This is a genomic window from Jatrophihabitans lederbergiae (assembly GCF_031845305.1).
In the GTDB taxonomy this organism is placed as follows: Bacteria; Actinomycetota; Actinomycetes; order Mycobacteriales; family Jatrophihabitantaceae; genus Jatrophihabitans_A; species Jatrophihabitans_A lederbergiae.
Map to the genome: position 1 here is coordinate 1 of NZ_JAVREH010000001.1, position 56,726 is coordinate 56,726.

Annotated in this window: 51 protein-coding genes, 1 tRNA gene and 2 pseudogenes (1 of these 54 running past the window's edge); 36 read left to right on the forward strand and 18 right to left on the reverse strand. The window is 68.8% G+C overall.

Translation table 11 applies throughout. The features are described 5' to 3' along the window. Positions 1-720: 720 nt before the first annotated feature. Positions 721-1,152, reverse strand: a complete 432-nt coding sequence (locus tag RM423_RS00005) for a cytidine deaminase family protein (protein ID WP_396327540.1) — start codon at positions 1,150-1,152, stop codon at positions 721-723. A gap of 229 nt (positions 1,153-1,381) precedes the next feature. On the opposite strand from RM423_RS00005, the gene RM423_RS25335 reads away from it, so the two are divergent. Beyond that, positions 1,382-1,792, forward strand: coding sequence for a tyrosine-type recombinase/integrase (locus tag RM423_RS25335; RefSeq protein ID WP_396327541.1), 411 nt, complete (start codon positions 1,382-1,384; stop codon positions 1,790-1,792). A gap of 37 nt (positions 1,793-1,829) precedes the next feature. On the opposite strand, the gene RM423_RS00010 is transcribed toward RM423_RS25335, so the two are convergent. The 3 genes from RM423_RS00010 to RM423_RS00020 all read right to left on the reverse strand — a co-directional run bounded on the left by RM423_RS00010 (position 1,830) and on the right by RM423_RS00020 (position 3,437). Next, positions 1,830-1,901 (reverse strand) — tRNA-Arg (locus tag RM423_RS00010). Between the two features lie 116 nt (positions 1,902-2,017). Then, on the reverse strand, positions 2,018-2,644 hold the full coding sequence (locus tag RM423_RS00015) for a DUF305 domain-containing protein (RefSeq protein ID WP_311420931.1): 627 nt from the start codon (positions 2,642-2,644) through the stop codon (positions 2,018-2,020). An 85-nt stretch (positions 2,645-2,729) separates the two neighbouring features. Continuing rightward, entirely contained in the window at positions 2,730-3,437 is a 708-nt protein-coding gene (locus RM423_RS00020; protein ID WP_311420932.1) for a DUF3105 domain-containing protein, read from the reverse strand. Between the two features lie 193 nt (positions 3,438-3,630). Between RM423_RS00020 and argS the strand changes: the two genes are divergently transcribed. From argS to prmC, 13 genes are all read left to right on the forward strand, one after another. Next, positions 3,631-5,283, forward strand: a complete 1,653-nt coding sequence (gene argS / locus RM423_RS00025; protein ID WP_311420933.1) for an arginine--tRNA ligase — start codon at positions 3,631-3,633, stop codon at positions 5,281-5,283. A gap of 99 nt (positions 5,284-5,382) precedes the next feature. Next, positions 5,383-6,837 (forward strand): diaminopimelate decarboxylase, encoded by a 1,455-nt coding sequence (gene lysA / locus RM423_RS00030; protein ID WP_311420934.1) that lies wholly within the window; start codon positions 5,383-5,385, stop codon positions 6,835-6,837. Next, the gene (locus RM423_RS00035; RefSeq protein WP_311420935.1) at positions 6,834-8,144 is read left to right on the forward strand and encodes a homoserine dehydrogenase; all 1,311 of its coding nucleotides are present in this window, start codon (positions 6,834-6,836) and stop codon (positions 8,142-8,144) included. The genes lysA and RM423_RS00035 overlap by 4 nt, the downstream gene beginning before the upstream one ends. 112 nt (positions 8,145-8,256) lie before the next feature. Next, a complete protein-coding gene (gene thrC, locus RM423_RS00040; RefSeq protein WP_311420936.1) occupies positions 8,257-9,345 on the forward strand; it encodes a threonine synthase in 1,089 nt (362 codons plus the stop codon). After that, a complete protein-coding gene (gene thrB, locus RM423_RS00045) occupies positions 9,345-10,388 on the forward strand; it encodes a homoserine kinase (RefSeq protein ID WP_311420937.1) in 1,044 nt (347 codons plus the stop codon). The genes thrC and thrB overlap by 1 nt, the downstream gene beginning before the upstream one ends. Before the next feature lie 308 nt (positions 10,389-10,696). Next, positions 10,697-12,913: a transcription termination factor Rho gene (rho, locus tag RM423_RS00050; protein ID WP_311420938.1), complete on the forward strand. Its 2,217-nt coding sequence runs from the start codon at positions 10,697-10,699 to the stop codon at positions 12,911-12,913. A gap of 173 nt (positions 12,914-13,086) precedes the next feature. Beyond that, positions 13,087-13,563, forward strand: coding sequence for a PH domain-containing protein (locus RM423_RS00055; RefSeq protein WP_311420939.1), 477 nt, complete (start codon positions 13,087-13,089; stop codon positions 13,561-13,563). Positions 13,564-13,718: 155 nt separating this feature from the next. Next, positions 13,719-15,008 carry an ABC transporter substrate-binding protein gene (locus RM423_RS00060; protein WP_311420940.1) on the forward strand — a complete coding sequence of 430 codons (1,290 nt, stop codon included), beginning with the start codon at positions 13,719-13,721 and terminating at the stop codon, positions 15,006-15,008. A gap of 121 nt (positions 15,009-15,129) precedes the next feature. Next, positions 15,130-16,158, forward strand: a complete 1,029-nt coding sequence (locus RM423_RS00065; RefSeq protein ID WP_311420941.1) for a carbohydrate ABC transporter permease — start codon at positions 15,130-15,132, stop codon at positions 16,156-16,158. Position 16,159: 1 nt separating this feature from the next. Further along, positions 16,160-17,059 carry a carbohydrate ABC transporter permease gene (locus RM423_RS00070; RefSeq protein ID WP_311420942.1) on the forward strand — a complete coding sequence of 300 codons (900 nt, stop codon included), beginning with the start codon at positions 16,160-16,162 and terminating at the stop codon, positions 17,057-17,059. A gap of 207 nt (positions 17,060-17,266) precedes the next feature. Next, entirely contained in the window at positions 17,267-17,494 is a 228-nt protein-coding gene (rpmE, locus tag RM423_RS00075) for a 50S ribosomal protein L31 (RefSeq protein WP_311420943.1), read from the forward strand. 114 nt (positions 17,495-17,608) lie between these two features. Beyond that, a complete protein-coding gene (gene prfA / locus RM423_RS00080; RefSeq protein WP_311420944.1) occupies positions 17,609-18,691 on the forward strand; it encodes a peptide chain release factor 1 in 1,083 nt (360 codons plus the stop codon). Further along, positions 18,688-19,563 (forward strand): peptide chain release factor N(5)-glutamine methyltransferase, encoded by an 876-nt coding sequence (gene prmC, locus RM423_RS00085; protein ID WP_311421212.1) that lies wholly within the window; start codon positions 18,688-18,690, stop codon positions 19,561-19,563. The genes prfA and prmC overlap by 4 nt, the downstream gene beginning before the upstream one ends. A 102-nt stretch (positions 19,564-19,665) precedes the next feature. Here prmC and RM423_RS00090 read toward each other — a convergent pair whose 3' ends face one another. Further along, a complete protein-coding gene (locus tag RM423_RS00090) occupies positions 19,666-20,931 on the reverse strand; it encodes an SGNH/GDSL hydrolase family protein (protein WP_311420945.1) in 1,266 nt (421 codons plus the stop codon). 168 nt (positions 20,932-21,099) lie between these two features. Here RM423_RS00090 and RM423_RS00095 point away from each other — a divergent pair, with 168 nt between their 5' ends. The 13 genes and pseudogenes from RM423_RS00095 to RM423_RS00155 all read left to right on the forward strand — a co-directional run bounded on the left by RM423_RS00095 (position 21,100) and on the right by RM423_RS00155 (position 32,662). Then, complete coding sequence (locus RM423_RS00095; RefSeq protein WP_311420946.1) at positions 21,100-21,738, forward strand: L-threonylcarbamoyladenylate synthase; 639 nt, start codon at positions 21,100-21,102, stop codon at positions 21,736-21,738. Positions 21,739-21,838: 100 nt separating this feature from the next. After that, entirely contained in the window at positions 21,839-23,104 is a 1,266-nt protein-coding gene (locus tag RM423_RS00100; RefSeq protein WP_311420947.1) for a serine hydroxymethyltransferase, read from the forward strand. 13 nt (positions 23,105-23,117) lie between these two features. After that, positions 23,118-24,242 (forward strand): glycosyltransferase family 4 protein, encoded by a 1,125-nt coding sequence (locus RM423_RS00105; protein WP_311420948.1) that lies wholly within the window; start codon positions 23,118-23,120, stop codon positions 24,240-24,242. 10 nt (positions 24,243-24,252) lie between these two features. Continuing rightward, the gene (locus RM423_RS00110; protein WP_311420949.1) at positions 24,253-24,627 is read left to right on the forward strand and encodes a hypothetical protein; all 375 of its coding nucleotides are present in this window, start codon (positions 24,253-24,255) and stop codon (positions 24,625-24,627) included. A 337-nt stretch (positions 24,628-24,964) separates the two neighbouring features. Beyond that, positions 24,965-25,783: a F0F1 ATP synthase subunit A gene (gene atpB, locus RM423_RS00115; protein ID WP_311420950.1), complete on the forward strand. Its 819-nt coding sequence runs from the start codon at positions 24,965-24,967 to the stop codon at positions 25,781-25,783. A 95-nt stretch (positions 25,784-25,878) separates the two neighbouring features. Further along, a complete protein-coding gene (gene atpE / locus RM423_RS00120; protein ID WP_311420951.1) occupies positions 25,879-26,082 on the forward strand; it encodes an ATP synthase F0 subunit C in 204 nt (67 codons plus the stop codon). A 35-nt stretch (positions 26,083-26,117) separates the two neighbouring features. Beyond that, a complete protein-coding gene (locus RM423_RS00125) occupies positions 26,118-26,678 on the forward strand; it encodes a F0F1 ATP synthase subunit B (RefSeq protein WP_311420952.1) in 561 nt (186 codons plus the stop codon). After that, on the forward strand, positions 26,675-27,505 hold the full coding sequence (locus RM423_RS00130; RefSeq protein ID WP_311420953.1) for a F0F1 ATP synthase subunit delta: 831 nt from the start codon (positions 26,675-26,677) through the stop codon (positions 27,503-27,505). The genes RM423_RS00125 and RM423_RS00130 overlap by 4 nt, the downstream gene beginning before the upstream one ends. A 68-nt stretch (positions 27,506-27,573) precedes the next feature. After that, positions 27,574-29,244: pseudogene (atpA, locus tag RM423_RS00135) on the forward strand (F0F1 ATP synthase subunit alpha); the annotation flags it as partial. A gap of 114 nt (positions 29,245-29,358) precedes the next feature. Continuing rightward, positions 29,359-30,297, forward strand: a complete 939-nt coding sequence (locus tag RM423_RS00140; protein ID WP_311420955.1) for a F0F1 ATP synthase subunit gamma — start codon at positions 29,359-29,361, stop codon at positions 30,295-30,297. Beyond that, positions 30,297-31,754 (forward strand): F0F1 ATP synthase subunit beta, encoded by a 1,458-nt coding sequence (atpD, locus tag RM423_RS00145; protein WP_311420956.1) that lies wholly within the window; start codon positions 30,297-30,299, stop codon positions 31,752-31,754. Before RM423_RS00140 ends, atpD begins: the two co-directional genes overlap by 1 nt. Before the next feature lie 45 nt (positions 31,755-31,799). Next, the gene (locus tag RM423_RS00150) at positions 31,800-32,186 is read left to right on the forward strand and encodes a F0F1 ATP synthase subunit epsilon (protein WP_311420957.1); all 387 of its coding nucleotides are present in this window, start codon (positions 31,800-31,802) and stop codon (positions 32,184-32,186) included. Between the two features lie 56 nt (positions 32,187-32,242). Continuing rightward, entirely contained in the window at positions 32,243-32,662 is a 420-nt protein-coding gene (locus RM423_RS00155) for a DUF2550 family protein (protein WP_311420958.1), read from the forward strand. An 82-nt stretch (positions 32,663-32,744) separates the two neighbouring features. Here RM423_RS00155 and RM423_RS00160 read toward each other — a convergent pair whose 3' ends face one another. Together RM423_RS00160 and RM423_RS00165 are read right to left on the reverse strand one after the other, a co-directional pair. Next, on the reverse strand, positions 32,745-33,332 hold the full coding sequence (locus RM423_RS00160; RefSeq protein WP_311420959.1) for a cob(I)yrinic acid a,c-diamide adenosyltransferase: 588 nt from the start codon (positions 33,330-33,332) through the stop codon (positions 32,745-32,747). A 91-nt stretch (positions 33,333-33,423) separates the two neighbouring features. Continuing rightward, positions 33,424-33,729 carry a hypothetical protein gene (locus RM423_RS00165; RefSeq protein ID WP_311420960.1) on the reverse strand — a complete coding sequence of 102 codons (306 nt, stop codon included), beginning with the start codon at positions 33,727-33,729 and terminating at the stop codon, positions 33,424-33,426. Positions 33,730-33,900: 171 nt separating this feature from the next. Here RM423_RS00165 and RM423_RS00170 point away from each other — a divergent pair, with 171 nt between their 5' ends. The 5 genes from RM423_RS00170 (at position 33,901) to RM423_RS25340 (ending at position 38,717) form a co-directional block, all read left to right on the forward strand. Continuing rightward, positions 33,901-34,749, forward strand: coding sequence for a 3-hydroxyacyl-CoA dehydrogenase family protein (locus RM423_RS00170; protein ID WP_311420961.1), 849 nt, complete (start codon positions 33,901-33,903; stop codon positions 34,747-34,749). Between the two features lie 144 nt (positions 34,750-34,893). Further along, positions 34,894-35,598 (forward strand): endonuclease NucS, encoded by a 705-nt coding sequence (gene nucS, locus RM423_RS00175; protein ID WP_311420962.1) that lies wholly within the window; start codon positions 34,894-34,896, stop codon positions 35,596-35,598. A 50-nt stretch (positions 35,599-35,648) separates the two neighbouring features. Beyond that, positions 35,649-37,142, forward strand: coding sequence for an aldehyde dehydrogenase family protein (locus RM423_RS00180; RefSeq protein WP_311420963.1), 1,494 nt, complete (start codon positions 35,649-35,651; stop codon positions 37,140-37,142). Between the two features lie 181 nt (positions 37,143-37,323). Beyond that, entirely contained in the window at positions 37,324-38,259 is a 936-nt protein-coding gene (locus RM423_RS00185; protein ID WP_311420964.1) for a hydroxymethylglutaryl-CoA lyase, read from the forward strand. A gap of 116 nt (positions 38,260-38,375) precedes the next feature. Then, a complete protein-coding gene (locus RM423_RS25340; protein WP_396327530.1) occupies positions 38,376-38,717 on the forward strand; it encodes a hypothetical protein in 342 nt (113 codons plus the stop codon). Here RM423_RS25340 and RM423_RS00190 read toward each other — a convergent pair. Both RM423_RS00190 and mce read right to left on the reverse strand, forming a co-directional pair. Next, a complete protein-coding gene (locus RM423_RS00190) occupies positions 38,714-39,706 on the reverse strand; it encodes a coiled-coil domain-containing protein (RefSeq protein WP_311420965.1) in 993 nt (330 codons plus the stop codon). The genes RM423_RS25340 and RM423_RS00190 overlap by 4 nt on opposite strands. 87 nt (positions 39,707-39,793) lie before the next feature. Next, positions 39,794-40,207 carry a methylmalonyl-CoA epimerase gene (gene mce, locus RM423_RS00195; protein ID WP_311420966.1) on the reverse strand — a complete coding sequence of 138 codons (414 nt, stop codon included), beginning with the start codon at positions 40,205-40,207 and terminating at the stop codon, positions 39,794-39,796. Positions 40,208-40,434: 227 nt separating this feature from the next. Here mce and RM423_RS00200 point away from each other — a divergent pair, with 227 nt between their 5' ends. Next, positions 40,435-41,625 (forward strand): acetyl-CoA C-acetyltransferase, encoded by a 1,191-nt coding sequence (locus RM423_RS00200; protein WP_311420967.1) that lies wholly within the window; start codon positions 40,435-40,437, stop codon positions 41,623-41,625. A 7-nt stretch (positions 41,626-41,632) separates the two neighbouring features. Here RM423_RS00200 and RM423_RS00205 read toward each other — a convergent pair whose 3' ends face one another. After that, positions 41,633-42,838 (reverse strand): acyl-CoA dehydrogenase family protein, encoded by a 1,206-nt coding sequence (locus RM423_RS00205; protein WP_311420968.1) that lies wholly within the window; start codon positions 42,836-42,838, stop codon positions 41,633-41,635. A 72-nt stretch (positions 42,839-42,910) separates the two neighbouring features. On the opposite strand from RM423_RS00205, the gene RM423_RS00210 reads away from it, so the two are divergent. The 3 genes and pseudogenes from RM423_RS00210 (at position 42,911) to RM423_RS00220 (ending at position 45,602) form a co-directional block, all read left to right on the forward strand. Beyond that, positions 42,911-43,426 (forward strand): MarR family winged helix-turn-helix transcriptional regulator, encoded by a 516-nt coding sequence (locus RM423_RS00210; RefSeq protein WP_311420969.1) that lies wholly within the window; start codon positions 42,911-42,913, stop codon positions 43,424-43,426. A 124-nt stretch (positions 43,427-43,550) separates the two neighbouring features. Continuing rightward, positions 43,551-44,422: pseudogene (locus tag RM423_RS00215) on the forward strand (aldo/keto reductase). Positions 44,423-44,618: 196 nt separating this feature from the next. Beyond that, entirely contained in the window at positions 44,619-45,602 is a 984-nt protein-coding gene (locus tag RM423_RS00220) for a tetratricopeptide repeat protein (RefSeq protein ID WP_396327531.1), read from the forward strand. A gap of 124 nt (positions 45,603-45,726) precedes the next feature. Here RM423_RS00220 and RM423_RS00225 read toward each other — a convergent pair whose 3' ends face one another. The 8 genes from RM423_RS00225 to treS form a co-directional block, all read right to left on the reverse strand. Beyond that, complete coding sequence (locus RM423_RS00225) at positions 45,727-46,722, reverse strand: pirin family protein (protein WP_311420972.1); 996 nt, start codon at positions 46,720-46,722, stop codon at positions 45,727-45,729. Positions 46,723-46,825: 103 nt separating this feature from the next. After that, entirely contained in the window at positions 46,826-48,106 is a 1,281-nt protein-coding gene (locus RM423_RS00230) for an FtsX-like permease family protein (RefSeq protein ID WP_311420973.1), read from the reverse strand. After that, complete coding sequence (locus RM423_RS00235; protein WP_311420974.1) at positions 48,021-49,586, reverse strand: ABC transporter permease; 1,566 nt, start codon at positions 49,584-49,586, stop codon at positions 48,021-48,023. Before RM423_RS00235 ends, RM423_RS00230 begins: the two co-directional genes overlap by 86 nt. A gap of 13 nt (positions 49,587-49,599) precedes the next feature. Then, positions 49,600-50,364, reverse strand: coding sequence for an ABC transporter ATP-binding protein (locus RM423_RS00240; protein ID WP_311420975.1), 765 nt, complete (start codon positions 50,362-50,364; stop codon positions 49,600-49,602). Beyond that, a complete protein-coding gene (locus RM423_RS00245) occupies positions 50,361-51,038 on the reverse strand; it encodes a PadR family transcriptional regulator (RefSeq protein WP_311420976.1) in 678 nt (225 codons plus the stop codon). Before RM423_RS00245 ends, RM423_RS00240 begins: the two co-directional genes overlap by 4 nt. A gap of 91 nt (positions 51,039-51,129) precedes the next feature. Continuing rightward, positions 51,130-53,628, reverse strand: coding sequence for a 1,4-alpha-glucan branching protein GlgB (glgB, locus tag RM423_RS00250; protein ID WP_311420977.1), 2,499 nt, complete (start codon positions 53,626-53,628; stop codon positions 51,130-51,132). Continuing rightward, positions 53,625-55,052: a maltokinase N-terminal cap-like domain-containing protein gene (locus tag RM423_RS00255; protein WP_311420978.1), complete on the reverse strand. Its 1,428-nt coding sequence runs from the start codon at positions 55,050-55,052 to the stop codon at positions 53,625-53,627. Before RM423_RS00255 ends, glgB begins: the two co-directional genes overlap by 4 nt. After that, positions 55,049-56,726, reverse strand: partial view of a maltose alpha-D-glucosyltransferase gene (gene treS, locus RM423_RS00260; RefSeq protein ID WP_311420979.1) — the 3' portion only. It continues 113 nt past the right edge of the window; only the last 1,678 of its 1,791 coding nucleotides appear in the window; its start codon lies off the right edge, out of view — the gene reads right to left on this strand; it ends in the stop codon at positions 55,049-55,051. Before treS ends, RM423_RS00255 begins: the two co-directional genes overlap by 4 nt.

Genomic DNA, 56,726 nt, shown 5'->3' on the forward strand with positions numbered 1-56,726 from the left:
GCCCAACCCCGCGTCATCAAAAGAAAGATGCCCAAATGGCACGTCAAACGCGCCCACCACGCCACCTGGCCCCGACCCCAACACCCACCCATCTACCAGATCACAACCCACTAACTGAACGGTATTAACCCTAGTCCAGCTCGGAGGCTGGACACGGGCGCTGCTGTAGATCAGTTCCCGGGGGTAACGTCCCGCGCATGTGGGCGGTTATTGGGTCGAGGCTGCAACAGCTGAGAGGGTTCTTCGCATGTGGGTGGCATTGATGGGCCGATACAGCGTCCGCAAGTACGGAGGACTCACCCGTCGAAGGTGAGCCTCCTGGCGGCTCGGGGGATAGCACCGAGTTCGTGTCGCTTAGTCCGGAAGGGATGTAGCTCCGCGTGACGTTCCGGCGGCTGAATAGCGTGATCGCCGCGGCCACGACGTACAAGCAGCGCCTCGCCGCCGTGCGCGACCCGGGGCGATGGGGTGTCCCGTCTCGACCAGCGCGTGGATGTCCCGACGTTCTGCGGAGTTCAAGGTGTACCCCGGTTCTCCACTCCGCCGGTCATAGCGGGTTGCGATCTCGCCACGCGGCGAATCTGGCCTTGCTCCTGTCCGGGTCCGGATCGCCTTACCCAGCGCGTACTCAGCGCGCCGCACCATCTCTTGCGCGTCCTGCTGTATCTCCTTCGACAGGCCGAGTTGCTTCGTCGCCTCGGCCGCGGGGAGCAGTTCCGCTCAGGAATGCTCGGCGCGGGTCTCGAACCCGAAAGGAAGCAGATCGGTGACTCGCACGCTGATATCGCCGCCCGGTGTGGGCACGATAACGCGGATCTGCGGGTGGTAGTCGGCGAGCACCTGCCTGTCCCGACCGCACGGGGCCTTGACCCCTCGGCTGTGACTGCCCACAGCAACGATGTGGGTGATTTCTCGGGCGCCGCTGGCGCGGGCGGCGCCCAACGCGACAAGTTCAGCACACGGCCCGCCGGTGAAGTGGTAGAGGTTTACTCCAACGAACACTCGGCCGTCCGAAGCTCGAACAGCAGCGCCCATGGTGTGAACCCCATCTTCACCGGGTCCGGCGTCGGTGTTCGCGTCGATTGCCCGGCGAGCCTGGTCCACCAACTCCACGTCCTCAGCGCTGAGCGGACGGGACGACGGATGCATCATGTTCACGTCCAAACTCTAACCTGCGGGCGCTCATCGATCAGGTCGCTGGACCGCCTGATCGAGCCGAACGCGCCCATCGTGGGCTGGCCACCCTGCCGCTGCACACCAGGCCGCTCCGGCCACCGCACGGTCACATACACGGTCTGCGGCGCGATGGGGGGTCTCAGCCGCCGCACTCGTTGACGGGGTGCAGACCTGGGGCGCGCCGAAGTCCTACGAACGACGTGAGGTGCCCGTCCCGAGGTTCCTGGCTGATCTACTCGCGGCGCACGTCGTCGGGAAGTCGGATGATCTCGTGTTCAGCGGTAACCGGACCGGCGAAGCGCTTCGGGTGTTGGTGTTCCGGCGTGCCGCGTTCAACGCGGCGGCGACGGCGATCGGGTTCGAGGGTCTGCGACCACCCGATTTGCGGCACACCGCGGCGTCCTTGGCGATCGCGTCGGGCGCCTCGATCAAGGTTGTGCAGGCCATGCTCGGGCACGCTTCGGCGACGGTAACCCTGGACCGTATGGGCATCTGTACGGCGACCAGCTCGACGACCTGGCGGAGGGGTTGCACACGGCAGCCGAGACGTCCCGCAAAGTTGCCGCGGACTCCCTGCGGACTCAAGGCAATTAATCAGTCTGCCAACCTCGGCTGAACGGCTATAGGCAATGAATATGGGCCTTGTAGCTGGGTGCCCCCGGCAGGATTCGAACCTGCGCTTCTACCTCCGGAGGGTAGCGCTCTATCCCCTGAGCTACGGGGGCCCTGCGGCCCGTCCAACCGCCCGCCGAGGCGGCCGATTGGACGTCCAGAATCGTAGCAGCCGGACGCCCGACCACTGACCGGCCCACCGACCGCTCACCGGCCCACCACGAGTCGGCTACATCGGAGGGGGCAGCGGGCTGGCGCCACGCTCGCGCAGCAGTTGCTCCATCAGCACGATCTCGGCTCCCTGAGAGTCCGCCATCTTCTTCGCCGCGTTGCGGACGTAGGCGGTGCTGGCATGGGTCGCGGCCCACTGCGCCATCGGGGCGCCCCCCTGGTGGTGATGCAACATCAGCTGCAGGAAGAAGATGTCCAGCGTCTTACCCCTGAGGGTGTCGAGCTTGGCCAGCTGTGCCTGCGTCGCCATGCCGGGCATCAGGCCGTCGCGGCCCATCATGTCGCTGCCCATCATGTCGTGTCCGGACCCCGCCATCCACGACATCGGCGCGTTCGGGCTTTCCGGCGGCAGGCCCCAGGTGTCCAGCCAGCCCTGCATCTGCCCGGCCTGGTTGAACTGGCTGGTCTCGATGTCGAAGGCCAGTGTCCTGATCACGCCGTCGCTGGTGTGGTCGCGGGTGTAACCGGCCATCAGCACCGCCTGCCGGTGATGAGCTGCCATGTCCCACGCGAACCCGGCGTCCACCGAGTTGGCCCCCGGCAACCTGGCCGCGGAATGCCGGTGGCCCAGGACGTAGCCGGCACCACCGGCCACCACCAGCGCGGCAACCGCGATGATGGCCATCAGCACGGTACGCAGCGCACCCCCTTGAACGGGAGGCGCTTCTTCTGTGGGAGCTTCCGGCCCGGTCAGCAGCGACATGGCGAACTCAGGACTCCGTCGGATGCCCGGGCGTGCTGGGCGTGGTCTTGAACGCAGGGTTGGAGCAGCTTGCACCCAGCTCGGGGGTGTTCTTCTGGTTCAGCCGCAGCGCCTTGATGAACCGCTTGACGCGCGAGTCGGTGGCCTTGTCCACGAACAGCTGATAGCCCCATGCCTGCAGTGAGACGTTGGTCTTCAGCCCCGCGTACGGGGTAAGAATGGTGTAGTCCTGGCCCGACGCCAGTTTGGTCAGCACGTCGAGCTGGTCACTCGGCAGACCGGGCTTGTAGGTGATCCAGACGGCACCGTGTTCCAAGTCGTGCACCGCGTTCTCGTTCGCTATCTGGTTCGGATAAACGGTGCCGCTGCAGTCCGCCCAGATGGGGGAGTGCGGGCCGCCGATGGGCGGCGATTCGGCGTAGCTGAGCACGGTGGTCTTGTGCTCGCCGCTCGGGAACGACTTGTGCGTGATGCCCGGGATCTTGGCCGGGTTGGCGTAGTCGGCCTTGCTCCGGTTCTGGTGCACCGCATACCCGACAACTCCGACGGCGAGCGCCACAATGACGATCGCTGCGATGATGAGCCCCCACGGCGTCTGCCGCTGGTTGACGATCTTCTTCGACTGGGCGGCGCGGGTCGCGCCCTTGCTCACCGGGCGCTTGGGCTGCTGGCCTTTGTTCGGCCCGCCAGACGCCGGTTTCGTCGGATTAGTCATCGAGTCGCTTTCTCGCATGGGTGCAGCTCGTGCTGCCCTGTTCGCCCATGATTCTAGGCTTCCAAGCTGTGGATGGCCTGACCGCAGCCACTCGCGGCTACCGTGGCGCCCGGCAGCCGGGACCGTTGCGGCGGTTACCGTGCGTGCCAACCACTGAAAAATACCGGGTATCGCGGGCCACTAACATCGTTGTGTGACTCCCGACGATCTCAGCCTCGCCCTCCGGTCCGCCGCCACGCGGGCCGTCGAGTCCGGCGCGTTCACCGCCGACGTGCCGGCCGAAGTCGTCGTGGAGCGTCCGAAGAACCGGGATCACGGGGACTACGCCAGCAACATCGCGCTCCGGCTCGCCAAGCCGGCCGGCAAGCCGCCGCGCGAGGTGGCCGAGGCGATCGCCAAGCAGCTGCTCGCGGTCGAGGGCATCGCCGACGTGCAGGTCGCCGGTCCGGGCTTTCTCAACATCACCCTGGACTCCGGAACCCTCGGGCAGCTGGCGAAGACCATCGTCGAGCAGGGCACGGAGTACGGCTCCACCGACACCCTGGCCGGCCACAACATCAACCTCGAGTTCGTCTCGTCCAACCCGACCGGCCCGGTGCACATCGGCGGTGTGCGCTGGGCAGCCGTAGGCGACTCACTCGCCAGGGTGCTGCAGGCCAATGGCGCCCAGGTCACCCGGGAATACTACTTCAACGACCACGGTGCGCAGATCGACCGGTTCGCCCGCTCGCTGCTAGCCGCTGCGCTCGGCGAGCCCGTCCCCGAGGACGGTTACGCCGGCAGCTACATCACCGAGATCGCCGAGCGGATCGTCGCCAGCCATCCGGACGTGTCGAACCTGCCGAGGGACGAGGCGCAGGAGCTGTTCCGCAGCGTCGGCGTCGAGCTGATGTTCGGCGAGATCAAGGCCAGCCTGCACAACTTCGGCGTCGACTTCGACGTGTACTTCCACGAGAACTCGCTGCACGACTCCGGAGCGGTGGAGCGGGCCGTCCAGCGGCTGCGCGAGCAGGGCCGGATCTACGAGTCCGACGGCGCGGTGTGGCTGCGCACCACCGACTTCGGCGACGACAAGGACCGGGTCGTCATCAAGAGCGACGGCGAGGCGGCCTACATCGCCGGTGACCTGGCCTACTACCTCGACAAGCGCGAGCGCGGCTTTGACCGGGTCGTCATCATGCTGGGTGCCGACCACCACGGCTACGTCGGACGGCTGATGGCGATGTGCGCCTGCTTCGGCGACACCCCGGGCGTGAACCTGCAGGTGCTGATCGGGCAGCTGGTGAACCTCGTCAAGGACGGCAAGCCGGTCCGGATGGGCAAGCGGGCCGGCAACGTGATCACCCTGGAGGACCTGGTCGATGCCGTCGGCGTGGACGCCGCCCGCTACCAGCTCGCGCGGTCCTCGGCCGACTCCACCCTCGACATCGACCTCGACCTGCTCACCCGGGCCACGAACGACAACCCGGTGCACTACGTCCAGTACGCCCATGCCCGGACGGTGAACGTGGTGAAGAACGCGGCGGCGGTCGGCATCACCCTCGACGTGTTCGAGCCGCAATTGCTGACGCACGACACCGAAACGGCACTGCTCACGGCACTGGGGGAGTTCCCGCGCGTCGTCGCGCAGGCCGGTGAGCTGCACGAGCCACACCGGGTGGCTCGCTACCTGGAGGAGCTGGCCGGCTCCTTCCACCGCTGGTATGACTCCTGTCGCGTGCTGCCGAAGGGGGACGAGCAGATCACCGACGTGAACCGAACCAGGTTGTGGCTCGACGTCGCCACCAGGACGGTTCTGGCCAACGGCCTGTCCCTGCTCGGCGTGTCGGCACCCGAGCGCAAGTAGCCGCAACCGATGTCCTAGCCACCCGCTCAGCCGGGAGCGACTCAGCGCCGAGTCGTGCTCCGGCTGAGCCGCAGCAGCCGCCCCAGTCAGGAAAAGCATATGAGCCGCTCCGCCCACCCAGCCGGCCCCAGCCATGGACACATCCTTGCCGATGTCGAGGCGGTGGCGGTGCCCGAGGATCTGTCGAGCCTGAACCCGCGGATCTGGCCGATCAACGCCGACCGGGTGAACGGCGAACTGGTCGTCGCCGGCATACCCGCGACGCGGCTGGTGGCCGAGCACGGCACTCCGGTCTTCGTGCTCGATACCGAGGACGTGCGCGCTCGGGCACGCAACTACGCGGCGGCGTTCGAGGGCGGTGACGTGTTCTACGCGGGCAAGGCGTTCCTGAGCACAGCGGTGGCGGCCCTTATCGCGGAAGAGGGACTGGGCATCGACGTGTGCAGCGGCGGGGAGCTCGCCATCGCGCTGCGCGCGGGGGTCGCGCCCGATCGAATCGCGTACCACGGTAACAACAAGAGCACCGCGGAACTCCGGTACGCCGTGCAAACCGGTGTCGGCCGGATCGTGGTCGACAGCGAACTCGAGATCAACCGGCTCGCCGATCTCGCCGCCGACGAGGGCGTGCGACCGCGCGTCCTGGTTCGGGTCACCGTGGGCGTCGAGGCGCACACCCACGAGTTCATCGCCACCGCGCACGAGGATCAGAAGTTCGGGTTTTCACTCGCCAGCGGCGCCGCGCATGCCGCGGTGGCGCACGTGCTGGCCCGTCCGGAGATCGAGCTCGTCGGCCTGCACTCCCACATCGGCTCGCAGATCTTCGACACGGCGGGGTTCGAGGTCGCGGCGCACCGGGTGGTCGGCCTGCTCGCGGACATCCGCACCCGGCACGGCATCGAGCTGGCCGAGATCGACCTCGGCGGCGGTCTCGGCATCGCCTACGTCGAGGGTGATGATCCGCAGCGGCCCGCGGACATCGCGGCCCGGCTGCGCGCCATCATCGAGGTCGAGTGCGGCCTGGCCGGCATCGCCACGCCCCGGTTGTCGGTGGAGCCCGGACGCGCCATCATCGGCCCGTCGATGGTGACGCTGTACGAGGTGGGAACGGTGAAGCCGATCGCGTTGGACGGCGGCGTGCAACGCAACTACGTCTCGGTCGACGGCGGTATGAGCGACAACATCCGCACCGCCCTCTACGACGCCGAGTACACGGTCACGCTGGCCAACCGGTCCAGCACCGCCGGCCCGCAGCTTTCCCGGGTGGTCGGCAAGCACTGCGAGAGCGGGGACATCGTCGTACGCAACTGCTGGCTGCCCTCCGATGTCCAGCCCGGCGACCTGCTCGCGGTCGCCGCCACCGGTGCCTACTGTTACGCGATGGCCAGTAATTACAATAGGATTCCGCGTCCGCCGGTCGTTGCCGCGACCGATGGCCAGGCCCAGTTGATCGTCCGGCGAGAGACCCTGGAGCAGGTGATGGCCACCGACGTCGGCTGGGACGCGGGCTCCACCGCGCCGGTCATCAGCCGCGCGACCGGCAAGGTGAGCGCATGAGTGAGGCGTTCGAGCGTCCGCTCCGGGTCGCGCTGCTCGGCTGCGGGGTCGTCGGTTCGGCCGTGGCCCGGCTGCTCACCGAGCAGGCGGACGATCTTGCCGCCCGGGTAGGGGCTCCGCTGCAGCTGGCGGGGATCGCGGTACGCCGGCTCAATCGGCATCCTGACGTGGACCAGAGCCTGCTCACCACCGACGCCGAGGCGCTGGTCTCCCGTGATGACATCGACCTGGTGGTAGAGGTCATCGGCGGCATCGAGCCCGTACGGACCCTGCTGCTCAACGCGCTGAAGTCCGGCAAGAGCGTGGTCAGCGCCAACAAGGCCCTGCTCGCCGAGGACGGCGCCACCCTGCACGCGGCCGCGACGGCCAACGGCGTGGACCTGTATTACGAGGCGGCCGTTGCCGGCGCCATCCCGCTGCTGCGGCCACTGCGCGAGTCCCTCGCCGGCGACCGGATCACCCGGGTGATGGGAATCGTCAACGGCACCACCAACTTCATCCTCTCGCGGATGGACGCCAGCGGAGCCGGATTCGCGGAGGCGCTGGCCGAGGCCACCGCGCTGGGATACGCCGAGGCCGACCCGACCGCTGACGTGGACGGCTTCGACGCCGCCGCGAAGGCCGCGATCCTGGCGGGGCTCGCGTTCCACACCCGGGTCACCGCGGCGGACGTCTTCCGCGAGGGGATCAGCGAGGTCACCGCCGCCGACATCGCCAGCGCGAACGCGATGGGCTGCACCGTCAAGTTGCTGGCGATCTGCGAGCGGTCGGGCACCGAGGAGTCGCCGTCGGTGGCCGTCCGAGTGCACCCGGCAATGATTCCGCGGACGCATCCGCTCGCCGGGGTCGGCGACGCGTACAACGCGGTGTTCGTCGAGGCCGAGTCGGCCGGATCGCTGATGTTCTACGGCCGGGGTGCGGGTGCCGGCCCGACCGCCAGCGCGGTGCTCGGCGATCTGGTCGCGGTCGCCCGCAACCGGATCTCGGGAAGCCGCGGCGCGGGCGAGAGCGCCTACGCCGATCTCGCGGTCCAGCCGATCGGCGAAGTGCAGACGCGCTATCACGTCGCGCTCGATGTCGCCGATAAGCCTGGTGTACTGGCCTCGGTCGCGGGCGCCTTCGCCGACAACGGCGTCAGCATCCGGACGGTACGGCAGGAGGGTAGAGGAGACGCGGCAACCCTCGTGCTGGTCACCCACGACGCTCCCGACGCTGCCCTGTCGGCGACCGTGCGTCGACTGGCAGGCTATGACTTCATCCGCCGCGCCAGCAGCGTGCTCCGCGTCGAGGGCATGCCGGCGGACTGAACGAAGCGGGACTGAACGAAGCGGGACTGCCCGACGGACGCAACGACGCGTCAGAACGACCCCGTGACCGAGAACCACCCCGTGACCGCCGTTACCCAAGGAGAGCCGACAGATGCCCGGACGGCACTACGTTTCCGGTCCGCCGACCAGCGCGTGGCCCGGTCTCATCGAGGCCTACCGTGACCGGCTGCCGGTCACGGACGGGACTCCGGTCATCACCCTGTTCGAGGGTGGTACTCCGCTCGTTCCCGCGCCCACGCTGTCGGACCGGGTGAACGCCGAGGTCTTTCTCAAGGTCGAGGGCGCCAACCCAACCGGCTCCTTCAAGGATCGCGGCATGACCATGGCGATCTCAAAGGCAGCGGAGGCAGGCGCTCAGGCGGTCATCTGCGCATCAACCGGCAACACCTCCGCGTCGGCAGCGGCGTACGCGGTCCGGGCCGGCATGGTGTGCGCGGTGCTGGTGCCCCAGGGCAAGATCGCACTCGGAAAGATGGCTCAGGCACTGGTGCACGGGGCACGGCTGCTGCAGGTGGACGGCAACTTCGACGACTGCCTGGAACTGGCCCGCAAGCTCGCCGTCGACTATCCGGTGGCGCTCGTGAATTCGGTGAACCCGGACCGGATCGAGGGCCAGAAGACCGCCGCCTTCGAGATCTGTGATGTGCTCGGGCAGGCCCCGGACATCCACTGCATCCCGGTCGGCAACGCGGGCAACATCACCGCGTACTGGAAGGGCTACCGGGAGTACGCGCGTGACGGCGTCGTCGACGGCACTCCGGCCATGTTCGGCTTCCAGGCGGCCGGTGCCGCCCCCATCGTGCTCGGGCACCCGGTGCTCAAGCCGATGACCATCGCCACCGCGATCCGGATCGGCAACCCGGCCTCGTGGACCCAGGCCGAGGCCGCGCGCGATGAGTCCCACGGCGTCATCGACTCGGTGACCGACAAAGAGATCCTGGAGGCGTACCGGCTGCTCGCCCGCAAAGAGGCCGTCTTCGTAGAGCCGGCGTCCGCAGCCAGCGTGGCCGGGCTGATCAAGTCCTCGAAGGCCGGCCGGGTGCCGGCCGGCGCCACAGTGGTGTGCACCGTCACCGGCAACGGGTTGAAGGATCCCGAATGGGCGATCTCCGGAGCGCCCGCGCCGGTCACCATCGCCGTCGACGCGCACTCGGCGGCAACCGAACTCGGTCTGGCGTAATGGCCGACGGTCCAGCAGCCGGCGGTCCAGCAACCGGCGGTCCAGCAACCGGCGGTCCGGCAACCGGCGGTCCGGCAACCGGCGGCCCCGCGAAGGTCGGAGTCTCGTTCGTGGACGTGCCCGTCCGGGTGACAGCTCCGGCCACCAGCGCCAACCTGGGCCCGGGCTATGACAGCTTCGGGCTCGCCCTCGCCCGCCATGACGTGGTCACGGCCCGGGTCCGCAACTCCGGGCTGCGGATCAGCGTCACCGGCGCGGGGTCCGGTTCGGTGGCCCTGGACGAGGGACACCTGGTGGTTCGAGCCATGCGGGCCGCCTTCGACCTGCTCGGCGGTCAACCCGCGGGCCTGGAACTCGGGTGCGACAACCGGATTCCACACGGCCGGGGTTTGGGGTCCTCGGCGGCGGCCATCGTGACCGGCATCGAACTGGCACGCGGCCTGGTGCGCGACGGCCGGAGCTTGCTGGACGACGGTGCCGCGCTGGATCTGGCATCGCGCCTGGAGGGCCACCCTGACAACGTCGCGGCGTGCCTGCTCGGCGGCCTCAGCCTCGCCTGGGCCGAGGAGCAGCACAGCAGCGCCGCCCGGGTCGCGGTGCAGGGCGTCCGTCCGGTGCTGTTCATACCCACCGAGCAGTCGGCCACCCACGCCGCGCGCGCGGCCCTGCCGGCGTCCGTGCCGCACGCCGACGCGGCCTTCAATGCCAGCAGGGCAGCGCTGCTCGTCGTCGCGCTCACCGGACGGCCGGACCTGCTGTGGACTGCCACCCAGGACCGCCTTCATCAGGACTACCGGGCTGCCGGAATGCCGGACAGCGCGGCGCTGGTCAAGGTGCTTCGCAAAGCCGGAATCGCCGCCGTGATCTCCGGGGCGGGTTCCTCGGTCCTCGCGCTGGCGCAGTCGGCGGACCAGGCCACCGCAGCCACGGCGCTGTCACCGACCGGCTGGGAGTGCGCCGAACCGGCCATCGCCGACGGCGCCCGGACCGAGACGCTGGAAGGAGGGGAATACGACACACCGGCCCCTGTGTTGCTGCCCTGAGCAGCTTGCGTCTAGTCTTAGCTTGTTCTCGTGGAACCACCGCTCGTGAAGATACGCGCGCTCGTGGAGATACGCGACGAAGCAGCTCGATGAGCCTGCGCGGTACCGTCCCCAAGCCGAACACCCCAGTTGAGCCGTACTGGGTATCTCGGCCGTAATCGCTGGTGGACAAGTCCGCACCGACCTCAGCTGAGAAAAATCTCGTTGATCGGCGGCTCGATCAGCCCGGCGATACCCGCCGAATCCACAACCGGTATGCGTCTGAGGACAACCAAGACGTACGACCACTCGGAAGGATCCGAAACCACGTGACAGACACTCAGGACCAGCTCAGCGTCCTGCCCAGCACCGGCATTTCAGCGACCGCCGGCGCCAACAACACCGCCCAGGAGCGTGCGAAGCGCCGCTCGGGCTCGCTGACCACCATGCTGCTGCCCGAGCTCCAGGCTCTCGCGGGCTCGATGGGCATCGCGACCGGGAAGATGCGCAAGAGCGACCTGATCACCGCCATCGAGACCGCCAAACGGCCCAGCAGCGCTCCCGCCGCAGCCTCTGACACCGCCGCGGCGCCGACCACGCGTACCCGGCGTTCGGCCACCCGCCCGGTCACCGCGACCTCTCAGCCCACGCTGACCGAGGCGCCCGTGAACGGCTCCGCTGCCAACAACGGCTCCGCTGCCAACGGGGTTGAGGTGGGTTTCGCGCAGTCCGGTTCGGCTCAGTCCGGTTCGGCCCAGTCCGGTTCGGCCCAGTCCGGTTCGGCCCAGTCCGGTTCGGCCCAGTCCGACAACCCCGCCGCCAGCGCGGCCGACTCCTCGTCGCAGGCTCCGGCTGCGGAGGCGGCGGAGCGTCGCCCTCGCCGAACCCGTAGCTCCGCCCAGGCGCAGCCCGGGAGTGAGGCACCCGTCGCCGAGGACACCCAGGTCGCTACGGACGGTGCAGCCGACGCGCGCTCGGACAACGGACAGGCGCAGCAGGACCGGCCCGAGCGCGGCAGCCGCCGTGACGGTGCTGCCCGCCGTGACGGTGCTGCCCGCGATGGCGGTGCGCGTGACGGCGGTCCCCGTGACGGACAGGGCAATCGCAACAACCAGAACCGTGACGCGAACAGCCGTGACGCGAACAGCCGTGACGCGAACAGCCGTGACGCGAACAGCCGTGACGGTGGGCGCAACCAGAACCGTGACAGCGCCCGCGACCTCGCGAACGGCGCCGGCCGCAACAACGGTCAGGCCAACAACAGCCAGAACGACGACGATGACGAGTTCGGCGGCAGCCGCCGCGGTCGCCGCTACCGTGATCGCCGCGGTCGCACCCGCGACCGCGTCGAGGGCGGTCAGGGCGGCGGCCGCAACGACGTCGAGCCGACCATTTCCGAGGATGACGTCCTCGTTCCGGTCGCCGGCATCCTGGACAACGTGGACGACAAGGGCTCCTGGTTCATCCGGGTCAGCGGCTACTTCGCCAGCTCCGATGACGTCTACGTCGCCAACAACCATATCCGCCGGTATAATTTGCGCCGCGGTGACGCCATCACCGGAGCGGTACGCCAGCTCCGCGACGGCGAGCGCAAGGAGAAATTCAACCCGCTGGTCCGGCTGGACACCGTCAACGGGGTCGACCCGGAGCAGACGCGCAACCGCGTCGAGTTCACGAAGCTGACCCCGCTGTACCCGCAGGAGCGACTGCGGCTCGAGACCGAACCGCACATCCTCACCACCCGCGTCATCGACCTGGTCATGCCGATCGGCAAGGGCCAGCGCGCGCTCATCGTCTCGCCGCCGAAGGCCGGTAAGACGATGATCATGCAGGCCATCGCCAACGCGATCGCGACGAACAATCCCGAGTGCCACCTGATGGTCGTGCTGATCGACGAGCGGCCTGAAGAGGTCACCGATATGCAGCGCTCGGTGAAGGGTGAAGTCATCGCCTCGACCTTCGACCGCCGGCCGCAAGATCACACCATGGTCGCGGAGCTTTCGATCGAGCGGGCGAAACGGCTGGTCGAGATGGGCCACGACGTGGTCGTCCTGCTGGACTCGATCACCCGGCTGGGACGCGCGTACAACCTCGGCGCGCCGGCATCCGGCCGAATCCTGTCCGGCGGTGTCGATTCGACCGCGCTGTACCCGCCCAAGCGCTTCCTCGGAGCTGCTCGCAACATCGAGGACGGCGGCTCGCTGACGATCATCGCCTCGGCCCTCGTCGAGACCGGCTCTGCCGGTGACACCGTGATCTTCGAGGAGTTCAAGGGAACCGGCAACGCCGAGCTGCGGCTGGACCGCAAGATCGCGGACAAGCGCGTCTACCCCGCCGTGGACGTGGACCAGTCCTCGACCCGTAAGGAAGAGATCCTGCTGTCGCCGGACGAGCTGTCGGTCGTCATCAAGCTGCGCCGGGTGCTGCACGCGCTCGACTCCCAGCAGGGCATCGACCTGCTGCTCGACCGGTTGCGCAAGACGCGGACGAACATCGAGTTCCTGATGCAGATTGCCAAGACGACGCCGGGAGCCGACGACCGCTGAGGCGGCCACACCCCTGCACAACCCACACCCCTGCACAAACCCACCGATTGCCGATCGGCAATCCGAGCACCGATGCCCCCGCGATGCCTTACGCACGCGGGGCATCGGTCGTGCAGCGGCACCGCCGACGGGAACGGCTACTGCAAGCGGCCGCCGGGTCGTACACTTTCGGCGTGGCTGACCGCGAAGCCGTGACCCCGACGTCCCAGGTGAGCGCCGACGTCCTCTCGTGGCGCGTTCCGCCTTATCAGGCCGCCCTGCTGATCCTGTTCGTGTCGGCGGTCGCCGCTCTCAACATCTACGGCAGCCCCTCCGCTCCGGTCCGTACCGTGACGCTGGCGTTCGGCGCGGTTGCCCTGGGACTCGCGGTCGTCGCCCTACGGATGTACCTCGTCGTCGACGATGACGGCATCGCCGTCCGGCACGTCCTGCGCCAGAACTGGCTGCCCTGGTCCGGCGTCGCCCGGGTGGCCGTGGTTTCCGAGGTGCGCGGTGCCGCGACGGTGCGATTGACGCGTCCGGATGGGACCTATGTGGATGTCCCGCCGTCCCTGCTGCAACCGTCGAAGCCGACCAGCAAGCCGCGTGCCCTCGCGCGGTTGAACGCCATAAGTAACCAAATTGAGGCCAGGCGTAACCGTCCGGGATAGCTCCTGCCCGTTAATGTGAGGGGCGTCTGACGAGGAGGTAACGGTTGCGTATCTTTGGTCACGGCCCTCTCTGCAAGCACCGACTTCAGTGTCATTCTCATGCTTCTGTAAGCGTTATCAGAACCCGGAACACAACGTCGGAAGGACTACAGACGATGAGACCCAAGGTCGCCATAGCCGCGGTCTCCCTGCTCAGCGCGACCGTTCTCGTAGCGGGCTGCGGTGGCGGTGGAAGTGGAAGCAAGAGCAGCGATGCCAGTGCGGGAGCAAGCGCGCGTGGCCCGATCACCTTTGTCACCGGCAAAGACAACAGCGGGCTGATGCCGAACATCGCGAAGACCTGGAACGCCTCGCACCCCAACGAGAAAGTCACGATCAAGCAGCAGTCCGACCAGGCCGACCAGCAGCTCTCGGACCTCGAGCAGCACTTCCAGGCCAAGGACCCGGGCTATGACGTCGTCACCACGGACGTGGTCTGGAGCGCGGAGTTCGCGGCCAAGGGCTGGATCGTCCCGCTGACCGGCAAGTACGCGCTGGACACCAGCGCACTGCTCAAGCCGACGGTCGACGCGGCCAGCTACAACGGAACCTTGTATGCGGCGCCGTACGCCTCGGACGGTGGATTGCTTTACTACCGCAAGGATCTGGTGCCCACCGCGCCCACCACCTGGTCGCAGCTGATCTCTGACTGCCAGGGCAAGACGACGCCAGGCACGATCACCGGATCGAAGCCAGGCTGCTACGCCGGGCAGTTCTTCAAGTACGAGGGCTTGACCGTCAACGCCGCCGAGGCGATCAACTCGGCCAAGGGCCAGATCGTCAAGCCGGACGGGAAGACCCCTGACGTCAACACCGCCGATGCCGCGACCGGCCTGAACTTCCTGGTCAACGGCTTCAAGCAGGGCTACATCCCCAAGGAGGCCCTCGGCTTCAAGGAGACCGAAAGCCTCAACGCGTTCCAGGCCGGCCAGCTGATGTTCATGCGCAACTGGCCGTACGCTGACGCGATCCTCGCCGGCAAGGGCTCCAAGGTCGCAGGCAAGTTCGGCATCGCCCCCCTTCCGGGGCCGGATGGTCAGGGCGCGTCGAGCCTCGGTGGCCACAGCGTCGCGATCAGCACGTACTCCAAGTACAAGGCAACCGACCTGGACTTCCTGAAGTTCATGGAGTCCAACGAGATCCAGTCCTACAACCTCGTGCAGGGATCGGCGGCGCCGGTGCTGTCGGCGCTCTACACCGATCCCAAGCTGGTCGCCAAGTTCCCGTACCTGCCGGTGCTGCTGAAGAGCATCTCGACGGCGGTTCCGCGTCCGGTCACGCCGTTCTACCCTGCCGTGACCGAGGCGATCGAGACCAACGTCTACGCAGCGCTACAGGGCAAGACGAGTGTCGAGAGCGCGTTGAAGAGCTTGCAGGACGCGATCACGTCAGCGACTGCCGGCTGATCGCGGCCCGCTGAACCAGGCCGCCTGGGCGGAGCGGAGCCGGAGCGCCGGACCCACTTCGTCCAGGCGGTAGGACAAATTTCCTTACCCGCCTGAGATGTCAGTAGCCCGAGGAGGCTCCATGACCCTCGCCGGACAAGCCGCGGAAGCGGCCGAAGTAGCGTCCGTCCAGAACCCCCCAGGTATTACAGGCAAGCGCCGCAACAAGATCAAGACCGGCGAGAGTCGGTTGGCGTTCATGCTGGTCGCTCCGACCGTCGCCCTGCTGGGGCTCATCGTGGGCTACCCCATCGTCAAGGCCGTCTACAACTCGTTCCTGTCGGACACCCAGAAGATCAATCCGACCACGGGACGGTTCGACCCGGCCGGCGCCTGGACCGGCCTCACCAACTACAAGCACTGGTTGTTGCAGCAGTGCCCCTCCGGGGCCGGCAAGGTGGTGTCCTGTCCCACCGGAAACCTCGGCGCCGAATTCTGGAACTCCATCTCGGTGACGGTCGGTTTCACCGTGGTGACCGTGATCCTGGAGACGGTCATCGGCATGGGTTTCGCGCTGATGATGAATCGTGCCTTCAAGGGTCGCGCGCTGGTCCGGGCCGCGATCCTCATCCCGTGGGCGATTCCGACCGCCGTCACCGCCAAGTTGTGGGCGGTCGTCTTCGACCCCGAGGGCATCCTCAACAAGCTTCTCGGAACTCACTTCGCCTGGACGAGTTCCCAGTGGCCGGCCCGCGCCGCGATTGTGATCGCCGACGTGTGGAAGACGACTCCCTTCATCGCACTGCTGATCCTGGCCGGACTGCAAGGCATCAGCGCCGACATCTACGAGTCGGCCAAGGTCGACGGGGCAAATGGCTGGCAGCGCTTCAGCAGGATCACGCTCCCACTGGTGAAGCCGGCGCTCGCGGTGGCCGTCATCTTCCGCACCCTCGACGTGCTGCGCATGTACGACCTGCCGGCGATCCTGACCGGCGGCGCCAACGGCACCAGCACCGTGTCGATCCTGGTCGTGAAACAGCTGCACAGCGGCGTGTACTCGGCCTCGGCGCTGTCCACCGTCACTTTCGTCTTCATCTTCGCCATCGCGCTCGGCATGGTGCGGCTGTTCAATGCCAACATCGTGGGCTCACCCGGAAAGGGCGGTAAGTGACATGACAGCCGTGGCACACTCCGCGAGCGCGCTCGCCGTTCCCTCAGCAACCACCACTGCGTCGCGCAAGCGGTTCAGCGCCGGAAATGTCGGCACCCTCGCCGTCATAGCGCTGATCATCGTATGGTGCCTGGCACCCTTCTACTGGATGCTGGTCCTGGCATTCCGAAGCACCGCCTACACCTTCGACACCACGCCGTGGTTCACCCACGTCACCTTCGCCAACTTCAGATACGCCTTCAACACCACCGACAACCAATTCGGCCGCTCGTTGTTCAACAGCGTGCTGATCGGCGCCGTCGTCACCTTCCTGGCAATGACGATCGGCGTCTTCGCCGGCTATGCGATGGCCCGGTTGTCGTTCCGGGGCAAGGGTGCGGTGCTGGCAGCCATCCTCGGAGCGTCGATGTTCCCCGGGGTCGCGATCCTGACTCCGCTGTTCCAGCTGTTCGCCAACTGGGGCTGGCTGGGCACATACCAGGCGCTCATCCTGCCGCAGATCTCGTTCTCACTGCCGCTGGCGGTCTACACCCTCACCAGCTTCTTCTCCGACATGCCGTGGGAGCTGGAGCAGGCGGCCCGTGTCGACGGGGCGACACCGGGCCAGGCCTTCCGGCTGGTGATCTTCCCGCTGGCGGCACCGGCGCTGTTCACCACCGCGATCCTGGTGTTCCTGGCGTCCTGGAACGAGTACCTGCTCTCCAGCGTGCTGTCCAACGGCATCGCGAAGGTGGAGCCCTCGACGGTGGCCCTGGCCAACTTCACGGCCGGTCCCCACGTGGTGCCGTACACCCAGACGATGGCGGCGGGCGTGGTCGTGACCATCCCGCTGGTGATAGTCGTACTGATGTTCCAGCGGCGCATCGTCAGCGGTCTCACGGCCGGCGGTGTCAAGGGCTGACCACCCGCCGGGCCGCCCCGGACGGGAATGGCGGGCGGCGGTTCCGCGTTTGGAAGAGCGTGGCCACGACTGGCACACTGTCTGGTTGACGACCCGGCTCCGGTTCACGTCCTAGGTTCTCGCGGTCGGCGATAGCTCGCCGAAGCGACAGGGCGACCCGGCGGCCATAACCGGCGCCGACAACGGCGCCACAGAGAGGGAACCACCGTGAAGGACGCGATCCACCCCGAGTACGTGGTCACCGACGTGACCTGCTCGTGCGGTAACACATTCACCACCCGGAGCACCGCCAAGTCCGGTGGGATACACGCTGAGGTCTGCTCCGCCTGCCACCCCTTCTACACCGGCAAGCAGAAGATCATGGACGTCGGCGGCCGCGTCGACAAGTTCGAGAAGCGCTACGGAAAGCGCGAGCGGACGAACACCAACGCCTAGCTGTCCCGACGGCGCTCGTGGCATGCCCTTCCCGGCATGCCACGGGCGCCGTTTTCTTTTCCCGGCAGATAGTCCCACCGTTCGGGTACCCGGTTCGTGATCGAAGGATGAGCAATGGTTCAGCAGACGACCAGCACGAGCAACCTGGCCCAGGTGCTCGAGGAATACCGCCAGACCGAGACGGCGCTCTCGGACCCGGCCGTGCACGCCGACCAGGGTGCGGCCAAGCGGCTGGGCCGGCGCTTCGCGCAGTTGGCGCCCATCGTCAGCACCTCGCACGAACTGGACAGCGTCCGGGCTGATGCCGAGGCCGCCCGCGAGCTCGCCGGCGAGGACGATTCCTTCGCGGCCGAGGCCGACGAGCTGGCCGCGCGCATCCCGGAGCTGGAGGCCAAGCTGCGCGAGCTGCTGGTGCCCAAGGACCCGAACGACATCAAGGACGTGATCCTCGAGATCAAGGCGGGTGAGGGCGGCGACGAGTCGGCGCTCTTCGCCGGCGACCTGCTCCGGATGTACCTGCGCTACGCCGAGCTGCAGGGCTGGCAGACCGAAATCCTCGACGACGAGGCGACCGACCTCGGCGGCCACAAGTCGGTGACCGTCGCGGTGCGCTCACGCAGCGCCGAGAACCCGGTGTGGAGCCGGCTGAAGTACGAGGGCGGCGTGCACCGCGTCCAGCGGGTGCCCGTCACCGAGTCGCAGGGCCGCATCCACACGTCCGCCGCCGGAGTGCTGGTGCTTCCCGAAGCCGAAGAGGTCGACGTCGAGATCGACATGAACGACCTGCGGGTCGACGTGTACCGGTCCTCCGGCCCGGGCGGCCAGAGCGTCAACACCACCGATTCGGCCGTCCGGATCACGCACGTGCCCACCGGGACCGTGGTGTCCATGCAGAACGAGAAGAGCCAGCTGCAGAACCGTGAGGCGGCACTGCGCGTGTTGCGGTCCAGGCTGCTGGCCCACGCTCAAGAACAAGCGGCGGAGGCGGCCTCGGACGCCCGGCGATTGCAGGTCCGCACCATGGACCGCTCCGAGCGTGTTCGCACGTACAACTTCGCGGAGAACCGGATCGCCGACCACCGCGTCAACTTCAAGGCGTACAACCTCGACCAGGTGCTGGACGGCGCCCTGGACGATGTCATCAACGCCCTCACCCAGGCCGACATCGAGGCGGCACTGTCGGGTGCAGCCAACTGAGCTGCGAACCCGGGCCGCGGCTCAGCGTTCCGGCTGAGCTCAGGGCGGCCGTCGAGGTTCTGGCCGCCACCGGTGCCGGCTCGCCGCGGGTGGACGCTGAGCTGTTGCTCGCGCACCTGCTGGGTCGCAGCCGTACCCAGCTACTGCTGGCAGGCGGTCTCGACGCCGGCACCGCGGTCCGTTACCGGGAGCTGGTCGGTCAGCGGGCCGAAGGGATACCGCTGCAGCACCTGACCGGCACTGCGCCGTTTCGCCATCTCGAACTCGTCGTCGGTCCCGGGGTGTTCATTCCGCGGCCGGAGACCGAGCTGGTGCTGGAGCTGGCCACCGCACAGCTGCGGGTCGCCGGGACGGTGGTGGATCTCTGCGCGGGGTCCGGCGCCATCGCCCTCGCTGTCGCCCAGGAATACCCGGCCGCCCGCGTGGTCGCCGTCGAGCGGTCAGCCGCCGCTCTGGAATGGCTGCGCCGCAACGCAACTGCCCGCGCAGCGGCGGGGGACCGGCCGATCGAAGTGGTGCCGGCCGACGTGACGGATCCCGGGCTGCTTGCCGGGTTGACGGGCAGCGTCGACGTGGTGCTGAGCAATCCGCCCTACGTCCCGGAGCGACTCCGCGCCGAGCTGTCCGTAGAGGTCAGCCACGACCCGGACGAGGCGGTTTTCGCGGGTGAGGACGGACTGGCTCTGATGCCGGGGCTGCTGCGGACCGCTGCCCGGCTGCTTCGTCCGGGTGGGCTTGCCGTGATCGAGCATGACGAGAGCCAGCCCAAGTCGATGACCCGGCTGCTGATCGAGGGGCAGAGCTGGCACACCGTGGCCGCCCACACCGATCTTGCTGGGCAAGCACGGTTCGCGACCGCGCACAGGCGCTAGCGGGTGAGAGGTTGGTATGTTCTCCGGCCGCTATGCCGACCGGAGAACATACCAACCTAATAGCGACCGTCAGGCTGGCGGCGGTACCGCTGACCGCCCGACTCAGCCCAGCGTCACGACCGGCTCACCGGCAGAACTGAGCCCGTTTGCCGAGCGGGTGCACGAGCCGCCCCGCACCGTCCCCTCGTTGTAGGCCTGACGCAGGCAGCTGCGCAGAGCCAGCTGCCCCCAGTAGTTCGGGTGCAGCGACTCCTGCACGTAGTAGGGCCCCAGCACCGTCGAGACGGTCCGGATCTGCTCGATCCACTCGCTGGCGTCCACCGCGCCTGCGCTGCGCCAGCTTGCGAGCGATGTCTCGCTCAGCAGGTGCACACCGTTCTCGCACAGCCGGCGGCCGTTGAACAGCCCCGACACGTCGACGATCTTGACGTTCGGCAGCGCCGACTGGGTGGTGGCCGACCGTACCGCGCTGTTGATGTTCGGCAGGGCGCTGGAGCCGGCCCAGCTCGCGTCGTTGTTCCAGAAGCCGCAGCCACCCGTGCTCTGGCGGGTGAAGCCCGACTCGCTGTAGCGGATGCCCGAGCCGGCCGGCAGCGGCGAGGGGTAGGTCTGCACCACCATCGTGTAATCGGAGGCGGTGTAGCCGTCGTTGGCCAGCGCGGTGTTGACGTTGCGCAGCGCGTTGGAGATCCGTGTGGTCACCGCGCTGATGTTGGTGCTGGTGAAATTGGCGGTGACCGACGAGTCGTCGTTGCAGTAGTTCTTGAACCAGGTCGGCGACGTCAGGAAGTCAGTGACACAGGACTGCACGATGGAGCCGAAGTTGAAGTCGTTGCCGCCGATGGAGACCGCGACCATCTTCACCTTGTGCGTCGATGCGAATGTCTGCAGGGCCAGCGCCTGACCGATGTGGCCCGCTCCGTCGTCGTAGAAGTCCAGGCCGGGCTTGAAGTCGTTACCCGAGGAGTACGCCGACGTGGCGGTCTCGGCGCCGGAGCAGGCGAGGTTGGCCGACTGGATCGTGCCGAAGCTGATCTCGGCGCTCTTGGACCGGTGGCAGCCGGGGATGGACTCGCCGCTACCGGCGTCGTAGTAGGCCGTCGAGCCGAGGGCGTCGGTCTGGCCGGAGTCGTCGGAGTTGCCGGCCCAGCGACCGGCCTCACCGGAGATGTAGGAGTCACCGAGGCTGACCGCCCAGTCGCTGCCGGCCGGAACGACCTGGGGCGAGGTGGTGGCGGTAGCCGCGGGGGCGCCGATGGCGATCAGCGCGCCCGCGGTGGTGACGGCGCCCGCGACGAGGGCCGCGGTGCGTTGCCAGCCTCTTCGCCGGGGACCTCGCTGAATGGGGGACGGGACGGAGTGCGGCATCGGTGGTTCCTTCCGGGGGAACTGCGGTGGGGGGACACAGCGCGGGACAGTGGCTCCGGTATTACCCAGAACCGGACTTCTCGGACCTGACCTGCCAGATCTTGGCACCGATGTGGAATCCGGGCTACCCCGCGGTACACAAATTCCGCTACGGCAAGATGGCGTGTCATGAGCGACATGCTGGACTGCACCGACCCCGACACCCGTCCGATGGCCATCGGAACCGCGGCGCGCGCCGTCGCCGCCGGATCCGTGGTGGTTCTGCCCACCGACACCCTGTACGGAATCGGCGCGGACGCGTTCAACCCCAGTGCCGTGACCACGCTGCTGGCCGCGAAGGGGCGCGGGCGCAACATGCCGGTTCCGGTGCTCGTCGGCTCGTGGACGACGATCGACGGCCTCGTCAGCGCCGTTCCTGGCACCGCTCGGGACCTCATCGAGGCGTTCTGGCCCGGCGGGTTGACCCTGGTCGTGGAGCACGCCCCCTCGCTGGCGTGGGACCTCGGCGACGCGCGCGGGACGGTGGCGATCCGGATGCCGCTGCACCCTGTCGCGCTGGAGCTGCTGGCCAGCACCGGGCCGATGGCGGTGTCCAGCGCCAACGTCAGCTCCCGGCCGCCGGCCACCACGGCGCAGGAGGCCTACGAGCAGCTCGGGGAGTCGGTGTCGGTCTATCTCGACGGCGGCGAGGTGCCGATCGGTCAGGCCTCCACCATCGTGGATCTCACGGGTGAGGCTCCGGTCGTCCTGCGCGAGGGCGCCGTGAGCCTGGCGGCGCTGCGAGAGGTCCTCGGTTCGGTCGGCTAATCTCTCTGTGCGGGAGAGAACTATCTCTGTGCGGGAGAGCAGCGGTCGCGGAGTGCCCTCCGGTGGCCCGCCATGGATCTGAGCTAGGAGTGCGTCGACAATGACTGACCAGTACTGGGGCCCGGACTTCGACGCACTGCAGAAGGTGGACCCCGAGATAGCCGGCGTCGTACTCGACGAGCTCGACCGGCTCCGTGGCGGCCTGCAGTTGATCGCGAGCGAGAACTTCACCTCGCCTGCCGTACTCGCCGCGCTCGGCAGCACGCTGAGCAACAAGTACGCCGAGGGCTACCCCGGACGCCGGTACTACGGTGGCTGCGAGGTCGTCGACCGCGCCGAGCAGATCGGCATCGACCGCGCCAAGGCCCTGTTCGGCGCCGATCACGCCAACCTGCAGCCGCACTCGGGCGCCAATGCCAACCTGGCCGTGTACGGCGCGTTCCTGCAGCCGGGCGACACGGTGCTGGCGATGTCGCTGCCGCACGGCGGGCACCTAACTCATGGCACGAAGGTCAGCTTCTCCGGCAAGTGGTTCAATGCCGTGAGCTACGGCGTGGACCCGGCCACCGAGAACATCGACTACGACCAGGTCCGGGCTCTCGCGCTCGAGCACAAGCCGAAGCTGCTCATCTGCGGGGGCTCGGCCATCCCGCGGCTGATCGACTTCGCCGCGTTCCGCGAGATCGCGGACTCCGTCGGCGCGATTCTGATGGTCGACGCCGCCCACTTCATCGGCCTGGTCGCCGGAAAGGCGATCCCGTCGCCGGTGCCCTATGCCGACGTCGTGACGTTCACGACCCACAAGGTGCTGCGCGGTCCCCGCGGCGGTGCGCTGGTGTGCAAGGCCGAACACGCCGCGAAGCTGGACAAGGCGGTGTTCCCGATGATGCAGGGCGGCCCGCTGATGCACGCGATCGCCGCCAAGGCCGTCAACTTCGCCGAGTGCGCGACCACCGAGTACCAGGACTATGCCCGCCAGGTCATCAGCAACGCCCAGGCGCTGACCTCCGGACTGGCCGATGCCGGCATGCGCCCGGTCACCGGTGGCACGGACACCCACCTGGCGCTGCTGGACCTGCAGGGCCTCGGCGTCAGCGGCCGGGACGCCGAGGCGCGCTGCGATGCCTCGGGCATCGTGCTGAACAAGAACGCCATCCCGAACGATCCGGCACCGCCGTCGGTCGCCTCGGGCGTCCGGGTCGGCTCGCCGTCGGTCACCACCCAGGGGATGCGGGAGCCCGAGATGGCCCGCATCGCCGATCTCATCGCCCGCGCCGTCACCTCCCAGAACGCCGCTGCCCATGCCGAGATCCGGGCCGAGGTCGGCGAACTCGTCGCGGCTCATCCGGCGTATCCCCGGGGCTGAGCCGGGGTCCGAAGTGCATCCGTCCCTCGAATACGCACTCGTCGGCTTGATCGCCACCATCGGGACATATCTCTGCACACCGCTGGCCCGCCAGATCGCCACTCGCTGGGGCGCTGTCGCCAAGCCGCGCGACCGCGACGTGCATGCCGTCGACACGCCCCGGCTCGGTGGGCTTGCCCTGCTGGCGGGGTTCAGCGCCGCCATGGTGATCGCGCACGCCCTGCCGACCCTGCACGGAACCTTCCGTAATGGCAGTGAGATCACCGGCGTGCTCTGCGGCGGCATCATCATCTGCGGCCTCGGCGTGCTCGACGACCGGTACGAGCTGGACTCCCTGACCAAGTTCGCCGGCCAGGTGACCGCGGCGGCGGTCATGTCGATCGTGGGCGGCATCCAGCTGCTCTACATCTACGTTCCGTGGGGCAATGTCGGCACCATCCCGCTGGATCGCGATGCCAGTGTGGAACTGACCATCCTGCTCACAGTGCTCACCATCAACGCCGTCAACTTCATCGACGGCCTGGACGGCCTGGCCGCAGGCGTCACGGCGATCCAGGGAATGGCCTTCTTCGGCTACAGCTATCACCTCGCGCAGGTCGGCAACACCGACATCGCCCTGGCACCGACCCTGATCTGCGCCGGACTGACGGGGGCCTGCATCGGGTTCCTGCCGCACAACTTCTCGCCGGCCCGGATCTTCATGGGCGACTCCGGCTCGATGCTGGTCGGGCTCATCCTCTCGGCCGGTGCTACCACGGCGTCCTCCCAGGCCGATCCGCAGTCCCTCGGCCTCGGCCTCAAGGGCGCGCTGCCGCTGTACCTGCCGTTGATCCTGCCCTTCGCGGTGCTCGCGCTGCCGCTGTTCGACCTGTTGCTGGCGGTGATCCGCCGGCTGCGTCGCGGCCAGTCGCCCTTCGCGCCCGACAAGGAGCATTTGCACCACCGTCTGATGGACCTCGGCCACAGCCATCGCCGCGCCGTGCTGCTGCTCTATTTCTGGTCCGCCGTGCTGGCCTTCGGAGCCGTCGCCATGTCGATCAGTAAGGGGCCGTGGCTGGTGCTCGCGGTGGTTGCCGGGTTGCTGGGCGCGGGCCTGCTGGCCACCGCCATCCCGCGGCTGCGATCGGCGCGACTGTGACGGCGCAGTTATGACGGCGCGGCCGGGCCTGCTCCGGCTGCGCTGGCTCTGCCTGGGAGTCGCCGCGGTCGTGGGGGGCGCCCTCTTCGCCGTCCTCAGCCCGGCCGGTTCCCGGGCATCCTTGAGCTACCTCGCGGGACTGGTATTCACCACGTTGATCCTCGAGGTCAGTACCTTCAACGTCCGCTACACCGACCGGTTCCTGCCCAAGCTCACACTGCCGGTCGCAGTGCTGAGCTACTTCCTGACCGCGACCGCGCTGGCCGTTGCGCTCGCCGCGTCGAGCCCTCGCGTGGTGAACGGCGCCGGGGTCGCGGTCGGCCTCGTTGCGGTCGTCGTGATCTGGGTCGGGACGGAGATCGCGCGGCTCAGGGTGCGGTCATAGCAATTCCGGCGGCCTGTTAGGATTTCCACCAGATGAATCGTCCTGCAGGGCCCGGTGAGCCGCCGGGCGGTGACCCGTGGGCGGCGTTCGGTTACCTGGTATCCGGCGTCGTATTCTATGGCGGCATCGGCTGGGGGCTGAGCGTCTGGCTCCACGCGAGCTTTCTGCTTCCGATCGGCATTGTGGTCGGAGCGGGGCTCGGGATGTACATGGTTATTGCCCGATTTCGGCTGCGTGAACCACACGGACAGCACGACCCTCAGGCTGCGACCGGCACCACCCCGCGTGACGATGCAGCCGACGTACGACGGCCAGATGATGACCGAGGAGACACTGCGTGAGCCACACCGGCTTAGTCCTTGCCAATGAAGGATTCCACCCGCCCGGCCCGATTGAGTTCTTCTTGCCGGACTTCACAGGCAAGTCATGGAATCAGGGCGGCTACGACCCACTGCTCACCAAGGCGTCCGCCCTGCTCGTCCTCGGCGCCATCCTCGCGTTCGGCCTGCTGTTTCTCACCGGGCGGCGCGGGTCGATCGTTCCGTCCCGGCGTCAGTACCTCGGCGAACAGGCGTACGGCCTGGTGCGCAACGGCATCGCCCAGGACGTCATCGGCACCCGGGTCTACCAGAAGTACGTCCCCCTGCTGGTGTCGCTCTTCTTCTTCGTGCTCTTCAACAACCTGTTCGGCATCGTGCCGGTCCTGCAGTTCACGCCTTTCTCCAGGGTCAACTTCGCCTACGGCCTCGCGCTGCTGGTGTGGGTGGTCTACAACGGCGTGGGCATCGCTGACAAGGGCCTCGGTGGCTACCTCAAGCACGCGACGGTGCCCTCGGGCGTCCCGTGGCCGATGCTGTTCCTCCTTGTGCCGTTGGAGTTCCTGTCCAACATCCTGGTCCGGCCGCTGACCCTGTCGCTGCGTCTGTTCGCAAACATGTTCGCGGGCCACCTGCTGCTGGTGCTGTTCTCCACCGGTGGTGCCTACCTCCTGATCCACGCCACGGGCAACGTGGTGCTCAAGCCGGCAGGCCTGCTGGCCTTCGCTCTCGGCATCGCGATCGGCTTCCTCGAAGTCATCGTCGCGACCCTGCAGGCGTATGTGTTCACTCTGCTGACCGCTCTCTACATTTCCGGATCGCTGGCTTCCGAGCACTGATCCACTCCCGGCACCACCCGCTTTGCCCGCGCACCAGCGCACCATCGAATTACGGTCACGATCGGCCCCGACGGCTGAGAAACGAAAGGAACCCCATGACTGGCTCGCTCAACATGGTTGGATACGGCCTCGCCGCCGTTGGCCCCGGTATCGGTATCGGTTTGGTCTTCGCCGCATACATCAACGGCACCGCCCGCCAGCCTGAGATGCAGTCCCGCCTGCAGACGATCGCGTTCCTCGGCTTCGCACTGACCGAGGCCCTCGCGATCATCGGCATCGCCCTGGCCTTCGTCCTTTAACAGCCGCGGTTCCGCCCAACTTGTAGGGGTTGCTCATGCACACGATCTTCCTAGCCGAGGGTGAGGCCGGGCCAGCGCCGCTGAACTTCGTTCCGTCGGAGTTCATCCTGGTCCTGATCGTCTTCGGGCTGCTCATGTTCGGCGTCTGGAAGTTCGTCGTTCCAGCGTTCGAGAAGTCCTTCGAGGCCCGGCGGGACGCGATCGAAGGCGGCATCACCCGCGCCGAAGAGGCGCAGGCCGAAGCCGCCCGGCTGCTGGCGCAGTACAACGCCCAGCTTGCCGAGGCCCGTACCGAGGCAGCGCAGATCCGTGAGGGTGCCCGCGCCGAGGCGCAGCGCATCATCGAGGACCTGCGGAGTCAGGCACAAGACGAGTCGGCCAGGATCGTCTCCCGTGGCGAGGAGCAACTGGCCGCCCAGCGCGGCCAGATCGTGCGGGAACTCCGGGGCGAGATCGGAACCCTGGCAGTCGAGCTGTCGGAGAAGATCGTGGGTCAGCGACTGTCCGACGACGCCGCGATTCGCGGCACCGTCGATGCCTTCCTCGCTGACATCGAGCGTCAGCAGGCCGGCGGACCGGCTGGCGACCAGCGATGATCCACGCCGCCTCTCGATCAGCCCTCGCGGATCTTCGCGAGCGGCTGATCGCGGTGCTGTCGACCGACTCCGACGTCACTGGCGCGAGTTCCCAGGCGCTTGCGAGCCAGCTGTACGCGGCGTCGAACCTGCTGGCTACGCAGCCCCGGCTGCGGCGCACGCTGGCGGACCCGTCCACCGATGCCTCGGCACGCGGACAGCTCGCACGCTCGCTGCTGACCGGACGGCTGGACGAGACGGCGGTCGGCTTGGTGGTCGACGCGGTCGTCGAACGCTGGTCCTCACCCTGGGACCTCACTGACGCGCTCGAGATCATCGCCGACGAGACGCTGCTGGCCTCGGCTGAGCAGCAGGGCCAGCTGGACACCGTCGAGGATGAGCTCTTCCGGTTCGAGCGGATCCTGACCAACGCCCCCGAACTGACCACGGCGCTCGATGACGAGTCGGTTCCCGGCGAGGCCCGGAGCGCGCTCGCGCAGCAGTTGCTGGCGGGCAAGGTCAACCCGGTCACCTCGGAGCTGCTGGCTCACGCGGTGACCAGTGGCCGCAAGCACCACGTCCTCTCGGTCATCGACGACCTGCTCGAAGCGAGCGCCGCCCGCCGCGAGCGTTCGGTCGCCAGGGTGATCGCCGCGACCGACCTGACGCCCGAGCAGACCGAGCGGCTGGCGGCATCGCTGAGGCAGCTATACGGTCGAGACATCACTATCCGGACCGCGGTTGATCCGGGAGTCCGAGGCGGCCTGGTCGTGCGGGTTGGCGACGAGGTCATCGACGGCACCGTGGCCACTCGGCTCGCGGCGGCCCGTGCGGCGTTCGCCGGCTGACATCCCGGCCTGCGCCATGAGCTGTATATCCACTGGTTGTATCGAACGAACGAGATTGAGGAACCAAGATGGCTGAGCTGACAATCTCCGCCGACGAGATCCGTACCGCGCTCGAGGGCTACGTGTCCTCGTACTCGCCGGAGACCTCCCGCGAGGAGGTCGGCATCGTCGCTGACACCGGTGACGGCATCGCCCACATCGAGGGCCTGCCCAGCGTGATGACCAACGAGCTGCTGCGCTTCGAGGACGGCACCCTCGGCCTGGCGCTGAACCTCGACGTGCGCGACATCGGTGTGGTCGTCCTGGGTGACCAGTCCCATATCGAAGAGGGCCAGCAGGTCACGCGGACCGGAGAGGTCCTCTCCGTTCCAGTTGGTGACGCCTTCCTCGGCCGGGTCGTCAACCCGCTCGGCGTGCCGATCGACGGTCTCGGCGAGATCGTCGCGGACGCCCGCCGTGCCCTCGAGCTGCAGGCGCCGACCGTGGTGCAGCGCAAGGAGGTCCGCGAGCCGCTGCAGACCGGCATCAAGGCGATCGACGCGATGACCGCCATCGGTCGTGGCCAGCGCCAGCTGATCATCGGTGACCGCCAGACCGGCAAGACCACGGTGGCGCTCGACGCGATCATCAACCAGCGCGACAACTGGCGTACCGGCGACCCGAAGCAGCAGGTCCGCTGCATCTACGTCGCCATCGGCCAGAAGGGCTCCACCATCGCCGGGGCGAAGCAGACCCTGGAGGAGGCCGGCGCGCTGGAATACACCACCATCGTCGCAGCTCCGGCCTCCGACTCGGCTGGCTTCAAGTACCTCGCGCCCTACACCGGCTCGGCCATCGGCCAGCACTGGATGTATGACGGCAAGCACGTCCTGATCGTGTTCGACGACCTGTCCAAGCAGGCCGAGGCCTACCGCACCGTGTCGCTGCTGCTGCGCCGGCCACCGGGCCGCGAGGCCTACCCGGGCGACGTCTTCTACTTGCACTCCCGGCTGCTCGAGCGCTGCGCGAAGCTGTCCGACGAGCTGGGCGGCGGCTCGATGACCGGCCTGCCGATCATCGAGACCAAGGGCAACGACGTCTCGGCATACATTCCGACCAACGTCATCTCGATCACCGACGGCCAGTGCTTCCTGGAGACGGACCTGTTCAACTCCGGCGTCCGCCCGGCCATCAACGTCGGTGTGTCGGTGTCGCGAGTCGGTGGCGCGGCGCAGACCAAGGCGCTGAAGTCGGTTGCCGGCCGGCTGCGGGTCGATCTGGCGCAGTATCGCGAGCTCGAGGCGTTCGCCGCCTTCGGCTCCGATCTGGACAAGGCCAGCCAGCAGCAGCTGCGTCGCGGATCGCGCTTGGTGGAGCTGCTCAAGCAGCCGGCTGCCTCGCCTTTCTCGCCGGAGCAGGAGGTCGTCTCGATCTGGGCCGGCACCACCGGCCAGTTCGATGAGCTCGAGGTCGCCGACGTGCGCCCCTTCGAGGCCGCGCTGCACGAGCACATTGCCCGTAACCACAAGGGGATCTTCGACGCCATCGCCAACACCGGCAAGCTCGAGGATGACACGGTCGCCGAGCTCGAGAAGGCAGTCGCCGAGGTCCGGTCCCAGTTCGTGTCCACGGTAGGCAAGGACGCCGCCGACCGTGACGCCCGGCAGGCCGCCCGGACCGCCCTCGACGACTCGCGCCCCAACGGGGCCGCGGCTGACGGTGTCGCCACCGGCGGCGCGTCGACCAGCGATGCGGTCACCGGCGATGTGGCGACCAGTGGTGCTGCCACCAGCGGTGCTGCGACCAGTGGTGCTGCCACCAGTGGCGCCGCCACCAGCGGTGCGACGGCCATGCAGACGGACGCGCGGTAACCGGTGGGTGCTCAGCTCCGGGTCTACCGCCGGCAGATCAAGTCTGTCCAGTCGACCCAGAAGATCACCAAGGCGATGGAACTCATCGCCGCTTCTCGGATCGTCAAGGCCCAGAACCGGGTCAACGCGGCACGGCCGTACGCCGACGAGCTGACCCGGGCGCTCGCCGCTCTGGGCAAGGATGCGTCGCTGCAGCACCCACTGCTCACCGGCGCGGCCAACCCGCGCCGTGCCGGCGTCCTGGTGGTGACCTCTGACCGCGGTCTCGCGGGTGGTTACAGCGCGAACGCGATCAAGCGCGCGAACGAGCTCACGGCGTCGCTTCGCGCGGAGGGCAAGGAGCCGGTCCTCTACGTGATCGGCCGCAAGGGCGTCGGGTACTACCGCTTCCGTCAGATCCCCACGGCGGACAGCTGGACCGGCTTCTCGGAGCAGCCCAACTTCGCCGACGCCCGTGGCGCGACCGATGCGGTCGTCTCGGCGCTGCTGGCAACCAGCGACGGCGAGTCGGACGGTCGGCCCGGAGTCGACGAGCTGCACGTGGTGTACACGCGTTTCGACTCGATGGTCAGTCAGACCCCGGTCGATGACCTCGTGGCACCGGTGCAGCTGTCCGATGCCGAGCAGGCGGCCCAGTCTTCGGACGGCGCCTCCAACGCCCCGGCTCCGGCGTACGAGTTCGAGCCCGAACCGCAGCAGATCCTCACCGCACTACTTCCGCGTTACATCAGCGCCCGGATCTTCTCGGCCCTGCTCGAGTCGGCAGCGTCGGAGTCGGCGGCCCGCCGCCGCGCGATGAAGTCCGCGTCGGACAACGCCACGGACCTGATCAGGACGTACACCCGCATGGCGAACCAAGCGCGCCAGGCGGAGATCACCCAGGAAATCAGCGAGATCGTCGGTGGCGCCGACGCCCTCGCGGCAGCAGGAAGTGACTACTGATGAGCACTAGCACCCTCAACACCCCGTCGACCGATTCGGGTTCGCCGGCGGCTACTGGACGCGTGGTGCGGGTCATCGGCCCCGTCGTCGACGTCGAGTTCGGCCGCGACAGCATGCCGGCTCTGAACAACGCCCTGCAGGTCCGGATCCAGCTCGGCGAGCAGTCGAGCACGCTGACCATGGAGACCGCCCAGCACATCGGCGACGACATGGTCCGTGCCATCGCGCTGCAGCCCACCGATGGCTTGGTCCGCGGTGCCCCCGTGATAGACACCGGCGAGGCCATCACCGTCCCGGTCGGCGACATCACCAAGGGCCACGTGTTCAACGCTCTCGGCGTGCCGATGGACGAGGCCGGCAAGGGCCTGCACTTTCCCGAGCGCTGGTCGATCCACCGTGACCCGCCGCCCTTCGACCAGCTCGAGTCCAAGACCGAGGCCATGTGGACGGGCATCAAGGTCATCGACCTGCTCACCCCGTACGTGGTCGGCGGCAAGATCGGCCTGTTCGGTGGTGCCGGCGTCGGCAAGACGGTGCTCATCCAGGAGATGATCTACCGCGTCGCCGAGAACTTCGGTGGTGTGTCGGTGTTCGCCGGCGTCGGCGAGCGCACCCGTGAGGGTAACGACCTCATCGCCGAGATGACCGACTCCGGCGTTCTCAACAAGACCGCCCTGGTCTTCGGCCAGATGGACGAGCCACCGGGCACCCGGCTGCGGGTGGCGCTGTCCGCGCTCACCATGGCGGAGTACTTCCGCGATGTGCAAGGCCAGGACGTGCTGCTGTTCATCGACAACATCTTCCGGTTCACCCAGGCCGGCTCCGAGGTGTCGACGCTGCTCGGTCGGATGCCGTCGGCCGTGGGATACCAGCCGACCCTTGCGGACGAGATGGGCCAGCTCCAGGAGCGGATCACCTCGACCCGGGGCCACTCGATCACCTCGATGCAGGCGATCTACGTTCCCGCCGACGACATCACCGACCCCGCGCCGCACACCGCGTTCGCCCACCTCGACGCCACCACGGTGCTCTCTCGCCCGATCTCGGAGAAGGGCATCTACCCGGCCGTCGACCCGCTGGACTCGACCTCGCGCATCCTGGACGCCCAGTACATCGGCCAGGAGCACTACGACGTGGCCACCGAGACCAAGCGGATCCTGCAGCGCTACAACGAGCTGCAGTCCATCATCGCCATCCTCGGCATCGACGAGCTCTCCGAAGAGGACAAGGTCCTCGTCGGCCGGGCCCGCCGGATGGAGCGGTTCCTCTCGCAGAACACCTTCGTCGCCAAGCAGTTCACCGGGATCGAGGGTTCGTTCGTCCCGATCGAAGAGACGATCGACGCCTTCAAGCGGCTCGCCGCCGGTGACTTCGACAACTATCCCGAGCAGGCCTTCTTCATGTGCGGCGGTATCGAGGACCTCGAGCGCAACGCACACGAGCTCAACAAGTCCTGACCGCACGCTGTTCAGGTTCCGCATTCGGACAAGGGATAAACGCTGATGAGCACGATGCAGGTCGAGTTGGTGTCGGTCGAGCGTCCGATCTGGTCCGGCGAGGCCAACGCGGTGTACGCCCGGACCACGGAAGGCGAGATCGGTGTCATGCCCGGTCACGCGGCACTGCTGGGTGCCTTGGCGCCGGGCTGGCTCGTCCGGATCATGCAGGCGGACGGGGTCGAGCAGCGCGTCGCGGTACACGGCGGTTTCCTGTCGGTCCGTGCGGACGGCGTCTCGGTGCTCGCCGAGATGGCGGAATCGGCGGATGAGATCGATACCGCCCGCGCCCGCGCCGCCCTGGATCGGATCGGCGATGCCACGGACGAAGAGGCCGTAGCGGCACGCAACCGGGCGCTGGCCCGGCTGCGGGCCGCCGGGGAGCAGGTCTAACGGTTCTACGGGATTCACCGGTTCCGGTGGATCTGATACGCAGACGGGGGCACGCGGTGGCGACGGTCGAGTTTTCGGGCGTCCTCGCCGCGTGCTTCGTTCTTGTGGCGGCAGTCGGCGCGTGGTTGCTGGTTGTGGTGCACCAGCGCCGCGTGGTCAGGCAGGCCGGCGCGCTCCCGGTCGCGTTGAAGCGCGGCGACCAGCGCTGGGCCAACGGCGTCGGGCGCTACGTCGGTGATGAGCTGGTCTGGTACCGGACCCTGTCGCTGACTCCCGCCGCGGCGCTCCGGATGCCCCGGGCCGAGCTGGCGGTCATCGGCAGCCGAGCGTGGGATGCCAGCCGGGACATGGCCCTGCGGCCGAACCTGACAGTCGTGGAGTGCCGCTTCCACGGTGCTGAGATCAGCCTCGGCTTTCCCGACAACGGGATCACCGGCTTCCTCTCCTGGCTAGAGGCGTCCGCGCCGCGTTTTTAGGCGGCGCAGTGTGGGAGTCGCGTTTTTAGGCGGCGCAGTGTGGGAGCCGCGTTTTTAGGCGGCGCAGTGTGAGAGCCGCGGTTCAGCTGGCAGGCGTGCTGTCCGGGCCGCCGGGCTTCCACAGCACGTCGCCGCCGGGGTTGGCGCACCGGGACAGGATGAACAGCAGGTCCGAGAGCCGATTGAGGTAGGTGGCGGCGAGAACGCTGGTGTGCTCGGGGTCCGCCTCGATCAGGGCCCAGGTGCTGCGCTCGGCCCGCCGGCTGATCGTCCGGGCGTTGTGGAGTAACGCCGCCCCGACCGTGCCGCCGGGCAGGATGAAGCTCGACAGCGGCGCGAGCTCGGCGTTGTACTCATCGCACCAGCCCTCGAGCCTGGTCACGTACGCGTCGGTGATCCGTAACGGCGGGTACTCCGGTTCCGCGACGACGGGGGTACACAGATCGGCGCCGACGTCGAACAGGTCGTTCTGGATGTGGCGGAGCACGCCGACGATCCGCTGAGGCAACCCGCCCAGGGCAATGGCCACGCCGAGAGCCGCGTTCGTCTCGTCCGAGTCGGCGTAGGCGGCGACGCGCACATCCGTCTTGCGGACCCGGCTCATGTCGCCGAGCGCGGTCGTACCGGTGTCGCCAGTCTTGGTGTAGATGCGGGTCAGGTGAACGGCCATGGCAACAATCTAGGGCGCCGACCGGCCGTGGTCGACCACTGGGCCGATCGCCCGTGCGACAGCCGCTGGTCATCCGTGCGACAGCAGCCGATCAGCCCTGCAACAGCCGCTGGGCCCGTTCGGCGTCCGGCGTGAAGACCAGCACGTCGTAGCTGTTGCTGTCCAGCCGCGACACCGAGCACCTGATTCCCTGCCCCGAGAGCAGATTCTTCGCATCCAGAGCCTTGGCGCGAGGTGCGGCGCTCAGGACCGGGCGGAGCAAGCCCAGGTCCGCGCCGGGCCCGTGCTGCGGCCGTCCGGTGCGCGGCCGGGAGGGCTTGAAGATCCAGCGCATCATCAGCATCAGGCCGCCGACGATGAAGAACGCCCACACCAGGACCCCGAGATCGAAACCCATCGCGCACCCCTTCCGCCAGTGTCCATGATCCCAGTCCGGCGGGTGCGGCGCGACGCCGGTGGCCGCTGGGCAGCTATCGTGCGAGGACTTCGCCACACCAGTCCGCCACAGGCTCCGCACGCGGACAGGGTCGGCGCACATTCGGCCACACATCAGAAGAGGACACGGACGATGACACAGCACGTCGCGGTTATTGGGGCAGGCCTGATGGGCTCGGGCATTGCCCAGGTCGCAGCCACGGCCGGCATCGACGTCATCCTGCGCGACGTCACCGATGCCGCCCTGCAACGGGGCAAGGACGCGATCGAGAAGTCGCTGACCCGGTTCGCCCAGAAGGGCAAGCTGGCCGACTCCGACGTCGGGGCCGCGCTCGGCCGGATCACCCTGACCACCGATCTCGACGCCGCCGCCAATGCCGATCTGGTGGTCGAGGCCGTCTTCGAGAGCCTGGAGGTCAAGCGCGAGCTGTTCCAGAGCCTGGACACCATCTGCAAGGACGGCGCGGTACTGGCGTCCAACACCTCCGCCATCCCGATCACCCAGATCGCGGCCACCACCGAGCGTCCCGAATGGGTCGTCGGAACGCACTTCTTCTCGCCGGTGCCCATGATGGCGCTCTGCGAGCTCGTCCGCGGGTACAAGACCTCCGACGAGACCCTGGCGACCGCGCGGTCCTTCGCGGAGCGGATCGGAAAGACGTGCATCGTGGTGAACCGGGACGTCGCGGGCTTCGTCACCACCCGGCTGATCTCGGCCCTGGCCAACGAGGCCGTCCGGCTGCTGGAGACCGGCGTCGCCACCGCCGAGGACATCGACACCGCCTGCAAGCTGGGGTTCGGCCACGCGATGGGCCCGCTGGCCACGGTGGACCTCACCGGCGTCGACATCATGCGCAACGCCGGCAACAACATCTACAACGACACTCGTGACCCCAAGTTCGCGCCGCCGGAACTGCTGTCGCGAATGGTCGTCGCCGGTGACCTCGGGCGCAAGAGCGGGCACGGCTTCTACTCCTACTGATCGTCGATCCGTCCTTGAAGCAGCACCGTCGCGCCGGTGCTGGACCGGGTGGTCGACGCGATCCGAGAGGTTGAACGAGGTGCGCCCGGCTGACCGGGCCGGGCTGCCCGGCTGCCACAGGGGGTGGCCCACTACGCTGCCACGGTGCGCTTGGTGATAGCTCGTTGCTCAGTCGACTACGTCGGACGCCTGACGGCCCATCTGCCGATGGCGACCCGGCTGCTGATGGTGAAGGCCGACGGGTCGGTGCTGGTGCACTCCGACGGTGGCTCGTACAAGCCGCTGAACTGGATGTCGCCGCCGTGCAAGCTGGTCGAGGGCAACGCTGCCGGGATCGAATCGGCCGACGGCGCATCCGCGAGTCCCGGGCGGCTGTGGACGGTCACCAACAAGACCGGCGAGCATTTGCTCATCAGCATCGACGAGGTGCTGCACGACTCCGCGCACGAGCTGGGCGTCGATCCGGGCCTGGTCAAGGACGGTGTCGAGGCGCACCTGCAGGTCCTGCTCGCACAGCACATCGAGACGCTCGGCGACGGCTTCCGGCTGGTCCGCCGCGAGTACCCGACCGCGATCGGCCCGGTGGACATCATGGCCCGCGACGGCGCCGGAGCCGCGGTGGCCGTGGAGATCAAGCGTCGCGGCGACATCGACGGTGTCGAGCAGCTGACCCGGTACCTGGAACTGCTCAACCGCGATCCGCTGCTCGCGCCGGTCCGGGGCGTGTTCGCGGCGCAGGAGATCAAGCCGCAGGCCCGGACGTTGGCTGCCGACCGGGGCATCCACTGCCTGGTGCTGGACTACGACCTGCTGCGCGGGCGGGACGACCCCTCCCAGCGGCTGTTCTGAGCCCGGTACCGGCGCTGGCGGCCCGACCTCCGCTCGCCTAACCTCGGGCCATGACTGCCGTAGCGCCCCGGCCGACCGGGCTGTCCGCCGACTTCGACTCACTCGATCCTGCCACCGGTGAGGTGCTCGCCAGCTTTCCGGTCGACGGCGCCGAGCAGGTCACCGCTGCGGTGCAACGCGCCCGGACGGCCGCCCGCTGGTGGGCCGAGGTCGGCGAGCCGGCTCGCCGCAGCCGGCTGCGGGCCTGGCGCGCCATCCTCGTCCAGCGCACCGACGAGCTGGCGCGACTGATCCACCGTGAGAACGGCAAGCCCTTCGACGACGCGGTCGTCGAGGTGACCATCGTCATTGCGCACCTGGCCTGGGCAGCCAGCCATGCCCGCAAGGTCCTCGGCAAGCACCGGGTCAACCCGGGCGTGCTCGCGGCGAACCATGCCGCCACTCTGGAGTACCTGCCTTTCGGCGTGGTGGGTGTGATCGGACCGTGGAATTATCCGGTGCACACCCCGATGGGATCGATCTCCTATGCCCTCGCCGCCGGCAACGCCGTGGTGTTCAAGCCCAGCGAGTACACCCCGGCGGTCGGCCGGTGGCTGGTGGACAGCTTCGCCGAGGTGGTGCCCGAGCAGCCGGTGCTCCAGCTGGTCACCGGCTTCGGCGACACCGGAGCCGCACTCTGTTCCGCGGGTGTGGACAAGGTCGCCTTCACCGGCTCGGCCGCGACCGGGCGGCGGGTGATGGCCACCTGCGCCGAGACGCTCACCCCCTGCGTGGTGGAGTGCGGCGGCAAGGACGCCCTCATCGTCGCCGCGGATGCCGACCTCGACCTGGCCGCCGAGCAGACCGTCTGGGGTGCCATGTCCAACGCCGGCCAGACCTGTGCCGGTGTCGAGCGGGTGTACGTCGAGGCGCCCATCTACGACGAGTTCGTCGCCAAGGTGACGGCCCAGTCCCAGCTGCTGCGAACCGGCGGGGCAGCTGCCAGCTACGGGCCCATCACCATGCCTGGGCAGGTCGCGGTGATCAGCCGGCACATCGAGGACGCGCTGGCCGCCGGCGGACGGGCGCTGGTCGGTGGACCGGAATCCGTACGGGCCCCGTACGTCGACCCGGTCGTGCTGGTCGACGTCCCCGCCGACTGCACGGCCATGACGGAGGAGACCTTCGGCCCGACCGTCACGATCGCCAAGGTCGCCGACGTGGACGAGGCCGTGACGGCGGCCAATTCCGGCTCCTACGGCCTCGGTGCGTCCGTTTTCAGCCGCAAGCGTGGACGCGAGATCGCCGGGCGCATCGATGCCGGCATGGTCAGCGTCAACTCGGTGCTGACCTATGCCTCGGTTCCCGGACTGCCGTGGGGCGGCAGCAAGGAATCCGGCTTCGGGCGGATCCACGGCCCGGACGGCCTGCGCGAGTTCGCCCGATCGCGTGCCATCACCAGCGAGCGGTTCCCGATCCCGCTCAAGATCACCACCTTCCAGCGTGGCGAGAAGGCCATCGAGCAGCTGCGCCAGCTCGCCAGTACCCGCTGGGGACGCGGCTGAGCGGGCGGTGGAGGCCGCCCTCGCTGTGAGCCTCGCCCCAACGCACCCCATCGCCCTGCGCCCAGCGGTTACGGTCTGGCAAGCCTTCGACCGCTGGCGGAGACCGGCGTGGCGAAGGAGCGAGGCCACCCGATCGAGAAGAGCACGAACACAGCAGTCGCCAGATCCGAAGGAGCAACCTATGGCCGTCGCAGGCTTGCCGGCAGTAGTGGCACGCAACGACCTGCCGGAACGGGTCACCATCTGTGAGGTGGGACCGCGCGACGGACTGCAGAACGAGTCGGCGATCGTGCCGGTCGGCGTGAAACTGGAGTTCCTGGACCGCCTCGTCGCGGCCGGTCACCGGGTGGTCGAGGCCACCAGCTTCGTGCATCCCAAGTGGGTTCCGCAGCTGGCCGACGCCGAGGAGCTGCTGAGCGCGCTGGACCGGCACCCGGGCGTCCGCTATCCCGTCCTGGTGCCCAATGCGAAGGGCCTGTCCCGGGCGCTCGCCGCCGGCGTGGACGAGATCGCCATCTTCGGCAGCGCCACCGAGACCTTCGCCCAGCGCAACCTCAACCGCAGCGTCGCCGAGTCGATCGAGATGTTCGCCCCGGTGGTCGCCACCGCCCGGGACCGCGGCCTGCGAGTACGGGCATACCTGTCCATGTGCTTCGGCGATCCCTGGGAGGGACCCGTGCCGTTGCGGCAGGTGGCCGACGCGGCCGTGGCCTTGATGAGCCTCGGATGTACCGAGCTCAGCCTGGGCGACACCATCGGCGTCGCGACCCCGGGACAGGTTCGGGCGCTGCTCCATGCCGTGTCGGATGCCGGTGTCGGACTGGAGCAGGTTGCGGTGCATTTCCACGACACCTACGGCCAGGCGCTGGCCAATACCCTGGCGGCGCTGGAATCGGGAATCAGCATCGTGGACGCCTCGGCCGGTGGCCTGGGCGGCTGCCCGTACGCCGAGAGCGCCACCGGCAACCTGGCCACCGAGGACCTGGTGTGGCAGCTGGACGGGCTCGGCATCGAGACCGGTGTCGACCTGGGCACGCTGGTCGAGACGAGTGTCTGGATGGCGCGCCAGCTCGGCCGGCCGAGCCCGTCCCGGGTGGTGCAGGCCCTCGGCGGCTGACCGCCCACTGCGGCTGGCTGCTGCACGCCCACGGGCTTGGCCGGCTGACGGGCCGGCGCTTCGGCCGGCGCAGTTCGCGGACCGGGCCACGGCGCGGGTACGTAAACTCCACTCCTGTGCCACGCCGCAACTCACCTCCCCGTCGCCGCGGCCGGACGCCCGTCGCTGAGACGAGCGCACGCGAGGGCTCGCATACCGGGGGCGTCGGCGAGCGCTCGGAGTCCTGGCGCGGGATCGAGTACCGGGTCCGCTCGGTGAGCGGTTCGGGCTCCGCCGGGCCGTATCGGTGTCCGGGCTGTGATCAGCTGCTGGCCGCAAGCATCCCGCATGTCGTCGCATGGCCGGCCGACGACCTGGATGCCTCGGATCGCAGGCACTGGCACAGTGGGTGCTGGACCGCTCGCGCCCGGCGCGCCCCGGGTGTTCAGCGCAGCCGCAACGCTCCCCGTTACGGCTAGCTGCCGGTGCTGGTAATGACCTCGCCGAGCCGGGCATGCAGTTCGCGCAGAGCCTGGTGGGTCTGCGCACGCTCTGCGTCCAGCGCGGCGGCGCGCGCGTGGGCCTGCGCGACGAGGTCGTCGGCAGCAGCCTTTGCCGCGGCGCGCTCCTGCCGGGTGTCCCGGTCGGCGGCGCTGCGGCGACCGCGCAGCGTGATCTCGAAATCCTCTTCGGCGGTCCGGATGCGGGCCGCCGACGCCGCCTCGGCCTCGGCGCGCGCGGCGGCGGATTCGGCGTTCAACCGGTCCCGCTCAGCCGTCGCGGTCGCCAGCAGTTCCGCCGTCTGCGCTTCCACGGTGTCGACCAGCCGGTTGGCCTCCGTGGTGGCGGTCTCGATCCGCCGGTTGGCCTCGGCGGTGGCCGTGTCAACGAGACGCGCCGCCTCGACGATGGCCGTCTCGACCAGGCGTGCTGCCTCCGCCCGGGCCTTCTCCAGCTCGGAGGCCCCCTGGGTCCTTGCCTGGGCCAGCTTCTGATCGGCCTCGGCGGAGCGCTGCGAGGCGTTGGCGGTCAGCCGCTGCTGTTCCGCGGCGGCGTCACCGCGGACCCGCTCCGCGTCCGCCCGGGCCGCGGCGAGCACCCGTTCGGCTTCTTCTTCAGCGCCGCGGCGGGTCTGCGCCGCCTCTTCGGTGGCCAGCCGCAGCATCTCGTGGATGCGCCCGGAGACATTGGCCGCGGTGGTGGCGGCGCTCGGTGCGGCGGTGGCCTTGGCCGCCTGCTGCCGAAGAGACTCGATATGGGCCTCTCTGCTGGCCAGCTGAGCGGCGCGGTCGGCGCCGGCGGCCAGCGCGGCGTCACGGGCCGCGGTCAGCTCGGCGATCTCGGTGCTGGCCCGGGACACGTAGTCGTCGACTTGCCGCTTGTCGTAGCCGCGAATGCCCACATCGAAGAAGGGCTGGTCGCTATCGAGTATCGGCAGTAACTCTGTGCTGTGATCCTCTGCTGCCATGTGTCCATGTTCCCACGCCCGGGGGAGGAGGAGCGGTCTCGTTCATGCGTGTCCTATACCAAAATGGTCCACCTCAGGCGTCCCGAATCACACAGCCGGCTCGACCAGCTCGATCAGCACTCCGCCGGCGTCCTTGGGATTGACGAAGTTCACGCGAGAGTTCGAGGTTCCGCGCCGGGGCTCGTCGAACAGCAGGCGCAGGCCCTTGCCCCGAAGCTCGGCGCTGGTGGCTACCAGGTCGTCGACCGTGTAGGCCAATTGCTGCATTCCCGGACCCCGGCGGCCGAGGAACTTGGCGATCGTCGAGTCGGCGTTCAGCGGCGCCAGCAGCTGGATGCGGGTGGTGCCGTCGCCGACCGCCAGCATGGCCTCGCGTACCCCCTGCTCCTCGTTCACCTCCTCGTGCACGCTGTGGATTCCGAAGGTGGCGCGGTAGAACTCCAGCGCCTCGTCCAGATCCGGGACGGCGAGGCCCACGTGGTCGATTCGCAAGATGGTCACGGGCGAGCTCCTCTTCTGAAGGATCCTCTGTAAGAGCGATCCGATCCGCGCGGTTGGCTCATGGTGGCTGCCGCACCCTGCTCACGAGAAGCCCGCGTGGCGCGACTCATAGCTCTCGGGGTCTGTGCTGTCGCGTCTGGGTCGATACCCTTGGTGCACCGTTCCCGCGTCCGGACCGACGCGGCGATCAGGCAGCCGGTTGGGTCGCTGCCGCTCTGGAGGATCAGATGTCAGGAACCACGTCAGTTCTCGTAGCCGGCGCCCGGACCCCGATGGGACGACTGCTCGGCTCGCTCAAGGACTTCTCGGCCGCGGACCTCGGTGGTATCGCGATCAAGGCCGCGCTGGACAAGGCCGGCGTCGCTCCGGAACAGGTCCAGTACGTGATCATGGGCCAGGTGCTGCAGGCGGGCACCGGGCAGGGGCCGGCGCGCCAGGCGGCGGCCAAGGGCGGCATCCCGCTCACGGTGCCGGCGGTCGCGATCAACAAGCTGTGTCTGTCGGGCATCAACGCCATCGCCCTCGCCGATCAGCTGATCCGTGCCGGCGAATACGACATCGTGGTGGCCGGCGGCCAGGAGTCGATGACCCAGGCCCCGCACCTGCTGGCCGGCTCCCGCGAGGGCTACAAGTACGGCGACGTGCCGCTGCGCGACCACATGGCCTACGACGGCCTCTGGGATGCCTTCACCGACCAGGCGATGGGTGCTCTCACCGAGGACGCGAACAAGGCCGACACCGAGTTCAGTCGCGAGGAGCAGGACGCGTTCGCCGCTCGCAGCCACCAGCTCGCCGCTCAGGGTTGGAAGAACGGCGTGTTCGACGACGAGGTCGTTCCGGTGCAGATCCCGCAGCGTAAGGGCGACGCGCTCGAGTTCCGCTACGACGAGGGCGTCCGCGCCGACACCACGGTGGAATCACTCGCCCGGCTGCGCCCGGCGTTCCGCAAGGACGGCACCATCACCGCCGGGTCGGCCTCGCAGATCTCCGACGGTGCCGCCGCGGTCGTGGTGATGAGCAAGGCCAAGGCAGAAGAGCTGGGACTGAGCTGGCTTGCCGAGATCGGCGCTGCCGGTTCGGTCGCCGGACCGGATTCCAGCCTGCAGTCCCAGCCGGCCAACGCGATCCGGGCGGCGGTCGCCAAGGAGGGCATCTCGGTCGAGGACCTGGATCTGATCGAGATCAACGAGGCGTTCGCGGCCGTCGGGCTGGCGTCGTCCAAGCAGCTCGGGATCGACCCCGAGATCGTGAACGTCAACGGCGGCGCCATCGCCGTCGGTCACCCGATCGGCATGTCCGGCACCCGGATCGCCCTGCACCTGGCACTGGAACTGCAGCGTCGCGGCGGCGGTGTCGGGGTGGCGGCGCTGTGCGGTGGCGGTGGCCAGGGCGACGCCCTGATCCTGCGCGTTCCGTGACCAGAGTTCAGCGGTAGGCGGAAATGCCCGTCAGCTGCTGCCCCAGCACCAACGTGTGCACCTCGTGCGTCCCCTCGTAGGTGTAGACCGTCTCGAGGTTCACCGCATGCCGTAGCGGCGAGTATTCCGTCGTGATGCCGGAACCACCCAGGATGCTGCGCGCCTCCCGGCAGACCTCCAGCGCCGAGCGGACGTTCGAGAACTTGCCGTAGCTGATCTGGTGCGGCTGGATCTCGTGAGCGTCCTTGAGCTCGGCCAGCCGGCGCGCCACCAGTTGCATGTTCTGCACGGTGACCGCCAGCTCGGCGAGCTTGCGCTGGGTCAGCTGGAAGGACGAGATCGGCTTGCCGAACTGGATGCGGGTGTCGGCGTAGTCCAGCGCGCTGGCCAGGGCGTCCCGGGCCGCGCCCACCACTCCGCTGACGATGCCGAACCGGGCCTCGGTGAGGCAGCCGAGCGGCGCCTTCAGACCCCTGGCCTCCGGCAGCTGGGCGCTGGCCGGCAGCCGCACCTCGTCGAAGCTCAGCTCCGAGGTGATCGAGGCTCGCAGCGAGATCTTGTGGTGCACGTCCGAGCTGGTGAACCCGGGCGTGCCCTGCTCCACGAGGAAGCCGCGCACCCCGTCATCGGTGCGCGCCCACACCACGGCGACGTCTGAGATCGAGCCGTTGGTGATCCACATCTTGGAGCCGTGCAGGATCCAGTCCGCGTGCTCACCGCTGCCGTCCCGGCGGGCGTAGGTGCGCATCGAGCCGGGGTCCGAACCGGCGTCAGGCTCGGTGAGCCCGAAGCAGCCGATGGCCTCACCGCGTGCCATCCGGGGGAGCCACTGCTGCTTCTGCTCCTCGCTGCCGTAGGCGTGGATTGCGTACATCGCCAGCGAGCCCTGGACGCTGACCAGCGAGCGCAGGCCGGAGTCGACCGCCTCGATCTCGGTGCAGGCGAGGGCGTACTGGCTAGGCTTGGCCCCGGCGCAGTCGTAGCCCTCCAGGTGCATCCCGAGCACACCCAGCTTGCCGAACTCCAGTGCCAGTTCACGCGCCGGCAGGGTGCCGGCCTCGAACCACTCGGCGATGTGCGGGCGCAATTGCTCCGTGGCGAACTGGCGAATCGTGTCGCGGATCAGCCGATCGTCGCTGTCCAGCGTCTGGTCGAGGCCGAGTAGGTCCAGACGGCCGAGCGCATCGAAGTTGGCCTGGGTGGGGGTGCTCATGCGGCCACGATACGTCCTGGCGTGCCAGCGGGCGGGGCGCTTGCCGAGCGGGGTGTCGATAGGCTGTCGGCCATGTCGGAACCCCTGCCGTTCGATCCCGTCGAGCGAGCGGGTGATTCCTGGGCCAAGCACTATCCCGACGCAGGGGAGTCCGTCTACGCCTCGATGCGCGCGGTGACCTCGATCATGCGCGCGCAGCAGATCCTGATCGCCGGCCTGGACGCGGACCTGCGCCCGTTCGGGCTGACCTTCTCGCGTTACGAGGCGCTGATCCTGCTGACGTTCTCGTCCTCCGGCGCGCTGCCGCTGTCCAAGATCGGTGAGCGCCTTCAGGTGCACGCCACCAGCGTCACCAATGTCATCGACCGGCTGGAGGTCTCGGGGCTGGTGCGGCGCGAGCCCAACCCCAGGGACGGACGCGGCACGCTGGCCGTCATCACCGACGAGGGACGCCGGGTCGCCGGCGAGGCCACCCAGCAGCTGCACAAGAACCGGTTCGGCCTAGAGGGGCTGGACCATGACGACCTGCAGCGGCTGTTCGCCATCCTGCGCCGGTTGCGGATCGACGCCGGTGACTTCGTCGACTGATTGGCCGCGCCGCATCCCGCCTTTCGCGTCTCACCTGTCCGGGAATGCCCGCCGCGGATGCTGCCTTGTCCCATGAGGCATCAATCGGCCCGCATGAGGCACCAATCGACTTCGGGAGACTTTTATGAGCGCAGATAATGACGTTGTGTCCGCTGGTCAATCCGGCACGTTCGAGATTGCCGGCAAGCCCGTCCACCGACTCGGTTTCGGAGCGATGCGGCTGACCGGGCCCGGCATCTGGGGTGAGCCCGCGGACCGCGTCGAGGCCGTTGCCGTCGTCCGCCGCGCCGTGGAGCTCGGCGTGGACTTTCTCGACACCGCCGATTCCTACGGCCCCGGCATCAGTGAAGAGATCATCGCCGAGGCGCTACATCCGTACCCAGACGCCATCCTGGTAGCCACCAAGGCAGGCCTAACGCGGACCGGCCCGGACCAGTGGACCCCGGTCGGCCGCCCGGCCTACCTGCGCCAGCAGGCCGAGTTGTCGCTGCGGCGGCTCAAACTCGACCGGATCGAGCTCTTCCAGCTGCACCGCATCGACCCCGACGTCCCGCTGGCAGACCAGGTCGGCGAGCTGAAGGCACTGCAGGACGAGGGCAAGATCGGCGCGATCGGCCTGTCCGAGGTGACGGTGGACGAGATCAAGGCGGCTCGCGAGATCGCCGAGATCGCCACCGTGCAGAATCTGTACAACCTGACGACCCGGCAGTCCGAGGCTGTGCTGGAGTACGCCACAGCCGAGGGCATCGGCTTCATCCCGTGGTTCCCGATCGCCGCCGGTGACCTGGCCAAGCCGGGTGGTCCCGTCGACACGATCGCGCACGCCACCGGCGCCACGCCGTCCCAGGTAGCGCTGGCCTGGCTCCTCGCGAAGTCCCCGGTCGTGCTCCCGATTCCCGGCACGTCGAAGGTCTCGCACCTGGAAGAGAACGTCGGCGCGCAGCCGTGACGCTCACGCCGGAGCAGGTCGAGGAACTCACCAACGCGGTGAGCTGACCCCCGGTGGACTGCCTGACCGCAGACCGCTGAGTCCTTCACCGTGTGCATGCGGAATCGTGTGCATGCGGACCGAATCGCCCGCGTCCTAGACTTACCTCGGCAGGCCCCATGCGTGGGCCTGCACCGCTGGGTGGCTGCCTTCCGCAGGCGAATCCCCGGGGCGGTGACAACGGGCTCAGCCCCAACCTGGAAAATGAGAGCTATGCGTCCTGGTGCTCGTTCTGGTTCCTCGTCCACGCCCGCTCCGTCGCCCGCCGCGATCGCGGCCATGTCCGGAGCGGTCGATCTCGGCGCGGTGAAAGCCCGATCCGAGGCCGCCGCCCGGGCCGCCGCGGCACCGGCCCCCAGCGCCGGCCAGCACGTGATCGAGGCCACCGAGGCCAACTTCCAGGCCGAGGTGCTGGATCGTTCCTTCCAGGTGCCGGTGCTGCTCGACCTGTGGGCGGACTGGTGTGAGCCCTGCAAACAGCTCTCACCGATGCTCGAGAAGCTGGCCGGCGAGTCCGGCGGCAGCTGGATCCTCGCGACCATCGACGTCGAGGCCAATCAGCGGATCGCCCAGATGCTGCAGGTCCAGAGCATCCCCACGGTGTTCGCGGTCATCGGCGGCCAGCTCGTCCCGGGCTTCCAGGGCGCGCTGCCGGAGGCGCAGGTCCGGGAGTTCCTGAGCGCTCTGCTCGAAGCCGCTTCACAAGCGGGGCTGTCCGGCGCGGCTCCGAACGGGGCGGCAGGTACGGTCGAGGAGGCCGCGGCGCCGGCTGAGCCCGAGGACGAGCGGTTCACCACCGCCGAGGACGCCCTGGAGGCCGGGGACTTCGACCTGGCGGCTGAGCGGTACCAGGCGATTCTGTCCATGGAACCGGCCAACACCGAGGCCCAGCTGGCGCTGCGTCAGGTCGGGTTACTGCGGCGGCTCTCGGTGCTGCCGCCGGACGCCATCGTTGCCGCCGCGGCCACGCCGGACGATGTCGAGGCGCAGCTCGCCGCCGCGGATGCCGAGCTGGCCGCGAACGACATTCCCGCCGCGCTGGGCCGCCTGATCGAGCTGGTCCGAAGGCTGCGCGGCGGCGAGCGCACGCTGGTCCGGGACCGCCTGGTGGAGTACTTCGAGCTGCTCGGCCCCGATGACCCGCGGGTGCCCCCGGCGCGCCGGGACCTGGCGAACGCCCTGTTCTGAGCGGTCGCCGGGTTCTGACGGATGGTGCCATAGCGCGAAACAGCCGCCGTCCTTTCGGACGGCGGCTGTTGTCGTTGTCACCCGAGCCGTGGAGCCCGGTTGCCCGGGATTCGTTGGCGCGGGGTTACTTCTCCAGCGGGTTGCGCTGGCCGCGGGCGACGTGCGGCATGATCGCGTTCGGCGGGATGATGCCGAGCTTGCCTGCCTGGTAGTCCTGCATGGTCTGCTGCAACTCCGCCCGGGTGTTCATGACGAAGGGACCGTAGTGCGCCATCGGCTCGCGGATCGGCTCGCCGCCGAGCAGGATCACCTCGAGCGAGCTGGTGCGGCTGTCCTGACGCGCACCGGCGCTGAGGGTGATCCGGTCACCGGGGCCGAACACGGCGAGCTGGCCGGCGTAGATCGGCTCGGCCTTCGGTCCCACCGTGCCGGTGCCTGCCATCACGTACGCCAGCGCGTTGTACGTCGGCTGCCACGGCATGGACAGCTGGGCGCCGGGTGAGACCGAGGCGTGCAGCAGCGTGATCGGGGTGTGCGTCGAGCCGGGGCCCTGGTGGCCGTCGACCTCGCCGGCGATGACCCGCAGCAGCGAGCCGCCGTCGGCGCTGGCGAGCAGCGTGATCTGGCCGGAGGAGATGCCCTGGTAGTTCGGGCTGAGGAACTTGTCCTTGGCCGGCAGGTTGACCCAGAGCTGGAAGCCGTGGAACAGCCCACCCTCCTCGACCAGCTTCTCGGGGGGAGTCTCGATGTGCAGCAGGCCGGCGCCCGCGGTCATCCACTGCGTGGACCCCTCGGTGATGACGCCGCCACCGCCGTGGGTGTCCTGGTGGATGAACTGGCCCTCGATCAGGTACGTCACCGTCTCGAAGCCGCGGTGCGGGTGCCAGTGCGTTCCCTTGGGCTCGCCGGCGGCGTAGTCGACCTCGCCCATGTGGTCCATCATGATGAACGGGTCCAGGTGGCGGTAGTCGATGCCGGCCATCGTGCGGCGGACCGGGAAGCCCTCGCCCTCGGTGCCGGCCGGTGCGCTGGACACAGCCAGCACGGGGCGCTCGACGTCGCCGAGGGTTGCTGCGGCGATGCGGGGCAGGGTGGTGGTGTCGGCGGTAACGGCAGCCATGGTCTTCAGCCTCCTAAAGATCGTTGCGTATGCAACTATAGGCCTCAACCGGAGGCACCGCAGCTCTATTCCACTATCTGCGAGCCGCTTGTCGGCTCACTCGTCAGCCGCTCGTTGCCAGCGGCTTCGGTGGCCCGGCCCGCGTCATCAGCCCGGCGATCACCATCGCCGCCAGCGGAATCAGTACCGCCGTCCCCAGAATGTTGGGCCACCAGGGGATCGCCAGCGGATGGGGATCGGTGAGTTCGGCCAGCGGACCGCCGTACTGGCGGGCATGCCGCCGCGCGATGTCGAGCACGATGATCGGCGGTATGAAGCCCAGCGCCGTCCCGAGCACAACGCCGAGTAGCCCGACCACGCCCGCACGGGCCACGCTGAGCCGCCTGCGTACCCCGGGGCTGGCCCCGATGGCCCACAGGGTCGCAAGGTCAGGTCGAGAGTCGACCACGGCGAGCGCGGTGGCGAGCGCGGTGGCGCCCATCGCGACGATGACCGCGGCCAGCAGCGTCACCAGGATGCCCACCCGGTACCGGTCGATGTAGCCCCTCTCGATGTAGGCCGAGAGGCCGTTGTCGTCCAGTGCGGCCGTGAGCGCCTGCTCCTGCCGGTCGGTGACCGGCGAGCTGAGGTGCGCCAGGGCAGCTGACGGACGGACGTCGAAGTGCAGCCCGGCTGCCGTCGCCGGCGACACCAGTGTCGCAATGACGAACCCGGTCCGGGACGCGAGAACGGCAGCGGGCAGCGAGACCGGCTCGGGCTCGGCGGTGTTGCCGTCGGCCTTGCGCTGAATGACCTTCACCGTGCCGGGACCGTCCAGATCCAGCGACGAGCCGACCAGCACCTTGCCGGCCTTGAGCGCCGCCGCGTCGGCTGGATCGATCCTGTCGAACACGGCTCCGAGCTGATTCGGTGCGAGCACAAGTCCTGGCGCCAGCGTCACCGAGTCCTGCTTGCAACGGAGATCGGCCGGGTCGGTCTGCACCGCCGGGCACTGGTTGCGCTCGGGCCGCACCACGTCGAGCCCCAGACAGTGGTTGTCCGAGCAGCTGTTGAAACTCAGGACATCGACCCGCGTGGTGTCCAGCCGTGACCTCAACGCCGAGGCCGCGATGCTCGCCAGTTCCGGCTGGTCAGAGGGCAGGCCGACACTTACCATGCCGCTGGGCAACTGGGGCTGGTACTGCATCCGGTCGCGTGCGGACAAGCTGGAGACGTAGATCGCGATGGCGATGCTCGCAGTGGTCGCGGCCAGCACGGCCGCGAGCGCGGGAACGGCCGCACTCCGGTTGCGGGCGGCGTCACGCAGCGCGATCCGGGAAGCCACCGGTAGCCGGGGCGCCAGGCGTCCGGTGAGGCTCAGCATGCCCGGGGTCAGGGCGACCACGCCGAGCTCGCACAGCGCCAGCCCGGGCAGGGATGTAGAGCACCTGGCTCTGGGACGTACCGAACCCGCCGGCGACGAAGCCGAGGACGACGGCGCCCATGCCGACCGCGGACAGCCGCCACGGCGCCCGGGTGGCGCCACGCCGGCCCGCCAGTGCCGCCACCACGTCCAGTCGCGCGGCGGACACGGCGGGCAGCAGCGCTCCGGCCACGGCCGACAGCAGTCCGAGCGCCATGGTTCCGGCCAGTTCCAGCCAGTGCAGGCGCAGCGGGCCGAGGACGCCGGGCTGCACGGCCCGGTAGCCGATCGCCGCTCCGATTCCGACGGTGCAACCGAGCCCGCTGGCCAGCACGCCGAGCACGATGCTCTCGGCGAGCATGGTGCGGCGCAGCACCTTCCGATTCCCGCCGATCGCGGCGATCAGCGCCATGTCGTGTCGCCGTCGGCGGGCGCTCACCGCGAACGCGGGGCCGGCCAGCAGGGCCAGTTGCAGGATCGCCATGCCGACCGCCACCGCTACGGTGACCATGGTGCTCGCGCCGGGCTGGGCCCCGCCGCCCTGCCGGTAGTACGGAACCTCCGACCGCGGCGGCGGGTCGAGCAGAACCTGCCGCGACATCACTTGCAGCCCGTGCTGGTTGAGCCGCACCACGTCTGCCCAGCTGACCCCTCCGGGCCGCGACACCGTCCAGCTCAGCGACTCCTGGTTGTCCTGAGTGGCGCCGGGCAGCGCGGTGAAGACGGCCGGTGAGACGGTGGCGGACCCGGTGCCGCCGTACTTCGCATGGGTGATCGCCACCACCTTCAACTCTGCCCGCGGTCGGCGCAGCGTGAGCGTGTCCCCGACCGCGAGACCGGCCCGCCGGGCCAGATCATCGCTTAGCGCGACGCCACCGGCGGCTGCCGACCAGTCGCCCGCGACGAGGCTCACCGCCGGCCGGGTGCCCGCCACCGTCAGGTCGAGTGCCGACAGGCTCGTCGAGATCGCGCCGGCCTCGGTCTTGATGAGCACCGGACGGGAGCGGTCCGGACTGATGATCCCGGGACCGGGCAGCCAGGCCTGGACCTGCCCGGTCGTTGGCGGCTTGATCGCCGGCGCCGCACCTCCACCAGCCGACCCGCTGGCTGGAACTCCACTATTGGCCGACCCGCTGGCTGGGGCTCCACTATTGGCCGACCCGGTGGCCGCGGCTCCACCAGCCGCCGCGTTGGCATCCTGATTGAAGTTGTCACCGTCCGGGGACTGCTCGATCGGGCCGGCGCCGTACCACCGCACCTGCGCGTCGGCACCGCCGAGCACTGACTCCACCCGCTGAGCCGGGCTGAGCGGGTTGCTGCGAACCAGCACGTCCACGAGGGACACGGCCGCGACCGGAATCGCGATCAGGGCCACGATCAGCAGGCTGCGCAACCGATTGCGCCGGACCTGCCGCCGTCCCATCCGTAACAGGGCTCCCCAGGCGGGGCTGACCGACCTCATCTGCTGACCGACCTCATCTGCCGGCCGAACGCAGCAGCGAGTCCGGGGTGGGTGCCGGCTCGGTCTGGTCGATGACCGCGCCGTCGCGCAGGAAGACCACCCGGTCCGCCCAACCCGCGTGCCGGGCGTCGTGAGTCACCAGCACGCCGGCCGCGCCGGCGTCGCACCGGCCGCGCAGCAACCGGAGCACGTCCTCACCGGTGTGCGAGTCCAGCGCTCCGGTGGGCTCGTCGGCCAGGATCAGCTTCCGCGCGCCGATCAGCGCCCGGACAATGGCGACCCGCTGCTGCTGGCCGCCGGACATCTCGTCGGGAAACCGGTTCGCCAGGTCCTCCAGGTCGACTTCGGCGAGCGCGGCGCGGGCCTCCCGACGCGCCTGCCGTGACGCCACCCCGTCCAGTTCGCGAGGCAGCATGATGTTCTCGGCCGCGGTCAGCGACGGGATGAGGTTCAGCTGCTGGAAGACGTAGCCGATGGACCGGCGGCGCAGGGCGGCCAGCTGCTTGGCGGTTTTGCTGGTCAGGCTCTCGCCGTTGACCAGCACGTCGCCGGACGTGGGGGAGTCGAGGCCACCGGCGATGGTGAGCAGGCTGGACTTGCCGGAGCCAGAAGGCCCCATGATCGCGACCAGCTCGCCCGCCTGGACGGTGAGGTCGATGCCGGCCAGCGCGTGCACCTGCAGGTCGCCAGAACCGTACGTCCGCACCACCCGGCGCAGGTGCAGCACGGCGGTGCCGGCCTCGGAGATCTCGTCGAAGGTGCTCGGCCGGGCGGTCATCGCGCGTCCCGGTCGCTGCCGGTCGCCCGGGTCCCGGCACCTGTGCCAGCGGCGCGCGCGGTGGGTGCTGTGCCCGCTGCGCCCGCTGGACGGGCGGTGGCGGCTGTGCCGGCGGTCGCTTCCGCGCCGGCTGTGGTTCGTTGCGACGCTGCCGTCCGCTCGCGCCGGGCGGCTGCCATCGCCAGCTTGGTCTCGCAGTGGTCCAGCCACCGGATCTCGGCCTCCGCGGCGAAGATGAGCGAATCGGCCACCAGCTGCCAGGGCAGGTCGGACCCGGCGCGTTCACGGGCGCGGGTGTAGTCCTGTAGCGCCTTGATGGTGGCCCGCCGCTGGGTCTGGACGACGGCGGAGACATCGCAGCCGGGAGAACCGGCCGCGAAGGCGAGCTTGATGGCGACCTCGTTGCGTGCGGGCTCACCGGCGACCGGCGTTGCGAACCAGGCGCTGATCTCCGCCTGCCCGGCGGGGGTGATGGCGTAGAGCCGCTGCGACTCGTCGCCGCCGTCCACCGGGGTGACGAGCCCGTCGCGCTCCAGCCGGGACAGGGTCGAATACACCTGCCCGATATTGAGCGGCCAGGTCGCGCCGGTGGAGCTTTCGAACTCCGCGCGAAGTTGATAGCCGTGCATGGGACCACGGTCGAGCAGGGTCAGCAACCCGTGCTTCACGGACATGATGCCTCCTTGGATATCCGGTATGCATACTCGGTATCCAAGGAGACGTCAAGCGTCCGGCTGATTCACCGCGTGTCGGCGCCTCCCGTGTTCAGCTGGGTGAGCCCTCTGCGGCGGCGATCTCGGCATCGGCGACACCCTCGGCGAAGTAGCGCAGCCAGATCGCGCCGAGCGGCGGAACGCGCACCGACGCCGAGGTCGGCTGGCCGTGCCAGCTGGGCCCGTCGGCGGTGACGGCGCCGAGGTTGCCGACCCCCGAGCCACCGTAGATCGCGGCGTCGGTGTTGAGGATCTCGTCCCAGCGACCCTGGATCGGCAGCCCGAGCCGGTAGTCCTCGTGCGGTCCGGCCGAGAAGTTCGCGACGCACGCCAGCACCGAGCCGTCATCGCCCCAGCGCAGGAACGAGAACACGTTGCCGCTGGCGTCGTTGGCGTCGATCCAGTCGAAGCCCGCTGGCAGGGTGTCCTGGGACCACAGCGCGCGGGTATCGCGGTACTGCTGATTGAGGTCGGTGATCACCCGCAGCACCCCCGCATGGTCCGCGCCATCGAGCAGCCACCAGTCCAGCGACCGGCTCTCGCTCCACTCGCCGCCCTGGGCGAACTCCGAGCCCTGGAAGATCAACTGCTTGCCGGGGTGCGCCCACATGAACCCGTACAGCGCGCGCAGGGTGGCCAGCTGGCGCCAGCGGTCGCCCGGGATCTTGTTCAGCAGCGAGCCCTTGCCGTGCACGACCTCGTCGTGGCTGAACGGCAGCACGTAGTTCTCGGAGTACGCGTACACCATGGAGAACGTCATCTCGTGGTGGTGGTACTGCCGGTGCACCGGGTCGTGCTGGATGTAGCCGAGCGTGTCGTGCATCCAGCCCATGTTCCACTTGAACCCGAACCCGAGGCCGCCGAGATGGGTGGGCCTGGTGACGCCGGGCCAGGACGTGGACTCCTCGGCGATCGTCATGACGCCGGGCACCCGCTTGTAGACGGTGGCGTTCATCTCCTGCAGGAAGGCCACCGCCTCGAGGTTCTCGCGACCACCGTGGATGTTGGGCAGCCACTCGCCCGCCTTGCGCGAGTAGTCGAGATAGAGCATCGACGCGACGGCATCGACCCGCAGGCCGTCGACGTGCATCTCTTCCAGCCAGTACAGCGCGTTGGCCACCAGGAAGTTGCGGACCTCGCTGCGCCCGAAGTTGAACACGTACGTGCCCCAGTCGGGCTGCTCGCCCCGGCGCGGGTCACCGTGCTCGTACAGCGGCGTGCCGTCGAAGCGGGCGAGGGCGAACGCGTCCTTCGGGAAGTGGGCCGGAACCCAGTCCACGATGACGCCGATGCCGGCCTGGTGCAGCGCGTCGACCAGGTACCGGAAGTCGTCGGGGTCGCCGAACCGCGAGGTCGGCGCGAAGTAGGAGGACACCTGGTAGCCCCACGACCCGCCGAACGGGTGCTCGGCGACGGGCAGGAACTCGACGTGGGTGAATCCGGTGGAGCGGACGTAGTCGACCAGCTCGGTGGCGAGCTCGCGGTAGCTCAGTCCCAGCCGCCACGACCCCAGGTGCACCTCGTAGACCGACATCGGCGAGGCATGCCACGGTGTCTCGGCCCGCTTGGCCAGCCACTCGGCGTCGTTCCACTCGTGCTGCGAGGTGAACACCACCGAGGCGGTCGCGGGCGGCACCTCCGTCGCGAACGCCATCGGGTCGGCCTTGTCGCGCCACTGGCCGTCCGCGCCCAGGATCTGGAACTTGTACCGGACGCCGTCGCCGACGCCGGGGACGAAGAGTTCCCAGATACCGGTCGCTCCCATCGAGCGCATCGGGAACGACCGCCCGGACCAGTAGTCGAAGTCGCCGACGATCCGGATTGCGCGGGCGTTCGGTGCCCACACCGCGAAGGACGTTCCGGTGACCTCACCGGCGGGGGTGTCGTACGTGCGGACGTGCGCGCCGAGGACGTTCCACAGCTGCTCGTGCCGGCCCTCGCCGAGCAGGTGCAGGTCCAGGTCGCCGAGCGTGGGCAGCCACCGGTACGGATCGTCGACGAGGACCTGTTGGTCGCCGTAACTGACCTCGAGCCGATAGTCGGTGGGATCGGAGTCGATCACGCCGCTGAAGATGCCGCCGGGATGCACCTGCTCCAGGGGCGTCCGGTCGCCCTGCACCACGACACTGACCGCACTGGCCTCGGGGCGCAGGGTGCGGATCGCCGTGCGGCCCGGCGCGAGCGGGTGCTGGCCGAGCACCGAGTGCGGCTGCGCGTGGGTGCCCTCGATCAGGCGGTCCAGCTCGGCCTGGTCCGGAACCACGCTCGGTGCCACGACTGCGGGGGCGGTTCCGGACGTGACTGCCGGGCTGCCCACCGGGTCGGGGCCGGGAATCGCGGCCGGGTCGCTGGAGCCCGGCCCACCGGCGATCGGTGCCGTCGGGTCGGCGGCCGTGGGAGTGACCGCTGGTTCGGTGACCGCCGGCTCAGCGGCCGTTGGGGGCGTCACCGGCTCAGCGGCCGGAGCCGTGGCCTTGGTCGCGCGCGCGTCGCGGTTGGTCGTGGAACGCGGCTTATTGCCCGCACCGCTCGGGTTCTGCCTTGTGCTCATGCGGTTTCCGCCAATCGGTGCAGAGACGCCAGGGGAATCGGAAGCCAGTTGGGGCGGTTGCGTGCCTCGTACACCGCCTCGTACACGGCCTTGTCGGCCTCGAACGCCCGCAGCAGGACGGCGGAGGCGGCGGGCTCGTTGCCGCCGGCCTCGGCCCAGCCATTGCAGAAGGCGTCGCGGTTGCGCTGGGCCCACTCGGCCGCGCGGAACTCCGACTGCGGAGTCGCGCCCATGTCGATGAGCTGGTGCCGCGCCGCGTAGTCGAAGCTGCGCAGCATCCCGGCGACGTCGCGGATCGGGGAATCGTTCGCCTGGCGCTCGGTGATCGCCTTGGCGGGCTCCCCCTCGAAGTCGAGGATCACCCACCGGTGCGAGGTGCGCAGCACCTGGCCCAGGTGCAGGTCGCCGTGCACCCGCTGCGCCGTCACGGGCTCGCTGATCTCGGCGAAGTCGTCGTAGGCCTTGCGCAGGCCCTCGGCGACGTCGGCCAGCTGCGGAACCTCGTGCAGCGCCGCGTCGAGCCGGGTATTCATCGCCGCGGCGCGCTCGCGAAGCTGGGCACTGTCGAGCACGGTCGTGCCGAACGCCGTCCGGAGGTCCGCGTGCACCTCGGCGGTGGACATGCCCAGCCGGTTCGCCTCGGCGGCGAAGTCGCCACCGGCCTCGTCGGCGTGCAGGTCGCCCTCGGCCATCAGGTCACGCACGCTGGCGGTCGCCAGTTGCCAGCCGTCGGTGGCCGTGGTCAGAAACTCCTGCAGCATGGCCAGGCTCCACAGCTCATCGTCGCGCTCGGTGGTGACGTGGCCCAGCAGCTTCGCCACGTGGCGGCCGCCGATCTCGGCGAACGCGGCGTGGATCTCGATGTCGGGGTTGAGCCCTGGCTCGAGCCTGCGGAACACCTTCATGATGGCCGCGTCGCCGAAGACCAGGGAGGTGTTCGACTGCTCGCCGCTGAGCACCAGGCTGGACTCGGACACCGGGATCTCGGAGGCGGCGGCGTCCCGGACGAAGGTCACCCCGTCGAGAACCGACTCCTCGGCCATCGCCCGGAGCCAGACGCCGGTCACCTCTTTGTCGTACAGGGCATCGTAGAGCTCGACGGACTGACCGCTGTCGAGGTCGGTCACCGAGCCCACGAAGGCGCGGTCGAGGTGCTCGACGCGCTGCGTCCGCAAGGCCAACGGAACCTGGTAGTGCTCCACCCCGTCCGGATAGGTCACGTCGGCGATCCAGATCTGCACCCCGGCCGCCTGCTGGTCCTCCCGGTCCCCGGTGAGCGTCGGCTGGGCGTTCTCGGTGGGCGGCGCGAGCGTCGCGAGCAGGCGTGCCGCGACGGAGCCGGACCGGGACTTGCCCGCGTACCAGCGCTGACGGCCGAGCCATTCCGGTAGGACGCGCGTGACCTCAGCGGTGTCGATCCTCACCCAGTTACCCCATTCCTGTTGTCACCATCGGGCGAAACCTCATCGGTGTCTTCGGTGAATGCTTCGGGAAGCGAACCCCAGCCGGAACCCTCGGAGGCCGGCAGGCCGGTTCCGGCCTGCAGTTGGTGCGCCGGAATGCGCAGCCAGTAGAAGCCGTGGCCCGCGACGGTGAGCAGGTAGGGCAACTCGCCGATCGCGGGAAAGCGGCTGCCGCCCGTCATCTCCATCGGCTCGGCACCCTCCCACGCCCGCAGGTCCAACTCGACGGCCTGTGGGAATCGGGACAGGTTGTTCACGCACAGCACGATGTCGTCGCCGAACGCCCGGACGAAGGACAGCACCGCCGGGTTGGAGCCGCCCAGGTCGGTGAAGGTTCCCATGCCGAAGGCGGGATTGGCCTTGCGCAGCATGATCATTCGCCGCGTCCAGTGCAGCAGCGAGGACGTGTTGCGGGTCTGGGACTCGACGTTGGTGACCTGATAGCCGTAGACGGAGTCCAGGTTGACCGGCAGGTACAACCGTCCCGGATCGCAGTTGGAGAAGCCGGCGTTGCGGTCGGGCGTCCACTGCATCGGGGTCCGGACGCCGTCACGGTCACCGAGCCAGATGTTGTCGCCCATCCCGATCTCGTCGCCGTAGTACAGCACCGGCGAACCCGGCAGCGACAGCAGCAGAGCGGTGAACAGCTCGATGCGGTTGAGGTCGTTGTCGAGCAGCGGGGCGAGCCGCCGCCGGATGCCGATGTTGGCCTTCATCCGGGGGTCCTGGGCGTACTCGTTCCACATGTAGTCGCGCTCTTCGTCGGTGACCATCTCGAGGGTCAGCTCGTCGTGATTGCGCAGGAAGATTCCCCACTGGCAGTTGTCCGGGATCGACGGTGTCTGCGCCAGGATCTCGGAGATCGGGTAGCGGCTCTCGCGGCGGACGGCCATGAAGATCCGCGGCATCACCGGGAAGTGGAAGGCCATGTGGCACTCGTCGCCACCGGAGTCGAAGTCGCCGAAGTACTCGACCACGTCGTCGGGCCACTGGTTGGCCTCGCACAGCAGCACCCGGTCGGGATAGTTGTCGTCGACCTCCTTGCGAATCCGCTTGAGGACGTCGTGGGTCTCTTTCAGGTTCTCGCCGTTGGTGCCGTCACGCTCGAACAGGTAGGGCACCGCGTCGAGCCGGAAGCCGTCGATGCCCATGTCCAGCCAGAACCTGATGGCGTCCATGATCGCGTCGAAGACGGCCGGGTTGTCGAAGTTCAGGTCGGGCTGGTGAGAGAAGAACCGGTGCCAGAAGTACTGCTTGCGCACCGGGTCGAACGTCCAGTTCGAGGGCTCGGTGTCGACGAAGATCACCCGCGCGTCGGGCCACCGGGTGTCGTCGTCGGCCCAGACGTAGAAATCGCCGTAGGGGCCGTCCGGATGGTTGCGCGACTCCTGGAACCACGGGTGCTGGTCGGAGGTGTGGTTCATGACGAAGTCGATGATCACCCGGATGCCGCGGTCGTGCGCCGCGTTGAGGAAGTCCCGGAAGTCCTCGACGGTGCCGAACTCCGGCAGCACATCGGTGAAGTCGGCGACGTCGTAGCCGCCGTCCCGCAGCGGGGACGGAAAGAAGGGTGGCAGCCAGAGGCAGTCCACCCCGAGCCAGCTCAGATAGTCGAGCTTGTCGGTGAGCCCCTGC

Excerpts from the sequence above, each read along its gene's own strand:
- RM423_RS00005 (WP_396327540.1), bottom strand. The coding sequence starts at position 1,152 with ATGATGCATCCGTCGTCCCGTCCGCTCAGCGCTGAGGACGTGGAGTTG.
- RM423_RS00015 (WP_311420931.1), bottom strand. The coding sequence starts at position 2,644 with ATGGCCATCATCGCGGTTGCCGCGCTGGTGGTGGCCGGTGGTGCCGGC.
- RM423_RS00020 (WP_311420932.1), bottom strand. The coding sequence starts at position 3,437 with ATGACTAATCCGACGAAACCGGCGTCTGGCGGGCCGAACAAAGGCCAG.
- lysA (WP_311420934.1), top strand. The coding sequence starts at position 5,383 with ATGAGCCGCTCCGCCCACCCAGCCGGCCCCAGCCATGGACACATCCTT.
- RM423_RS00035 (WP_311420935.1), top strand. The coding sequence starts at position 6,834 with ATGAGTGAGGCGTTCGAGCGTCCGCTCCGGGTCGCGCTGCTCGGCTGC.
- thrC (WP_311420936.1), top strand. The coding sequence starts at position 8,257 with ATGCCCGGACGGCACTACGTTTCCGGTCCGCCGACCAGCGCGTGGCCC.
- thrB (WP_311420937.1), top strand. The coding sequence starts at position 9,345 with ATGGCCGACGGTCCAGCAGCCGGCGGTCCAGCAACCGGCGGTCCAGCA.
- RM423_RS00060 (WP_311420940.1), top strand. The coding sequence starts at position 13,719 with ATGAGACCCAAGGTCGCCATAGCCGCGGTCTCCCTGCTCAGCGCGACC.
- RM423_RS00065 (WP_311420941.1), top strand. The coding sequence starts at position 15,130 with ATGACCCTCGCCGGACAAGCCGCGGAAGCGGCCGAAGTAGCGTCCGTC.
- RM423_RS00070 (WP_311420942.1), top strand. The coding sequence starts at position 16,160 with ATGACAGCCGTGGCACACTCCGCGAGCGCGCTCGCCGTTCCCTCAGCA.
- prfA (WP_311420944.1), top strand. The coding sequence starts at position 17,609 with ATGGTTCAGCAGACGACCAGCACGAGCAACCTGGCCCAGGTGCTCGAG.
- RM423_RS00090 (WP_311420945.1), bottom strand. The coding sequence starts at position 20,931 with ATGCCGCACTCCGTCCCGTCCCCCATTCAGCGAGGTCCCCGGCGAAGA.
- RM423_RS00095 (WP_311420946.1), top strand. The coding sequence starts at position 21,100 with ATGAGCGACATGCTGGACTGCACCGACCCCGACACCCGTCCGATGGCC.
- RM423_RS00100 (WP_311420947.1), top strand. The coding sequence starts at position 21,839 with ATGACTGACCAGTACTGGGGCCCGGACTTCGACGCACTGCAGAAGGTG.
- RM423_RS00110 (WP_311420949.1), top strand. The coding sequence starts at position 24,253 with ATGACGGCGCGGCCGGGCCTGCTCCGGCTGCGCTGGCTCTGCCTGGGA.
- atpE (WP_311420951.1), top strand. The coding sequence starts at position 25,879 with ATGACTGGCTCGCTCAACATGGTTGGATACGGCCTCGCCGCCGTTGGC.
- RM423_RS00125 (WP_311420952.1), top strand. The coding sequence starts at position 26,118 with ATGCACACGATCTTCCTAGCCGAGGGTGAGGCCGGGCCAGCGCCGCTG.
- RM423_RS00130 (WP_311420953.1), top strand. The coding sequence starts at position 26,675 with ATGATCCACGCCGCCTCTCGATCAGCCCTCGCGGATCTTCGCGAGCGG.
- atpD (WP_311420956.1), top strand. The coding sequence starts at position 30,297 with ATGAGCACTAGCACCCTCAACACCCCGTCGACCGATTCGGGTTCGCCG.
- RM423_RS00150 (WP_311420957.1), top strand. The coding sequence starts at position 31,800 with ATGAGCACGATGCAGGTCGAGTTGGTGTCGGTCGAGCGTCCGATCTGG.
- RM423_RS00160 (WP_311420959.1), bottom strand. The coding sequence starts at position 33,332 with ATGGCCGTTCACCTGACCCGCATCTACACCAAGACTGGCGACACCGGT.
- RM423_RS00165 (WP_311420960.1), bottom strand. The coding sequence starts at position 33,729 with ATGGGTTTCGATCTCGGGGTCCTGGTGTGGGCGTTCTTCATCGTCGGC.
- RM423_RS00170 (WP_311420961.1), top strand. The coding sequence starts at position 33,901 with ATGACACAGCACGTCGCGGTTATTGGGGCAGGCCTGATGGGCTCGGGC.
- RM423_RS00180 (WP_311420963.1), top strand. The coding sequence starts at position 35,649 with ATGACTGCCGTAGCGCCCCGGCCGACCGGGCTGTCCGCCGACTTCGAC.
- RM423_RS00185 (WP_311420964.1), top strand. The coding sequence starts at position 37,324 with ATGGCCGTCGCAGGCTTGCCGGCAGTAGTGGCACGCAACGACCTGCCG.
- RM423_RS00190 (WP_311420965.1), bottom strand. The coding sequence starts at position 39,706 with ATGGCAGCAGAGGATCACAGCACAGAGTTACTGCCGATACTCGATAGC.
- RM423_RS00200 (WP_311420967.1), top strand. The coding sequence starts at position 40,435 with ATGTCAGGAACCACGTCAGTTCTCGTAGCCGGCGCCCGGACCCCGATG.
- RM423_RS00205 (WP_311420968.1), bottom strand. The coding sequence starts at position 42,838 with ATGAGCACCCCCACCCAGGCCAACTTCGATGCGCTCGGCCGTCTGGAC.
- RM423_RS00210 (WP_311420969.1), top strand. The coding sequence starts at position 42,911 with ATGTCGGAACCCCTGCCGTTCGATCCCGTCGAGCGAGCGGGTGATTCC.
- RM423_RS00220 (WP_396327531.1), top strand. The coding sequence starts at position 44,619 with ATGAGAGCTATGCGTCCTGGTGCTCGTTCTGGTTCCTCGTCCACGCCC.
- RM423_RS00225 (WP_311420972.1), bottom strand. The coding sequence starts at position 46,722 with ATGGCTGCCGTTACCGCCGACACCACCACCCTGCCCCGCATCGCCGCA.
- RM423_RS00235 (WP_311420974.1), bottom strand. The coding sequence starts at position 49,586 with ATGAGGTCGGTCAGCCCCGCCTGGGGAGCCCTGTTACGGATGGGACGG.
- RM423_RS00240 (WP_311420975.1), bottom strand. The coding sequence starts at position 50,364 with ATGACCGCCCGGCCGAGCACCTTCGACGAGATCTCCGAGGCCGGCACC.
- RM423_RS00245 (WP_311420976.1), bottom strand. The coding sequence starts at position 51,038 with ATGTCCGTGAAGCACGGGTTGCTGACCCTGCTCGACCGTGGTCCCATG.
- glgB (WP_311420977.1), bottom strand. The coding sequence starts at position 53,628 with ATGAGCACAAGGCAGAACCCGAGCGGTGCGGGCAATAAGCCGCGTTCC.